Source organism: Robertmurraya mangrovi (assembly GCF_034427655.1).
GTDB lineage: Bacteria > Bacillota > Bacilli > Bacillales > Cytobacillaceae > Robertmurraya_A > Robertmurraya_A mangrovi.
The window spans coordinates 1-56,868 of the sequence record NZ_JAXOFX010000022.1; the positions used below are offsets into that span (position 1 = coordinate 1).

The 56,868-nt window shown below is 38.5% G+C and carries 70 protein-coding genes and 2 other annotated features (1 of these 72 only partly in view); of the genes, 1 reads left to right on the forward strand and 69 read right to left on the reverse strand.

What is annotated here, in order from left to right; translation table 11 throughout:
- Positions 1–148: 148 nt before the first annotated feature.
- The 3 genes from salA to SM124_RS21215 all read right to left on the reverse strand — a co-directional run bounded on the left by salA (position 149) and on the right by SM124_RS21215 (position 2,846).
- Complete coding sequence (gene salA, locus SM124_RS21205) at positions 149–1,201, reverse strand: iron-sulfur carrier protein/transcriptional regulator SalA (protein ID WP_322448519.1); 1,053 nt, start codon at positions 1,199–1,201, stop codon at positions 149–151.
- A 331-nt stretch (positions 1,202–1,532) separates the two neighbouring features.
- The gene (cwlD, locus tag SM124_RS21210) at positions 1,533–2,252 is read right to left on the reverse strand and encodes an N-acetylmuramoyl-L-alanine amidase CwlD (RefSeq protein WP_322448520.1); all 720 of its coding nucleotides are present in this window, start codon (positions 2,250–2,252) and stop codon (positions 1,533–1,535) included.
- 150 nt (positions 2,253–2,402) lie between these two features.
- Positions 2,403–2,846, reverse strand: coding sequence for a YbaK family protein (locus SM124_RS21215; protein ID WP_322448521.1), 444 nt, complete (start codon positions 2,844–2,846; stop codon positions 2,403–2,405).
- A gap of 212 nt (positions 2,847–3,058) precedes the next feature.
- On the opposite strand from SM124_RS21215, the gene SM124_RS21220 reads away from it, so the two are divergent.
- A complete protein-coding gene (locus SM124_RS21220) occupies positions 3,059–3,793 on the forward strand; it encodes a hypothetical protein (protein WP_322448522.1) in 735 nt (244 codons plus the stop codon).
- 358 nt (positions 3,794–4,151) lie between these two features.
- On the opposite strand, the gene rpsI is transcribed toward SM124_RS21220, so the two are convergent.
- From rpsI to mcsB, 66 genes are all read right to left on the reverse strand, one after another.
- Positions 4,152–4,544 (reverse strand): 30S ribosomal protein S9, encoded by a 393-nt coding sequence (rpsI, locus tag SM124_RS21225; protein WP_322448523.1) that lies wholly within the window; start codon positions 4,542–4,544, stop codon positions 4,152–4,154.
- A 19-nt stretch (positions 4,545–4,563) separates the two neighbouring features.
- Positions 4,564–5,001: a 50S ribosomal protein L13 gene (gene rplM, locus SM124_RS21230; protein ID WP_322448524.1), complete on the reverse strand. Its 438-nt coding sequence runs from the start codon at positions 4,999–5,001 to the stop codon at positions 4,564–4,566.
- A 210-nt stretch (positions 5,002–5,211) separates the two neighbouring features.
- Complete coding sequence (truA, locus tag SM124_RS21235) at positions 5,212–5,952, reverse strand: tRNA pseudouridine(38-40) synthase TruA (protein ID WP_322448525.1); 741 nt, start codon at positions 5,950–5,952, stop codon at positions 5,212–5,214.
- Between the two features lie 12 nt (positions 5,953–5,964).
- Positions 5,965–6,762, reverse strand: coding sequence for an energy-coupling factor transporter transmembrane component T family protein (locus SM124_RS21240; RefSeq protein WP_322448526.1), 798 nt, complete (start codon positions 6,760–6,762; stop codon positions 5,965–5,967).
- The gene (locus SM124_RS21245; RefSeq protein ID WP_322448527.1) at positions 6,759–7,628 is read right to left on the reverse strand and encodes an energy-coupling factor ABC transporter ATP-binding protein; all 870 of its coding nucleotides are present in this window, start codon (positions 7,626–7,628) and stop codon (positions 6,759–6,761) included. Before SM124_RS21245 ends, SM124_RS21240 begins: the two co-directional genes overlap by 4 nt.
- Entirely contained in the window at positions 7,604–8,443 is an 840-nt protein-coding gene (locus SM124_RS21250) for an energy-coupling factor ABC transporter ATP-binding protein (RefSeq protein WP_322448528.1), read from the reverse strand. The genes SM124_RS21245 and SM124_RS21250 overlap by 25 nt, the downstream gene beginning before the upstream one ends.
- A 540-nt stretch (positions 8,444–8,983) precedes the next feature.
- Entirely contained in the window at positions 8,984–9,346 is a 363-nt protein-coding gene (gene rplQ, locus SM124_RS21255; RefSeq protein WP_322448529.1) for a 50S ribosomal protein L17, read from the reverse strand.
- A 61-nt stretch (positions 9,347–9,407) separates the two neighbouring features.
- Positions 9,408–10,352, reverse strand: a complete 945-nt coding sequence (locus tag SM124_RS21260) for a DNA-directed RNA polymerase subunit alpha (protein WP_322448582.1) — start codon at positions 10,350–10,352, stop codon at positions 9,408–9,410.
- 174 nt (positions 10,353–10,526) lie between these two features.
- Positions 10,527–10,916 (reverse strand): 30S ribosomal protein S11, encoded by a 390-nt coding sequence (gene rpsK / locus SM124_RS21265; protein ID WP_160547956.1) that lies wholly within the window; start codon positions 10,914–10,916, stop codon positions 10,527–10,529.
- 21 nt (positions 10,917–10,937) lie between these two features.
- Positions 10,938–11,303, reverse strand: coding sequence for a 30S ribosomal protein S13 (gene rpsM / locus SM124_RS21270; protein WP_322448530.1), 366 nt, complete (start codon positions 11,301–11,303; stop codon positions 10,938–10,940).
- Between the two features lie 23 nt (positions 11,304–11,326).
- Positions 11,327–11,440, reverse strand: coding sequence for a 50S ribosomal protein L36 (gene rpmJ / locus SM124_RS21275; RefSeq protein WP_000868344.1), 114 nt, complete (start codon positions 11,438–11,440; stop codon positions 11,327–11,329).
- A 36-nt stretch (positions 11,441–11,476) separates the two neighbouring features.
- Positions 11,477–11,695 carry a translation initiation factor IF-1 gene (gene infA, locus SM124_RS21280; RefSeq protein WP_009791305.1) on the reverse strand — a complete coding sequence of 73 codons (219 nt, stop codon included), beginning with the start codon at positions 11,693–11,695 and terminating at the stop codon, positions 11,477–11,479.
- 16 nt (positions 11,696–11,711) lie between these two features.
- Complete coding sequence (locus tag SM124_RS21285; RefSeq protein ID WP_322448531.1) at positions 11,712–12,008, reverse strand: KOW domain-containing RNA-binding protein; 297 nt, start codon at positions 12,006–12,008, stop codon at positions 11,712–11,714.
- A 15-nt stretch (positions 12,009–12,023) separates the two neighbouring features.
- Positions 12,024–12,770 carry a type I methionyl aminopeptidase gene (gene map, locus SM124_RS21290; protein WP_322448532.1) on the reverse strand — a complete coding sequence of 249 codons (747 nt, stop codon included), beginning with the start codon at positions 12,768–12,770 and terminating at the stop codon, positions 12,024–12,026.
- On the reverse strand, positions 12,770–13,420 hold the full coding sequence (locus SM124_RS21295; RefSeq protein ID WP_322448533.1) for an adenylate kinase: 651 nt from the start codon (positions 13,418–13,420) through the stop codon (positions 12,770–12,772). The genes map and SM124_RS21295 overlap by 1 nt, the downstream gene beginning before the upstream one ends.
- A 60-nt stretch (positions 13,421–13,480) precedes the next feature.
- On the reverse strand, positions 13,481–14,773 hold the full coding sequence (gene secY / locus SM124_RS21300; protein WP_322448534.1) for a preprotein translocase subunit SecY: 1,293 nt from the start codon (positions 14,771–14,773) through the stop codon (positions 13,481–13,483).
- A complete protein-coding gene (gene rplO, locus SM124_RS21305) occupies positions 14,773–15,213 on the reverse strand; it encodes a 50S ribosomal protein L15 (protein WP_322448535.1) in 441 nt (146 codons plus the stop codon). Before rplO ends, secY begins: the two co-directional genes overlap by 1 nt.
- Positions 15,214–15,245: 32 nt before the next feature.
- Positions 15,246–15,428, reverse strand: coding sequence for a 50S ribosomal protein L30 (gene rpmD, locus SM124_RS21310; RefSeq protein ID WP_322448536.1), 183 nt, complete (start codon positions 15,426–15,428; stop codon positions 15,246–15,248).
- Positions 15,429–15,440: 12 nt separating this feature from the next.
- Entirely contained in the window at positions 15,441–15,941 is a 501-nt protein-coding gene (gene rpsE / locus SM124_RS21315) for a 30S ribosomal protein S5 (RefSeq protein WP_066058517.1), read from the reverse strand.
- A 24-nt stretch (positions 15,942–15,965) separates the two neighbouring features.
- On the reverse strand, positions 15,966–16,328 hold the full coding sequence (gene rplR, locus SM124_RS21320) for a 50S ribosomal protein L18 (RefSeq protein WP_322448537.1): 363 nt from the start codon (positions 16,326–16,328) through the stop codon (positions 15,966–15,968).
- Positions 16,329–16,360: 32 nt separating this feature from the next.
- Positions 16,361–16,897: a 50S ribosomal protein L6 gene (rplF, locus tag SM124_RS21325; RefSeq protein ID WP_322448538.1), complete on the reverse strand. Its 537-nt coding sequence runs from the start codon at positions 16,895–16,897 to the stop codon at positions 16,361–16,363.
- Positions 16,898–16,927: 30 nt separating this feature from the next.
- On the reverse strand, positions 16,928–17,326 hold the full coding sequence (gene rpsH, locus SM124_RS21330; protein ID WP_322448539.1) for a 30S ribosomal protein S8: 399 nt from the start codon (positions 17,324–17,326) through the stop codon (positions 16,928–16,930).
- Positions 17,327–17,356: 30 nt separating this feature from the next.
- A complete protein-coding gene (rpsN, locus tag SM124_RS21335) occupies positions 17,357–17,542 on the reverse strand; it encodes a 30S ribosomal protein S14 (RefSeq protein ID WP_009499044.1) in 186 nt (61 codons plus the stop codon).
- A 25-nt stretch (positions 17,543–17,567) separates the two neighbouring features.
- Positions 17,568–18,107: a 50S ribosomal protein L5 gene (gene rplE, locus SM124_RS21340; protein WP_322448540.1), complete on the reverse strand. Its 540-nt coding sequence runs from the start codon at positions 18,105–18,107 to the stop codon at positions 17,568–17,570.
- 26 nt (positions 18,108–18,133) lie between these two features.
- Entirely contained in the window at positions 18,134–18,445 is a 312-nt protein-coding gene (gene rplX / locus SM124_RS21345; RefSeq protein WP_322448541.1) for a 50S ribosomal protein L24, read from the reverse strand.
- 36 nt (positions 18,446–18,481) lie between these two features.
- The gene (rplN, locus tag SM124_RS21350; RefSeq protein WP_322448542.1) at positions 18,482–18,850 is read right to left on the reverse strand and encodes a 50S ribosomal protein L14; all 369 of its coding nucleotides are present in this window, start codon (positions 18,848–18,850) and stop codon (positions 18,482–18,484) included.
- Positions 18,851–18,889: 39 nt separating this feature from the next.
- A complete protein-coding gene (gene rpsQ, locus SM124_RS21355) occupies positions 18,890–19,153 on the reverse strand; it encodes a 30S ribosomal protein S17 (protein ID WP_214898872.1) in 264 nt (87 codons plus the stop codon).
- A gap of 19 nt (positions 19,154–19,172) precedes the next feature.
- The gene (gene rpmC / locus SM124_RS21360) at positions 19,173–19,376 is read right to left on the reverse strand and encodes a 50S ribosomal protein L29 (RefSeq protein WP_003351417.1); all 204 of its coding nucleotides are present in this window, start codon (positions 19,374–19,376) and stop codon (positions 19,173–19,175) included.
- Positions 19,366–19,800, reverse strand: a complete 435-nt coding sequence (gene rplP, locus SM124_RS21365) for a 50S ribosomal protein L16 (RefSeq protein ID WP_322448543.1) — start codon at positions 19,798–19,800, stop codon at positions 19,366–19,368. Before rplP ends, rpmC begins: the two co-directional genes overlap by 11 nt.
- A 1-nt stretch (position 19,801) precedes the next feature.
- A complete protein-coding gene (rpsC, locus tag SM124_RS21370) occupies positions 19,802–20,458 on the reverse strand; it encodes a 30S ribosomal protein S3 (protein ID WP_322448544.1) in 657 nt (218 codons plus the stop codon).
- Between the two features lie 3 nt (positions 20,459–20,461).
- Entirely contained in the window at positions 20,462–20,803 is a 342-nt protein-coding gene (gene rplV / locus SM124_RS21375) for a 50S ribosomal protein L22 (protein WP_322448545.1), read from the reverse strand.
- 18 nt (positions 20,804–20,821) lie between these two features.
- A complete protein-coding gene (rpsS, locus tag SM124_RS21380) occupies positions 20,822–21,100 on the reverse strand; it encodes a 30S ribosomal protein S19 (protein WP_322448546.1) in 279 nt (92 codons plus the stop codon).
- A gap of 60 nt (positions 21,101–21,160) precedes the next feature.
- Positions 21,161–21,991 (reverse strand): 50S ribosomal protein L2, encoded by an 831-nt coding sequence (gene rplB / locus SM124_RS21385; RefSeq protein WP_322448547.1) that lies wholly within the window; start codon positions 21,989–21,991, stop codon positions 21,161–21,163.
- 28 nt (positions 21,992–22,019) lie between these two features.
- Positions 22,020–22,304, reverse strand: a complete 285-nt coding sequence (rplW, locus tag SM124_RS21390) for a 50S ribosomal protein L23 (RefSeq protein ID WP_407691436.1) — start codon at positions 22,302–22,304, stop codon at positions 22,020–22,022.
- Positions 22,304–22,927 carry a 50S ribosomal protein L4 gene (rplD, locus tag SM124_RS21395; protein ID WP_322448548.1) on the reverse strand — a complete coding sequence of 208 codons (624 nt, stop codon included), beginning with the start codon at positions 22,925–22,927 and terminating at the stop codon, positions 22,304–22,306. Before rplD ends, rplW begins: the two co-directional genes overlap by 1 nt.
- Before the next feature lie 25 nt (positions 22,928–22,952).
- Positions 22,953–23,582 carry a 50S ribosomal protein L3 gene (rplC, locus tag SM124_RS21400; RefSeq protein ID WP_322448549.1) on the reverse strand — a complete coding sequence of 210 codons (630 nt, stop codon included), beginning with the start codon at positions 23,580–23,582 and terminating at the stop codon, positions 22,953–22,955.
- A 40-nt stretch (positions 23,583–23,622) separates the two neighbouring features.
- Entirely contained in the window at positions 23,623–23,931 is a 309-nt protein-coding gene (rpsJ, locus tag SM124_RS21405; RefSeq protein ID WP_322448550.1) for a 30S ribosomal protein S10, read from the reverse strand.
- A gap of 520 nt (positions 23,932–24,451) precedes the next feature.
- Positions 24,452–25,639 carry an elongation factor Tu gene (tuf, locus tag SM124_RS21410; protein ID WP_322448551.1) on the reverse strand — a complete coding sequence of 396 codons (1,188 nt, stop codon included), beginning with the start codon at positions 25,637–25,639 and terminating at the stop codon, positions 24,452–24,454.
- 120 nt (positions 25,640–25,759) lie between these two features.
- Positions 25,760–27,838 (reverse strand): elongation factor G, encoded by a 2,079-nt coding sequence (gene fusA / locus SM124_RS21415; RefSeq protein ID WP_322448552.1) that lies wholly within the window; start codon positions 27,836–27,838, stop codon positions 25,760–25,762.
- A 57-nt stretch (positions 27,839–27,895) separates the two neighbouring features.
- A complete protein-coding gene (gene rpsG / locus SM124_RS21420; protein ID WP_322448553.1) occupies positions 27,896–28,366 on the reverse strand; it encodes a 30S ribosomal protein S7 in 471 nt (156 codons plus the stop codon).
- 48 nt (positions 28,367–28,414) lie between these two features.
- A complete protein-coding gene (rpsL, locus tag SM124_RS21425) occupies positions 28,415–28,837 on the reverse strand; it encodes a 30S ribosomal protein S12 (RefSeq protein WP_322448554.1) in 423 nt (140 codons plus the stop codon).
- 105 nt (positions 28,838–28,942) lie between these two features.
- A complete protein-coding gene (locus tag SM124_RS21430) occupies positions 28,943–29,191 on the reverse strand; it encodes a 50S ribosomal protein L7ae-like protein (RefSeq protein ID WP_322448555.1) in 249 nt (82 codons plus the stop codon).
- Between the two features lie 180 nt (positions 29,192–29,371).
- Positions 29,372–32,971: a DNA-directed RNA polymerase subunit beta' gene (gene rpoC / locus SM124_RS21435; protein WP_322448556.1), complete on the reverse strand. Its 3,600-nt coding sequence runs from the start codon at positions 32,969–32,971 to the stop codon at positions 29,372–29,374.
- Between the two features lie 182 nt (positions 32,972–33,153).
- Positions 33,154–36,711, reverse strand: coding sequence for a DNA-directed RNA polymerase subunit beta (rpoB, locus tag SM124_RS21440; protein ID WP_322448557.1), 3,558 nt, complete (start codon positions 36,709–36,711; stop codon positions 33,154–33,156).
- 323 nt (positions 36,712–37,034) lie between these two features.
- Positions 37,035–37,634 (reverse strand): class I SAM-dependent methyltransferase, encoded by a 600-nt coding sequence (locus tag SM124_RS21445; protein ID WP_322448558.1) that lies wholly within the window; start codon positions 37,632–37,634, stop codon positions 37,035–37,037.
- A 400-nt stretch (positions 37,635–38,034) separates the two neighbouring features.
- Complete coding sequence (gene rplL, locus SM124_RS21450; protein ID WP_322448559.1) at positions 38,035–38,397, reverse strand: 50S ribosomal protein L7/L12; 363 nt, start codon at positions 38,395–38,397, stop codon at positions 38,035–38,037.
- Positions 38,398–38,458: 61 nt separating this feature from the next.
- On the reverse strand, positions 38,459–38,959 hold the full coding sequence (gene rplJ / locus SM124_RS21455) for a 50S ribosomal protein L10 (RefSeq protein ID WP_322448560.1): 501 nt from the start codon (positions 38,957–38,959) through the stop codon (positions 38,459–38,461).
- Positions 38,960–38,992: 33 nt separating this feature from the next.
- Positions 38,993–39,138, reverse strand: a sequence feature (ribosomal protein L10 leader region).
- Positions 39,139–39,202: 64 nt separating this feature from the next.
- Positions 39,203–39,901: a 50S ribosomal protein L1 gene (gene rplA / locus SM124_RS21460; protein ID WP_322448561.1), complete on the reverse strand. Its 699-nt coding sequence runs from the start codon at positions 39,899–39,901 to the stop codon at positions 39,203–39,205.
- Between the two features lie 112 nt (positions 39,902–40,013).
- Positions 40,014–40,439, reverse strand: a complete 426-nt coding sequence (gene rplK, locus SM124_RS21465) for a 50S ribosomal protein L11 (protein WP_322448562.1) — start codon at positions 40,437–40,439, stop codon at positions 40,014–40,016.
- 168 nt (positions 40,440–40,607) lie between these two features.
- A complete protein-coding gene (gene nusG / locus SM124_RS21470) occupies positions 40,608–41,141 on the reverse strand; it encodes a transcription termination/antitermination protein NusG (protein ID WP_322448563.1) in 534 nt (177 codons plus the stop codon).
- A gap of 152 nt (positions 41,142–41,293) precedes the next feature.
- Complete coding sequence (gene secE, locus SM124_RS21475; protein ID WP_322448564.1) at positions 41,294–41,473, reverse strand: preprotein translocase subunit SecE; 180 nt, start codon at positions 41,471–41,473, stop codon at positions 41,294–41,296.
- A 50-nt stretch (positions 41,474–41,523) separates the two neighbouring features.
- Complete coding sequence (rpmG, locus tag SM124_RS21480) at positions 41,524–41,667, reverse strand: 50S ribosomal protein L33 (protein ID WP_322448565.1); 144 nt, start codon at positions 41,665–41,667, stop codon at positions 41,524–41,526.
- 130 nt (positions 41,668–41,797) lie between these two features.
- Positions 41,798–42,457, reverse strand: a complete 660-nt coding sequence (sigH, locus tag SM124_RS21485; protein ID WP_322448566.1) for an RNA polymerase sporulation sigma factor SigH — start codon at positions 42,455–42,457, stop codon at positions 41,798–41,800.
- A 70-nt stretch (positions 42,458–42,527) separates the two neighbouring features.
- The gene (locus tag SM124_RS21490; protein ID WP_322448567.1) at positions 42,528–43,037 is read right to left on the reverse strand and encodes an NYN domain-containing protein; all 510 of its coding nucleotides are present in this window, start codon (positions 43,035–43,037) and stop codon (positions 42,528–42,530) included.
- A gap of 2 nt (positions 43,038–43,039) precedes the next feature.
- On the reverse strand, positions 43,040–43,783 hold the full coding sequence (rlmB, locus tag SM124_RS21495) for a 23S rRNA (guanosine(2251)-2'-O)-methyltransferase RlmB (protein ID WP_322448568.1): 744 nt from the start codon (positions 43,781–43,783) through the stop codon (positions 43,040–43,042).
- Positions 43,780–44,205, reverse strand: a complete 426-nt coding sequence (locus tag SM124_RS21500) for a Mini-ribonuclease 3 (RefSeq protein WP_322448569.1) — start codon at positions 44,203–44,205, stop codon at positions 43,780–43,782. Before SM124_RS21500 ends, rlmB begins: the two co-directional genes overlap by 4 nt.
- Positions 44,206–44,208: 3 nt before the next feature.
- Positions 44,209–45,606: a cysteine--tRNA ligase gene (gene cysS / locus SM124_RS21505; RefSeq protein WP_322448570.1), complete on the reverse strand. Its 1,398-nt coding sequence runs from the start codon at positions 45,604–45,606 to the stop codon at positions 44,209–44,211.
- Positions 45,596–46,255 carry a serine O-acetyltransferase gene (gene cysE / locus SM124_RS21510; RefSeq protein WP_322448571.1) on the reverse strand — a complete coding sequence of 220 codons (660 nt, stop codon included), beginning with the start codon at positions 46,253–46,255 and terminating at the stop codon, positions 45,596–45,598. The genes cysS and cysE overlap by 11 nt, the downstream gene beginning before the upstream one ends.
- A 100-nt stretch (positions 46,256–46,355) precedes the next feature.
- Positions 46,356–46,586: a binding site (T-box leader), on the reverse strand.
- A gap of 81 nt (positions 46,587–46,667) precedes the next feature.
- Positions 46,668–48,128, reverse strand: a complete 1,461-nt coding sequence (gltX, locus tag SM124_RS21515; RefSeq protein ID WP_322448572.1) for a glutamate--tRNA ligase — start codon at positions 48,126–48,128, stop codon at positions 46,668–46,670.
- A 108-nt stretch (positions 48,129–48,236) separates the two neighbouring features.
- The gene (ispF, locus tag SM124_RS21520; RefSeq protein WP_322448573.1) at positions 48,237–48,713 is read right to left on the reverse strand and encodes a 2-C-methyl-D-erythritol 2,4-cyclodiphosphate synthase; all 477 of its coding nucleotides are present in this window, start codon (positions 48,711–48,713) and stop codon (positions 48,237–48,239) included.
- A gap of 21 nt (positions 48,714–48,734) precedes the next feature.
- Positions 48,735–49,424 (reverse strand): 2-C-methyl-D-erythritol 4-phosphate cytidylyltransferase, encoded by a 690-nt coding sequence (gene ispD / locus SM124_RS21525; RefSeq protein WP_322448574.1) that lies wholly within the window; start codon positions 49,422–49,424, stop codon positions 48,735–48,737.
- 32 nt (positions 49,425–49,456) lie between these two features.
- Complete coding sequence (locus tag SM124_RS21530; RefSeq protein ID WP_322448575.1) at positions 49,457–50,542, reverse strand: PIN/TRAM domain-containing protein; 1,086 nt, start codon at positions 50,540–50,542, stop codon at positions 49,457–49,459.
- A gap of 302 nt (positions 50,543–50,844) precedes the next feature.
- The gene (gene disA / locus SM124_RS21535; RefSeq protein ID WP_322448576.1) at positions 50,845–51,918 is read right to left on the reverse strand and encodes a DNA integrity scanning diadenylate cyclase DisA; all 1,074 of its coding nucleotides are present in this window, start codon (positions 51,916–51,918) and stop codon (positions 50,845–50,847) included.
- 3 nt (positions 51,919–51,921) lie between these two features.
- Entirely contained in the window at positions 51,922–53,301 is a 1,380-nt protein-coding gene (gene radA, locus SM124_RS21540) for a DNA repair protein RadA (RefSeq protein WP_322448577.1), read from the reverse strand.
- 201 nt (positions 53,302–53,502) lie between these two features.
- Positions 53,503–55,938 (reverse strand): ATP-dependent protease ATP-binding subunit ClpC, encoded by a 2,436-nt coding sequence (gene clpC / locus SM124_RS21545; RefSeq protein WP_322448578.1) that lies wholly within the window; start codon positions 55,936–55,938, stop codon positions 53,503–53,505.
- 22 nt (positions 55,939–55,960) lie between these two features.
- Positions 55,961–56,868 carry the 3' portion of a protein-arginine kinase McsB gene (gene mcsB, locus SM124_RS21550; protein WP_322448584.1) on the reverse strand. It continues 157 nt past the right edge of the window, so 908 of the gene's 1,065 nt are visible here — the last part of the coding sequence; the start codon falls outside the window, past its right edge; its stop codon occupies positions 55,961–55,963.

Below are 56,868 nucleotides of genomic sequence, written 5' to 3' on the forward strand. Positions count from 1 at the left end.
ACTTATATCCCAAAGAATCTTCAAGATATTCCTTAACAACCTTCAACTTAAATTGATCACTATACTTCGACATACAAAAAACACCCCAAAAGTTAGATTTCTACTCTAACTTTTGGGGTGCAGTACCCACAGGTCTTCCTTTTCTTTATTAATTTAGTTTTTCAATGATTTTACGTGCTATTTGATCATAACCTTGACCGATTTTATGGTCTAATTGATAAACCGATGGTGCAAAGTCCTCTTCATTCCAGTCAGGCTGTCCTAATGGTAGTTGCCCTAACACCTCAGTTTGCAGCTCCTCTGCAAGCTTTTGACCTCCACCTTGACCAAAAACATACTCTTTTTCTCCAGTTACTTTACTTTCAAAGTAAGACATATTTTCTACTACACCTAGGATCTCATGTTCTGTTCTCAATGCCATTGCTCCAGCCCTTGCTGCTACAAAAGCCGCTGTAGGATGTGGCGTTGTAACAATGACTTCTTTACATGCAGGTAGCATCGTGTGAACATCTAAAGCTACATCCCCAGTACCCGGTGGTAAGTCTAAAAGAAGATAATCTAGCTCGCCCCATTCTACTTCACTGAAGAAGCTGTTTAGCATTTTCCCAAGCATTGGACCTCTCCAAATAATAGGTGCATTGTCTTCTACGAAAAATCCCATCGAAATGACTTTTACACCAAATCGTTCTACAGGAATAATTCTTTCCCCTCTTACAACAGGACGCTTTGTAATGCCCATCATATCTGGCACACTAAATCCATAGATATCCGCATCAACTAAGCCGACTTTTTTCCCTAATCTAGCTAAGGAAACAGCAAGGTTTACGGATACTGTTGATTTACCAACGCCACCCTTTCCACTTGCTATTGCAATAAAAGTTGTTTTGCTATTTGGTGAAAGCAACCCTTCCGACTCTGCTTCATTCGTTGCACGATGCTTTGCTAATGTTTCTTCAGGTAATTCAGAAAACCTAATCCCTACTGTTTCTACACCAGCATCTTTTAGTAATTGGACAACTTTTGTTTGAAGTTGTAGTTGTTCAGCAGTACCTGTTTTAGCAATTGCAATTTTTACACTTACATGATTTTTATCTTCTTTGATTTTGATTTCCTCTATTGCATTTAACTCTTCTAGAGTTTTATTTAAAAATGGCTCCTTTAGGCCTTTAAGGATATCTAAAATTTTTGATTCAGTTAACATAAATGACACCGCCTTTTGTATTCGTTCCCAAAATGGATTATACCATATACTATACCACTCGCTGTTAAATCAATCACATAACTTGTACTATTCATCTCAATTATTTACCTATACTTAATTTATTGTCTCCAACTAATGATATAAGAAAATCGCAAGCGCCTTGGTCAGCCCTGACAAGCAAATATTCTTCCATCCTAAAAGTCGGATTTTTGACTTTTAGGATGGAAGGTTATTTGACTCGAAGGGCTAGGCGCTGGAGCTGGACAGTTGTCTAACTCCAAAAAGCTTATACTTTCTTAAACTTAAATAAAAGAAGGTGCATTGGCACCTCCTATTCGGGTTCTACTAATTCAGGTTCATTTGTATAGTAACGCATGATCCCTTTATAGATGGACGCAGCTACTTTTTCTTGGTATTCTTCTTGCTTTAACTTTTGTTTCTCAGCTGGATTGGATAGAAAACCAACCTCCACTAAAACACCTGGTTTCTTAGCATATTTTAAAATATATACGTTATTTATTGTTTTGGCTCTTCTATCGGTATTCTCAAGATTACTTCTAAGCTCCTCTTGTATAAACTTAGCAGCCTTTCCATTCTCTTTAAACTGAGAAGTGTAAAATGTTTGAGCCCCACTCCATTTAGTAGAAGGAATGGCATTTAAATGGACACTCACAAAGAAATTAGCTCCAGAAGTATTAATCATTTCTAATCTCTTTTTTAAATCCTCTACTTTTCTTTTACTGTATCCTCTCATCCCTTCTGGTGCTAAGTCTTTATCTTCTTCTCTCGTCATGATAACTAAAGCACCTTGCTCTTGAAGATAATCTCTCAACTTAAAAGAAATATTTAGAGCAATATCCTTTTCAAGAGCAGTGTTATCACCAGCTCCACCATCTGGTCCCCCATGGCCTGGGTCTAAAAGGATGACCTCTCCTGACAATGGTAGATTCCATGACTTCCAAGAGTTATCTTCTATGAAGTCATACTGTAAAATTAGGAACAGGATAATAAGTCCAACAGTAAACATACCTACTTTAAGTCTTTTATTCATTCCCCATAATCATTCCTTCCCGCTCGTCCCTTCATTTCAATATATGGGACAAGGGGAAAATATAGAACGTAAACTTGGACTGTTTCTGTATAGATAAATTGACAAGCAAGTACCTGGTCCGACTACCATTCCCAATCTATTAGGAATTAATTAATGCAGCCTCAACTTGCGTCTTCTCTCTCCTTTAGTAAATCCTTCAAGCCACCAACTATTTACGTATTGTTCACACATATAAAATAAAGATTCACTATAGACACCCTCTGAACCCTTTCCCCAATAAAGCAGGAAATTGTATAGCGTATCAATAAGGTGCTTCTCTTCCTTTTTACATCTATTTCTTACCACTTCTATGGACTCACCATATCGGCTAAATCGACTAAAATGGGCACCTAATAAATATGCCTCTATAGCAATGTCATAACAAGCTTCTTCTATTCCAGAGTCAGATATTAAACCGGATGTTAATCTTGACGAGCCGAAAAAATGTTTCACTCGTTCCTTCAATAATTTTAGGGAGAGTTCTCTCAAAACAGATTTTTCATATTTAAACTGTTTCTCTCTCTTCTTTTCTTTAAAGGTTGTAATCACATTCACTGCTTTCTCACCCCTTTCAAATAGTCTTTATCGACATTAAGGGAGAAATACAAAAACTATAGATGATTTGGTTGCCAATTATAGGGGAGCGACGCTTTGCGATATGGCAAATGGACATATAAATTTTACCAAACTGATTCTTGGCATATTTAACTTAACTTAGAAAAAAATATAAATGATTTTAAAATCTGCATTGTAAAGGGGAAATGAAAATGAACAATCAGCACGGAATGAACCAATATTCGAATATTCAACCTGGATTTGCTAGCACAAACCCACAGCATGTAATGAGACAAAATACTCAATCTACTACAGGCATGACAATGGGTATGACAAATCAAGGTTCTTTTATGAATCAACATGGGTATATGGGTCCTAACTCTATCATACAGCACGGTTTCTCCGGAACAGATGCACAGGAAGTAGCTCGTCAGAATGCTCAATCGGCTCAAGGCGGTATGTATGGGCAAGGCACATATGGGTATCAAAATCAGGGACAGCAGCAAGGTCAATATATGCATCAACCTTTCACTGGTCCTAATGCAGCATTCCATCATGGGTTTGCTGGCACAGATGCACAAGAAGTAGCTCGTCAAAATGCTCAATCGGCCCAAGGCGGTATGTATGGACAGGGCTCTTTTGGTTATCAAAATCAAGGAATCCAAAGCCAATTCACTAACCAAACTCACTTTATGAGACCTAACGCAGCATTCCATCATGGATTTGCTGGTACAAATGTACAAGAAGTAGCTCATCAAAATGCTCAATCGGCTCAAGGCGGCATGAATATGCAAGGAAATTATGGTTATCAAAACCAAAACCACTTTACAGGGCAACAACATTTCACAGGTCCTCAAGGAGCTATTCAAACAGGATTTGCTGGAACTAACCCACAACATGTGATGCGTCAGAATGCTCAATCTGGTTACTACCCAACAAATCATTAATAACCAAAAAGCTGTTGCCTTGTGCAACAGCTTTTTGGTTTGAAGAATTTACTTAAATATATTTGATAATCTACAGGCTAAAAGTATACCTAATTATTTTTTAAATAAAAGGCTCTTTTCTAAAACTTTGTTGCTACTCACATATATATATTTGCATATAAAGCATACATGTTAAATTGAACTTAAAAAATTATCAGTTTTAGAAAAAGCCTTACCATCTAAATTTGTAGCACACTTTAACTACTTAGGGGTAAAAATCGGCATTTGGATTTTTACAAATAACAACATTCATTACGAAAACAGCCAAATAAAATAAAAGACCCCCAACCAATAGGTTGAGAGCCTTGATACGCCAAAATTAACGTTTTGAGAACTGAGGCGCACGACGAGCACCTTTAAGACCGTATTTTTTACGCTCTTTCATACGTGCATCACGAGTTAATAATCCTGCGCGTTTTAATGTTGGACGGAATTCTGGATCAGCTTGAAGTAACGCACGAGCGATACCGTGACGGATAGCGCCAGCTTGACCAGTGTAACCTCCACCATTTACGTTCACAAGAACATCGTAGCTACCAAGAGTTTCAGTAGCGTTAAGTGGTTGTTTTACCACTTCACGAAGTGCTTCGAATGGAATGTAGTTTTCGATGTCGCGATCGTTGATTACAATTTTACCGCTGCCTGGAACTAAACGAACACGTGCAACGGAGCTTTTACGACGACCAGTACCAATGTATTGAACTTGTGCCATAGTTATTACCTCCCCTTAATTATCCACGAAGTTCGTAAACTTCAGGTTGTTGAGCTTGGTGCGGATGCTCGCTACCAGCATATACGTGTAATTTTCTAAACATTTGACGACCAAGAGAGTTCTTTGGAAGCATACCTTTAATAGCAAGCTCTAACATTCTCTCAGGGTAGTTAGTACGCATTTCAAGAGCAGTTCTTGATTTTAAACCACCTGGGTGCATACTGTGACGGTAGTAAATTTTATCAGTTAACTTTTTACCAGTTAACTCGATTTTTGAAGCATTGATAAGAATTACGTTATCACCAGTGTCAACATGTGGTGTGAAAGTTGGTTTGTTTTTACCACGTAAGATTGATGCTACTTCAGAAGCAAGACGACCAAGAGTTTTGCCTTCTGCATCAATCACGTACCATTTACGTTCGATATTGTTAGCATTAGCCATAAATGTTGTACGCATGATTTTCCCTCCTAATATTGTCCATTTCAAGATTTTTTGTTTCGTATATTTGTCATCACAATAAGTTCCGGGGCTTATCGTGGGATTAAAATACATACCATATTATGATATATCACTGTTTTGCACATGTCAAGAGAATGTTACACCAGGTTTAGTTGTCATAAGAAAAAAATTTTTTATACCTATTTTAAGGATTTGTATATCATTTACTTAGTCATAATACACTTCCCATAAATATAAACCCTCTGCAGGTGCTGTTTTACCAGCATATTTTCTATCCTTATGCTCTATAATCTCTTTAATCGAGCCAGGATTTATTTGTCCGGACCCCACTTGAATTAACGTTCCTACCATAATTCTTACCATATTATACAAAAATCCATTCCCTACAAATCTAAATATTAGCATAGTATCCTGCTGAATAAGTTCAATTTTTCTAATTTCCCTGATTTTATCCTCTACCTCTGTTTTGGCTGAACAAAAGCTTGTAAAATCATGAGAACCAAGTAAATACTTTGCTGCGTCATTCATAGATTGGATATCTAGTTTATAAGGGTGATGATAAGAAAAGTTCCGTTGAAAAGGATCCCGTGTGTTTGAAAGATTTACAAAATATCGATATTCTTTCCCTTTAGCCTGAAATCTTGCATGGAAGTTATCTTCTACCTGCTCTACCTCTAATACGACTATATCGTTAGGTAAAAGGGAGTTTAATGCGATTATCCAGCGTTCTAGTGGAATGGTTAAGGGTGAATCAAAATGAATCACTTGTCCCTTTGCATGTACACCCGCATCCGTTCGGCCAGAAGCATATACTTTCACTTCTTGTCCTTTATGCAACTTTTTTAATGTATTCTCTAATTCACTTTGAACGGTCCGCTTAGATGGTTGGACCTGATAACCAGAAAATTGGGATCCGTCATATGCGATTTTACATTTAAATCTTTGCATTTAATTAAGCTCCTACGTTCTTAATAGAGTTAATATAATGGTTACTACCCCTAGAAAAACAAGCATTCCTGAATCCATCATACCCCACTTAAGCTGCCTGTATTTCGTTCTTCCTTCTCCACCTCGGTAGCCTCTTGCTTCCATCGCAATAGCTAATTCTTCGGCTCTTTTGAAGGAACTGATAAATAAAGGGATGAGTAGGGGAACGATTGATTTTACTCGATCCTTTAGCGGTCCACTTGTAAAATCAACACCTCTGGCTGTTTGTGCTTTCATAATTTTTTCTGTTTCTTGCATAAGCGTTGGAATAAAACGTAAGGATATTGACATCATTAGTGCTAATTCATGAACTGGAAATTTAAATTTCTTTAAAGGGTTCAGTAAAGTTTCTAATCCATCCGTAATCTCAATTGGTGTAGTTGTTAAGGTAAGTAGAGATGTCATCAAAATCAATAAGAAAAAACGTAAAGATATAAATACACCTTGTCTTAAACCTTCTTCATATATCTTGATCCAACCATACTCAAACAACAAAGTACCTTCTTTTGTTAAAAATATGTGAAGGAAAAGAGTAAATAGGACAAGCCATATAACAGGCTTAAGGCCACCAATTAAATATTTAGCAGGTACCTTAGACAGAGAAATCATTAATAATGTATAAATGACTAATACGCCATAGGTAATCGCGTTATTAGCTAGAAAGACAATACATACAAATAAAAAGATTAAAATAAGCTTAGATCGTGGATCCATACTGTGTAGGACTGAATTAGACGGAATATATCGCCCGATAATCATTTTATCCATCATACAAGCTCACCCCTTCTTAAAAGGCCAGAAACAGCCTCTGTGAGCTCTTCAAGAGTGATACAGGTTTTATCAAGTTTTGTATTGAAAGTCCCCTCTAATTTATGTTGAAAACGAACCACCTCAGGTACATCTAAACCCAATTCTAATAAGCCTTCCGGAGACTGGAAAATCTCTCTTGGTTCCCCTCTTTTATAAACCTCACCTTTATGCATAATGACAATTTCATCAGCATATAAAGAAGCATCCTCCATACTATGTGTCACTAATACAGTAGATAAGTTTCTTTCCTTATGAAGCTTATAAAACATCTCCATAATCTCTTTTCTCCCTCTTGGATCTAAGCCTGCAGTAGGTTCATCTAACACGATGACATCTGGTTCCATAGCGAGAACACCAGCTATAGCAACCCTTCGCATTTGTCCACCCGACAGATCAAAAGGAGATTTTGCTAAAATTTCTTCTGAAAGCCCAACTTGTTTAATAGCCTTACGAGCGCGAGCTCTTGCTTCTGTTTCTGATACCCCAAAATTCATTGGACCAAAACAGATGTCTTTTTCAACGGTTTCTTCAAATAGTTGATGTTCAGGAAACTGAAATACAATCCCTACTTTTTGCCTGATTTCTTTTAAGTTCTTCTGTTTCTCACCAGAAGTAATTTCCCTATTTCCTATTACGACTTTCCCTTTAGTTGGCTTTAATAAAGCATTTAAGTGTTGGAGTATGGTAGATTTACCTGAACCAGTATGACCGATAATGGCCAAATAAGTACCGGATGGAATGTCTATAGAAACTTCCGTAATAGCAAGACGCTCAAAAGGAGTCCCTATTTGATAGCGATATTCTACTTGCTGGAGTGAGATATCCATAACTGTGTCACCAACTCTTCTTCTGTTAAGTAATGTTTTGATATAGGAATTCCTTTATCCTTTAATGCTTTACTAATTTTTATTGGGAAGGGAACATCCAAGCCAAGCTGAATTAACTCCTCATCCATCTGAAATATTTCTTCAGGACTTCCTTCTCTATACAATTCACCTTTGTTCATGACAATAATTCGATCAGCTTTTGCTGCTTCCTCTAAATCATGCGTTATGGATATAACAGTCATTGAATGATCGTTTTTTAATTCTCTTATCGTTTCTAACACTTCTTCTCGTCCTCTAGGATCAAGCATAGAGGTTGCCTCATCAAGAACAATAATCTCTGGTCGTAATGCTATTACCCCGGCAATAGCTACTCTCTGTTTTTGTCCACCTGATAGATGGTGCGGCTCTTGATCAAGAAATGGTTCCATTTTTACCTTCCGGAGAGAAGACTCGACACGTTCAACCATGTCATCCCTTTGAACTCCATTATTTTCTAAACCAAAAGCCACATCATCTTTAACCGTTGTTCCAACGAACTGGTTATCGGGATTTTGAAAAACCATTCCGATAGACTTTCGTATGTCCCATACAGTTTCTTCACTTAGATCCATACCACATATATCAATTGTTCCAGACTCAGGAAATTGTAGTCCATTTAGAATTTTTGCAAGAGTAGACTTACCTGAACCATTATGACCAACAATAGCTAACCATTCACCTTCAAAGATCTGAAGGGATACATCTTTTAAAGCATAACTTTCTTGACCATCATATTTAAAAGAAATTTTACTGATATTCACAAGAGCCTTTTGCATAGAAACACTCCTCTCAGGCTAACTAATCTATTCTCAACTAATCTAATATATCATTATTAACATCCCTTTGTTAACTTTGTTTCTAAACAAGTAAACAAACAGTAATAAAATTATTCCCCGGAAATAATAATTCCTATATATACAAATAAAACCCGCCATTTGGCGAGCCTAGTAAATATGAAGACAATAAAAGAAATATTCTACAATAAAATAAAATGGTGTTTCTAGGATGTTTATAAAAATTGGGTAGAAGTAGATTTATTCTACATATAGATAAAGAATTTCTAATTGCCTTCCTGGCTCAAGAATCATTTATCTCATTAAAATTGAAATAAAGCCTGCACCTCTTACCACTCATAACTCTTTACAGTTAATACTAAGGAAAGAGGTGCATGAGCTAGACGAGACGGGATAACATATAATCACACGCTCATCGTAACGCTCTGTTTTGGCTTAGATCAATAGGGGATACTATTACAGAAAAAGGGTTAAGAACAAGTTTCTTGTAAACCGTCCCCACCCTGTTGTCTGTTTAGTATATTATACTAACTCGATGATAACGATTGGTGCGCCGTCTCCACGACGAGGTCCAAGTTTCATGATTCGAGTGTATCCACCTTGGCGCTCTTCATAACGTCCAGCGATATCGCTGAATAATTTTTGTAAAGCATCTTGGTTTGTTTCAGCATTAGCTACTTCGTTACGAATGAAAGCTGCAGCTTGACGACGAGCATGTAAATCGCCACGTTTTCCAAGAGTAATCATTTTCTCAACAACCGAACGAAGTTCTTTCGCACGAGCTTCAGTTGTTTCAATACGCTCATTAATGATTAAATCTGTAGCTAAGTCACGTAACATAGCTTTACGTTGAGCGCTTGTGCGTCCTAACTTTCTGTATCCCATGAAAGTTTCCCTCCTTTGTTGAAGTCATCTTTTCGCTAGTTTAAGCTAACGACAACGAATATTAGTCGTCTTTACGTAAGCCTAATCCAAGCTCTTCTAGTTTATGTTTTACTTCTTCTAGAGATTTACGGCCTAGGTTTCGTACTTTCATCATATCTTCTTCAGTCTTGTTAGCAAGTTCCTGAACAGTGTTAATTCCAGCACGCTTTAAGCAGTTGTATGAACGAACTGATAAATCAAGTTCTTCAATCGTCATCTCTAAAACTTTTTCTTTTTGATCTTCTTCTTTTTCAACCATGATTTCAGCATTTTGAGCTTCATCAGTTAAACCAACGAAGATGTTTAAATGCTCAGTTAAAATTTTCGCTCCAAGTGCAACTGCATCTTGAGGACCTGTGCTTCCATCAGTCCAAACGTCAAAAGTTAACTTATCATAGTTTGTTAATTGACCGACACGTGTATTTTCTACTTGATAAACCACACGTGAAACTGGAGTGTAGATAGAGTCGATAGGGATTACACCGATCGGTTGATCTTCTCTCTTGTTTTGAACAGCAGGTGTATACCCACGACCACGTTTAGCCGTTAGACGCATACGTAAGTTGCCGTTTGTAGCAAGAGTAGCAATGTGTAAATCCGGGTTTAAGATCTCGACATCACTGTCATGGGTAATGTCAGAAGCCGTTACAACACCCTCACCCTGTACATCAATTTCAAGCGTCTTCTCTTCATCAGAGTAGATTTTAAGTGCTAGTTTTTTAATATTCAAAATGATAGATGTAACATCTTCTACGACGCCTTCAATTGTAGAGAATTCATGAAGCACCCCATCGATTTGGATCGATGTGACAGCCGCACCTGGGAGTGAGGATAAAAGGATACGACGTAAGGAGTTACCCAAAGTAGTACCATATCCACGCTCAAGTGGTTCTACGACGAACTTCCCGTACTTGGCATCATCGCTGATCTCAACCGTTTCGATTTTTGGTTTTTCTATTTCGATCATCAAATATACCCTCCTTCAAAACGTCGAAACCCCGGTTAATATTCTTTAACCGAAATTCCCCCTGTATACATTCCCGTTTGTGCACAACAACTGGATTTAATGATTCTGTATGACTTTAAAAATTTAGTTCCCATATCCCATTATAGACAGGGTTTCAAATTCTATACAGAAAAATTATACACGGCGACGTTTTGGTGGACGGCATCCGTTATGAGGAACAGGAGTAACGTCTCTAATAGCAGTAACTTCAAGACCAGCAGCCTGAAGAGCACGGATAGCTGCTTCACGCCCAGCACCAGGTCCTTTAACTGTTACTTCTAGAGTTTTCATACCATGTTCCATAGATGATTTAGCTGCAGTTTCAGCTGCCATTTGTGCTGCGAAAGGAGTAGATTTACGAGAACCTTTAAATCCTAAAGAACCAGCACTTGACCATGAAAGAGCATTTCCATGAACATCAGTAATAGTTACGATTGTATTATTGAAAGTAGAGCGGATATGCGCAATACCTTGTTCAATATTCTTTTTGACACGACGTTTACGTGTGTTAGTTTTACGAGCCATTTAAAGTACCTCCTTTACCGATTATTTCTTCTTGTTAGCTACAGTCTTACGTGGACCTTTACGAGTACGAGCGTTGTTCTTCGTATTTTGACCGCGAACAGGTAAACCGCGACGGTGACGAAGACCACGGTAGCAACCGATTTCCATTAAACGTTTAATGTTTAAAGAAATCTCACGACGAAGGTCACCTTCAACTTTTAATTTATCAACGATATCACGGATTTTATTTAATTCGTCTTCCGTTAAATCACGCACACGAGTATCTTCAGAAACTCCTGCTTCAGCAAGAACTTTTGTAGCTGTGCTTTTACCAATACCATAGATGTAAGTTAATGAGATTATTACACGCTTTTCACGTGGAATATCTACACCAGCAATACGTGCCATTTATATGCGCACCTCCCTCAATATTAACCTTGTTTTTGTTTATGTTTAGGGTTTTCACAAATAACCATAACTTTTCCGCGTCTACGGATAACTTTACATTTCTCGCAGATCGGTTTAACTGATGGTCTTACTTTCATTATCCTAACCTCCTTAATAGTACGGAGTGCAATAGATTATTTAAAGCGGTATGTGATTCTTCCGCGTGTTAAGTCATATGGGGAAAGCTCAACAGTTACTTTATCTCCGGGTAAAATACGGATGAAATGCATACGAATTTTACCAGAAACATGAGCCAACACAGTATGACCATTTTCTAATTCTACCTTAAACATTGCATTTGGCAAAGTTTCAATTACTGTACCTTCGATTTCAATTACATCATCTTTCGCCATCGAACTCGTCTCCCTTCTACTTTTCAGTTGCGTTTACAATCATATACTTGCTTAATGCAAATCGGAGTTTTCCGTTTGTAACACGTCCGGTATTGATTATACTACTTTGCACTTCTGGAGATACATAATCAACCAGTTGAAGATGTTGAATGTTCTTTTTTTTCGGTCGATCAAACTTTTTAGTCACGCCGTCCGCTAAAAATACAAACCTTTCATCTACCAACCTTACAATTATAGCATATTGACCAGCATCCCGTCCGCTTTTTATAAAAACTATTTGACCTAGATGCGGACCAACGACAGAATGATTCAATGAGGTCACCTAAAATTAGGCTTTTGTAAGTATTTCATAGCCTGATTCAGTGATTGCGACAGTATGCTCAAAATGAGCACACATTTTCCCATCTACAGTAACAACTGTCCAGTCGTCAGCTAATGTTTTAACATAACGACTTCCTGCGTTCACCATCGGCTCAATAGCAAGTACCATACCTGGTTTTAAGCGTGGACCTTTATTAGGTGGACCATAGTGAGGGATTTGTGGGTCCTCATGTAAGTCTTGCCCTATTCCATGTCCAACATACTCGCGTACAATAGAAAATCCATTTGATTCGGCATATGTTTGAATCGCATGGGAGATATTCGATAGACGCTCACCTGGCTTAGCTTCTTTAAGACCTTCATATAAAGATTGCTCTGTTACTTCTAACAGACGAGTGGTTTGCTCATCTATTTGACCAACAGCGTAAGTCCAAGCTGAATCGCCATGGTAGCCATTATATTTAGCACCGATATCGATGCTAATAATATCACCTTCGTTTAATACACGTTTGCCAGGAATACCATGTACAAGTTCATTGTTCACAGATGCACAGATACTGCCCGAAAAACCATTATATCCTTTGAAGGATGGAATTGCATCATATTGACGAATAACCTTTTCAGCAATAGAGTCTAATTCCTTTGTAGTAATTCCAGGAGCAACATGTTTTTTTAATTCCTGATGTGTAAGAGCAACGATACGACCAGCTTCTCGCATAATCTCAATTTCCCTAGGGGTTTTACATATAATCATTAAGCTAAGCCCCCGAGAAGAATCTCAATATCTGCGAATACTTTATTTATATCTTGTTGACCATTAATATTTCGTAAAGAACCTTTAGTTTCATAGAAACCTAGTAAAGGTTTCGATTGCTCGATATTGACATTCAGACGATTTTGAACAGTTTCTGCATTATCGTCTGCACGTTGATATAACTCACCGCCACAGCGATCACAAACCCCTTCTTTTGTAGGAGGGTTGAATACTAGGTGATAAGTTGATCCACAATCTTTACAAATACGACGACCAGTTAATCTTTCCATTAATATTTCTTGGTCCACATCAATATTAATAACATAGTCGATTTTTTTATTTAAATCATTAAGAAGATTATCGAGAGCTTCAGCTTGAGGAACTGTTCTTGGGAAACCATCAAGTAAGAATCCTTTTTGACAGTCATCTTTGCTTAATCTTTCACGTACAATGCCGATTGTAACCTCATCAGGTACAAGGGCACCTTGATCCATGAATGATTTAGCTTTAAGACCTAGCTCTGTTCCTTCTTTCATTGCTGCACGAAACATATCTCCTGTTGAGATATGAGGGATGCCGTATTTTTCAACGATTCTCTCGGCTTGTGTACCCTTACCTGCACCCGGAAGCCCCATTAATACTAAATTCATGCGAATTCCCCCTCAGTCTCCATAAACGGCATTTGAGGACAGCTAGTCCCCAAAACCGATTTACTTTATAAAACCTTTATAGTGACGTTTAACAAGCTGAGCTTCAAGCTGTTTCATCGTTTCTAGTGCAACACCAACAACGATAAGTAAACTTGTTCCGCCGATCTGAGCTGACTGTGGTAAACCGGCAAAGTTAATGAAGAAAACCGGCAGGATTGAGATAGCTGCTAAGAACATCGCACCGACAAAAGTTAAACGATATAATACGCGAGTTAAATATTCCTGAGTATTTTTTCCTGGACGGATACCTGGAATATATCCACCCTGTTTCTTCAAGTTTTCAGAAACTTGTTCTGGGTTTACTTGAATGAAGGCATAGAAATACGTAAATGCAATAATAAGTGCACTGTATATAACCATTCCGATAGGGTGTGTATAGTCAAAAATTTTATCAATCCATAACGTTACATTATTAGGTTCAAAGAACTGAGAAATAGTTCTTGGAGTAATAATGAACGAGATAGCAAAGATAACTGGAATAACACCTGCAGCATTAACTTTTAAAGGTAAATGTGTTGATTGGCCAACTGGAGCCTTACCTGCAACCATACGCTTAGCGTATTGGATAGGAATTTTACGTAGTGCTTGTTGAATGAAGATAACCCCAACAACGATAGCAACTACAGCGAGTAAAATTAACAATACTGTTACGATACGTAAGAATAGTTGATCACCAGCATCTTCAAACTGTTGTACGTAGATTTGATTAACCGTATTAGGGATACTCGCTACGATACCAGCAAAGATAATGATGGAAATCCCATTTCCTACTCCCTTTGCAGTTATTTGTTCACCTAACCACAATAAGAATGCAGTACCACCAGTTAAAACGGTGGCAATTAATAAGTAAGTACCAACACCAGGGTTTTCAATCAACATACCACCAGCAAGGTTATTAAATCCATAAGACATACCTAATGCTTGGATAAAACCAAGCACGATTGTGAAGTAGCGAGTAAATTGAGCCAATTTACGACGTCCTACTTCTCCTTGCTTAGCCCACTCCGTAAATTTAGGAACAACATCCATCTGTAACAACTGTACAATGATTGATGCTGTAATATACGGCATGATACCCATAGCAAGTATAGAGAAATTTAGGAGCGCTCCACCACCGAATGTATTTAGAACACCAAATACACTTAATTGGTCCTGAGCTTTTAAAATGTCTGCATTTACGTTCGGTACAGGAATAAATGTACCGATACGAAATACAATCAACATTAAAAGGGTGAATATGATTTTTCGTCTTATATCACCCACGCGCATAAAATTGGAGATTGTCTGAAACATTAAATCACCTCAGTTTGACCGCCGGCAGCTTCAATCGCTTCCTTTGCAGCAGAGGAGAATTTATGAGCTTTAACAGTAAGCTTTTTCTCAACTTTGCCCTTAGCAAGAATTTTGATTCCTGCTCTTTCATTACTTACAACGCCTGTTTCGATAAGAAGTTCTGGAGTAACTTCTGTACCGTCTTCAAAACGATTAAGTGCATCAAGGTTCACAACAGCGTACTCTTTACGGTTAATGTTCGTGAAGCCACGCTTTGGTAAACGAATGAATAAAGGTGTTTGACCACCCTCGAAGCCAGGACGTACACCGCCGCCTGAACGAGCGTTTTGACCTTTATGACCTTTACCAGCTGTTTTACCTTGACCAGAACCGATCCCACGACCTAAACGTTTACGCTCTTTACGAGAACCTTCTGCAGGCTTTAATTCATGAAGTTTCATATTGGCACCTCCTTATTTAAAGAAAGATCGAATTAATTTTCTTTTACCGTTACTAAGTGAGCAACTTTAGTGATCATACCACGGATAGCCGGGTTATCTTGATGCTCAACAGTTTGATGTAATTTACGTAATCCTAGAGCTTTAACAGTCTCTCTTTGATCTTGTGGACGACCAATCACACTGCGAGTTAGGGTAATTTCTAACTTATTAGCCATTTGATTTCCCTCCTAACCTAACAGTTCTTCTACTGATTTACCACGTAATTTCGCTACGTCCTCAGCACGTTTTAATTGTTTTAAACCGTCTAAAGTTGCACGAACCATGTTAATTGGTGTGTTAGTTCCTAATGATTTTGAAAGGATATCAGCAACACCAGCTAACTCAAGAACCGCACGAACTGGACCACCAGCGATTACCCCAGTACCTTCTGAAGCAGGCTTTAGAAGGATTTCACCAGCACCGAAATGTCCGATTACTTGGTGAGGAATCGTTGTACCTACCATAGGTACTTCGATTAAATTTTTCTTAGCATCTTCAATTGCTTTGCGGATAGCATCAGGTACCTCTTGTGCTTTACCAGTACCAAAGCCAACGTGGCCGTTTTTGTCACCTACTACTACTAGAGCAGAGAAACGGAAACGACGTCCACCTTTAACAACTTTCGCTACACGATTTACGGTAACTACGCGTTCTTCAAGTTCAAGTTTGTTTGGATCAATACGACGCATCTTTTTGTGTCCCTCCTTTGTCTATTAAAATTCTAGTCCATTTTCACGAGCAGCATCAGCTAATGCTTTTACGCGACCATGATATAAATATCCGCCACGATCAAATACAACAGCTTTAACGCCTTTTTCTATAGCACGTTTAGCAACTAATTCTCCGACCTTAACAGCTGCATCAACATTACCAGTAGAATCAAGTGAAACTTCTTTATCTAAAGTTGAAGCACTCACTAGAGTTACTCCACTTACATCGTCGATTAGTTGAGCATAAATGTGTTTGCTAGAACGGAACACATTTAGACGAGGACGAGCAGCAGTACCGCTAAGTTTAGAACGCACACGTGCGTGTCTTTTTTTACGGGTTGCATTTTTGTCAGCCTTCGTAATCATTTAGGTCACTCCTTTCGTTTGCCTATGCGGCATTACTTACCTGTTTTACCTTCTTTACGGCGTACAAATTCGCCTTCGTAACGGATACCTTTACCTTTGTAAGGCTCTGGTGGACGAACGTCACGAATGTTAGCAGCCAATGCGCCAACGCGCTCTTTGTTTGTACCTCTTACAATAACCTTTGTATTAGAAGGTACTTCGATTTCAAGACCTTGCTCAGGCTCGATTTCAACAGGGTGAGAATAACCAACGTTTAATACTAATTTGCTACCTTGCTTTGATGCACGGTAACCTACACCGATTAACTCAAGAGATCTTTCGAATCCTTTAGAAACTCCCTCAATCATGTTAGAAAGTAATGCGCGAGTTGTTCCGTGCAATGCGCGGTGTTCTTTCATATCAGAAGGACGAGCGACAGTTAGGATGTTCTCTTCCACTTTGATTTCAATATCAGGGTTAAATGAACGGCTAAGTTCACCTTTAGGACCTTTAACAGTTACATTATTTCCATCGATAGTAACAGTTACTCCAGATGGAATTTCGATTGGTTTTTTACCTACACGAGACATTTAGTGCACCTCCATTCTTTGAAAACTCTATTACCAAACGTAAGCTAATACTTCTCCGCCAACTTGCTTAGCGCGAGCTTCTTTATCTGTAAGAACTCCTTGAGAAGTAGATACTAACGCGATTCCAAGACCGTTTAGCACGCGTGGAACTTCGTTTGATTTAGCGTAAACACGAAGTCCTGGCTTACTAATACGTTTAAGACCTGTGATAACACGCTCATTATTTGAACCGTATTTTAAGAAGATACGGATGATACCTTGTTTGTTATCTTCGATATATTCAACATCACGAACGAAACCTTCACGCTTTAAGATTTCAGCGATCTCTTTTTTCATGTTAGAAGCAGGAACCTCTAACTTTTCGTGACGAACCATATTCGCATTACGGATGCGAGTTAACAAATCTGCAATAGGATCTGTCATGACCATTGTTTATTGCCTCCTTCCCAAACTCTAGTTTTACCAGCTAGCTTTTTTCACACCAGGAATTTGTCCTTTGTATGCTAATTCACGGAAACAAATACGGCAAAGCTTAAATTTACGGTATACAGAATGTGGACGTCCACAACGTTCGCAACGTGTATATTCTTGTACCTTGTATTTAGGCGTGCGTTTTTGTTTCGCAATCATTGACTTTTTAGCCACGTTTTCGCCTCCCTCTATTTAGCGATTACTTTTGGAATGGCATTCCAAATTGAGTTAAAAGTTCACGAGCTTCTTCATCAGTATTTGCTGTAGTTACGATAACGATATCCATACCACGAACTTTGCTTACTTTATCGTAATCAATTTCAGGGAAGATTAACTGTTCTTTAACACCTAAAGTGTAGTTACCGCGTCCGTCAAAAGATTTCTTAGAAATCCCACGGAAGTCACGTACACGAGGTAAAGAAACAGATACTAACTTGTCTAGGAATTCGTACATACGCTCTCCACGTAATGTAACTTTAGCACCGATTGGCATACCTTCACGAAGACGGAAACCAGCGATTGATTTCTTTGCACGAGTTACTACTGGCTTTTGACCAGTAATCGTTGCAAGTTCTTCAACAGCGTTATCTAAAGATTTTGCGTTTTGAACAGCATCACCAACACCCATGTTGATAACGATCTTTTCAAGTTTTGGTACTTGCATTACTGATTTATAGTTAAACTTGCTCATTAGAGCAGGAGTAATTTCTTTTGAATATTTTTCTTTTAGGCGGTTCATTCATTGTACCTCCCTTCATTTATAAACTATTTATCTAGAACTTCACCTGATTTTTTTGCAACACGTACTTTTTTGCCATCTACCACTGTATATCCAACACGAGTTGGTTCACCAGACTTAGGATCGATTGGCATTACGTTTGATACATGAATTGGCGCCTCTTGGCTAATGATTCCACCTTGTGGATTCATTTGGGATGGCTTAGAGTGCTTTTTAACGATGTTAACACCTTCTACTAAAACACGATCTTGTTTAGGGTAAGCTGCTAAAATCACACCTGTTTTGCCTTTGTCCTTACCAGAGATGACCATAACTTTGTCACCTTTTTTTACATGCATCTGTTCGCACCTCCTTAAAGGCAATTGGATTTTGAATTATAGTACTTCTGGAGCTAATGATACGATTTTCATGAAGTTGCTGTCACGTAATTCACGAGCAACTGGTCCGAAGATACGAGTTCCACGTGGACTCTTATCATCTTTGATAATTACACAAGCGTTTTCGTCGAATTTAATGTAAGTTCCATCTTGACGACGAACACCACTCTTAGTTCTTACGATAACTGCTTTAACAACGTCACCTTTTTTAACAACGCCACCAGGTGTTGCTTGTTTCACTGTACAAACGATAACGTCACCAATGTTAGCAGTTTTACGTCCAGAACCACCAAGAACTTTAATTGTAAGTACTTCACGAGCACCTGAGTTATCAGCAACTTTCAAACGTGATTCTTGTTGAATCATGTGTGTAACCTCCCTTCGGGATGTAGCTTTTTCCGAACATTAAATAATTACTGCTTTTTCTACCACTTCAACAAGACGGAAGCGTTTAGTCGCAGAAAGTGGACGAGTTTCCATGATACGAACTACATCGCCAACTTTTGCTGTGTTTTGCTCATCATGAGCTTTAAACTTTTTAGAGTACTTAACGCGTTTACCGTATAAAGGATGCTTTTTGTAAGTTTCGACAAGAACAGTTACAGTCTTATCCATTTTGTCAGAAACAACGCGTCCAGTGTAAACTTTGCGTTGGTTACGTTCACTCATCTAGCGAACCTCCTCTCATTTATCGATTGTTAACACCGATCTCTCTTTCACGAATAACAGTTTTCATGCGAGCAATGGCTTTACGTACTTCACGAATGCGAGCTGTGTTTTCAAGTTGTCCAGTCGCCAATTGAAAGCGAAGGTTGAAAAGCTCTTCTTTTAAAGATTTAACTTTTTGTTCTATTTCAGCAGTGGTAAGGTCACGAATTTCATTAGCTTTCATTTGATTCACCACCAATTTCTTCTCGTTTTACAAACTTACATTTAACTGGAAGTTTGTGTGATGCTAAACGTAATGCTTCACGTGCGATCTCTTCAGATACACCAGCAACCTCAAACATTACTTTACCAGGTTTAACTACAGCTACCCAACCTTCTGGAGCCCCTTTACCAGAACCCATTCGGACCTCTAGAGGCTTTGCTGTATAAGGCTTATGTGGGAATATTTTAATCCACACTTTACCGCCACGTTTCATGTAACGTGTCATAGCAATACGAGCTGATTCGATTTGACGGTTAGTGATCCAAGAAGCTTCTAAAGCTTGTAAACCGAATTCACCGAAAGAAACTTCAGTTCCGCCCTTAGCCATACCACGCATTTTACCACGGTGTTGACGACGATATTTTACGCGTTTTGGGACTAACATATTATTTGCCTCCTTCCTCTGATTTCTTTCTCGTTGGAAGGACTTCTCCACGATAGATCCATACTTTTACGCCTAATTTACCATAAGTAGTATCAGCTTCAGCAGTAGCGTAATCGATATCTGCACGAAGAGTATGAAGTGGAACAGTTCCTTCGCTGTAAGATTCCGAACGAGCGATGTCTGCACCGCCTAAACGACCAGATACCATTGTTTTGATACCTTTTGCACCAGCGCGCATAGCACGTTGAATAACTTGTTTTTGAGCACGACGGAAAGATACACGGTTTTCTAATTGACGAGCAATGTTTTCCGCAACTAATTTCGCATCGATGTCTGCTTTTTTGATTTCAAGAATGTTGATATGAACACGTTTACCAGTAAGTGAGTTTAGCGCTTTGCGAAGTGCTTCAACTTCAGTACCACCTTTACCAATAACCATTCCAGGCTTTGCAGTATGGATAGTTACGTTTAAGCGGTTAGCTGCACGCTCGATTTCTACTTTAGAAACAGAAGCATCACTTAGACGTTTCGTGATATACTCACGAACTTTTAGGTCTTCGTGTAAAAGATCAGCATAGTCTTTTCCTGCGTACCATTTGGACTCCCAATCACGGATGATTCCGATACGCAAACCGACTGGATTTACTTTTTGACCCACTGATTACCCCTCCTTCTTTTCTGTTAATACGATAGTAATATGACTAGTACGTTTATTAATAGCACTTGCACGGCCCATTGCACGAGGACGGAAACGTTTTAAAGTTGGTCCTTCATCAACGAATGCTTGAGAAACAACTAGGTTGTTAACATCCATTTCGTAGTTGTGCTCAGCATTTGCCATAGCAGAGTTTAATAATTTTTCAATTACTGGAGAAGCAGTTTTTGGCGTATGTTTTAAAATAGCTACTGCTTCACCTACTTGCTTTCCTCGAATTAAATCTACGACTAAACGAGCTTTACGAGGAGCAATACGAACTGTTCTTAAAACAGCTTTTGCTTGCATAGGAATGCCCTCCTCTCATTAACGTCTTGTTTTCTTATCATCACTTGCGTGACCTTTGTAAGTACGAGATGGAGCAAATTCTCCAAGCTTGTGACCTACCATGTCTTCAGTGACATATACAGGAACATGTTTACGACCATCATAAACAGCGATAGTGTGCCCGATAAATTGTGGGAAGATCGTAGAACGACGAGACCAAGTTTTTACAACTTGTTTGCTTTCTGTTTCATTAAGCTTTTCAATCTTAGTCATTAAATGATCATCAACAAAAGGCCCTTTTTTTAAGCTGCGACCCATGAGTGAACCTCCCTTCGTGATTGGTCTACGGTTCTACTGATGAACCGTAGTTCAACCCCGTTATTTTTTACGACGACGTACAATAAATTTATCTGATTTGTTTTTCTTTTTACGAGTCTTGAATCCAAGAGTTGGTTTACCCCAAGGAGTCATTGGTGACTTACGTCCGATAGGTGAACGTCCTTCACCACCACCGTGTGGGTGATCGTTAGGGTTCATTACAGATCCACGAACAGTTGGGCGTTTACCTAACCAACGAGAACGACCTGCTTTACCAATGTTGATAAGTTCATGTTGCTCGTTACCAACTTGACCTACAGTCGCACGACAAGTTGCAAGAATCATACGAACCTCACCAGAGTTTAAACGAACAAGTACGTATTTGCCTTCTTTACCAAGAACTTGTGCAGAAGTACCTGCAGAACGTACTAATTGTCCACCTTTACCAGGTTTTAATTCGATGTTGTGGATAACTGTACCCACTGGAATGTTTGATAACGGTAATGCGTTACCTACTTTAATATCTGCATCTGGACCTGACATTACTTCTAATCCAACTTCTAAGTTCTTAGGAGCTAGGATGTAACGTTTTTCTCCATCTACATAGTTAATTAATGCGATGTTCGCAGAACGGTTTGGATCGTACTCGATTGTAGCAACGCGTCCTGGAATGCCATCTTTGTTACGTTTAAAATCGATGATACGATATTGACGTTTATGACCGCCACCTTGGTGACGTACAGTTAACTTACCTTGGTTGTTACGGCCCCCTTTTCTCTTTAAAGGAGCAAGTAAGGATTTCTCCGGTTTGTCAGTTGTGATTTCTGCGAAATCAGAAACTGTCATGCCGCGACGACCATTAGAGGTAGGTTTATACTTTTTAATCGCCATTTCGTTTCCCTCCTCTTCTATTTATGAATTATACTTCGAATAATTCGATTTCTTTGCTGTCTGCTGTTAATTTAACGATCGCTTTACGACGTTTGTTAGTGTAACCTCCGAAACGTCCCATGCGCTTGAATTTACCTTTGTAGTTCATGATGTTAACTTTCTCAACTTTAACACCGAAGATTGACTCAACAGCATCTTTAACTTGAGTTTTGTTAGCTTTAACATCAACTTCAAATGTATATTTTTTTTCAGCCATTATATCAGTAGAACGTTCAGTGATAACGGGGCGCTTAATGATATCGCGTGCATCCATTATGCAAGCACCTCCTCTACTTTTTCAACCGCTGCTTTAGTCATGATTAACTTATCATGGCTTAAAACATCAAGAACGTTAATTCCATTAGCAGTTACTACAGTTACACCAGGGATGTTACGAGCAGATAATGCTACGTTTTCATCTAAGTCAGCTGTAACGAATAATGCTTTAGAATCAACTGAAAGACCTTTTAAAAGACCCTTAAAGTCTTTAGTTTTTGGTGTTTCGAAAGCAAGGTTTTCTAATACTAAAATATTTTCCTCTAATACTTTAGAAGATAATGCAGATTTAATTGCTAAGCGACGTACTTTTTTCGGTAATTTGTAGCTGTAGCTACGTGGAACAGGACCGAATACAGTACCACCTCCACGCCATTGTGGAGAACGGATAGAACCTTGACGAGCACGACCAGTACCCTTTTGGCGCCATGGCTTACGTCCACCGCCCGCTACTTCAGAACGAATTTTTGTTTTGTGAGTTCCTTGACGTAAAGAAGCTCTTTGCATAATAACTGCTTCAAATAAAACGTGGTTATTAGGCTCAATACCAAAGATTGAATCGTTAAGTTCGATTTCACCAACTTGAGATCCAGTTTGGTTAAACAATGCTACTTTAGGCATTCTTGTTTCCTCCTTTCTAGCTTAATTATCTTGCTTTAACCGCACTTTTAATTTTTACTAAAGCTTTTCTAGCTCCAGGTACATTACCTTTAATTAATAGTAGGTTACGCTCTACATCAACTTTAACGATTTCTAAGTTTTGAACAGTTACTTGTTCTCCACCCATACGTCCTGGTAAAGCTTTACCTTTGAATACACGGTTAGGAGCAACAGGACCCATTGAACCTGGGCGACGGTGGTAACGAGAACCGTGTGCCATTGGTCCGCGAGATTGTCCATGGCGTTTGATTGAACCTTGGAAACCTTTACCTTTTGAAATTCCTGTTACATCAACAGTATCGCCTTCCGCGAAAATATCAACTTTGACTTCCTGACCAACCTCATACTCACTAACACTAACTTCGCGGAATTCGCGAACGAAGCGCTTAGGAGCAGTATTAGCTTTAGCAACATGTCCTTTTTCTGGCTTGTTTGATAACTTCTCACGCTTATCATCAAAACCTAATTGAACTGATTCATATCCATCAGTATCAACAGTTTTCTTTTGAAGAACTACGTTTGGAGCAGCTTCAACAACAGTTACCGGGATAAGGTCACCATTTTCAGCAAATACTTGAGTCATACCGATTTTTCTTCCTAAGATTCCTTTGGTCATTATAGTCACACCTCCTGATTATTTATCTTTTATTATTGAATTAAAGTTTAATTTCGATATCTACACCTGATGGTAAATCTAAACGCATTAATGAATCAACTGTTTGTGGAGTTGGGTTCACAATATCGATTAGACGCTTATGAGTACGCATCTCAAATTGCTCACGAGAATCTTTGTACTTATGCACCGCACGTAGAATTGTGTAAATAGACTTTTCAGTTGGTAGTGGAATCGGACCTGAAACAGCCGCTCCAGAACGTTTTGCAGTCTCAACAATTTTCTCTGCAGATTGATCAAGAATTCTGTGATCATAAGCTTTTAAACGGATACGAATCTTTTGGTTTGCCATTATTTTCCCTCCTTTTCGCCTATATTAATTATAGACATTCTCCGTGAAAATTTCCCACACACTCGCCATGGCAAAGCGGCCGGGTGTGTCAGCAACCTTTCACTTCATCGCAGTCAAAGACCAACATTGTCTATTATACTTAACTCATAAAGTAAATGCAACACTAAATTGTATTTTTTCTTTATGTCTCACGCACTTTTTATATTATAACGGGTGTTTTAAAGCTTTTCAAGGTTTAAGTAAAACTCCATTATATTCAGTTAATTTACATGTGAGTTTTAGAATCTAGTTAAACTAAAAGTATTCATCAATGGTACTGATCGTATTGTAGTAACAAACTAATGAACTAATTCAATGGCATCCTTATTATATAGAAGAAACTAAAAATATTTTGTATTATGAGTGATCAAACTTTAGTCAATTTCTTTGACTACTTATCAGTCTAACATTTGATAATTTTACTTTCTTAAACAGCAAAAAACAGGTGGTCTAGATCCACCTGTTTTTATCAAAAAATTAATTATTCAACGATAGTAGCAACTACGCCAGCGCCTACTGTACGTCCACCTTCACGAATAGAGAACTTAGTTCCTTCTTCGATAGCGATTGGAGCGATAAGCTCAACGTTCATTTCGATGTTGTCGCCAGGCATAACCATTTCTACGCCTTCTGGTAACATACAGATACCTGTGATGTCAGAAGTACGGAAATAGAATTGTGGACGGTAGTTAGTGAAGAATGGAGTATGACGTCCACCTTCTTCTTTAGATAAAACGTAAACTTCAGCTTTGAATTTTACGTGTTGTTTGATTGAACCTGGTTTAGCTAATACTTGACCACGCTCGATATCGTCACGAGAAACCCCACGAAGTAGAGCTCCAATGTTGTCTCCAGCTTCAGCGAAATCAAGAAGCTTACGGAACATTTCAACACCTGTTACAGTTGTGCTCTTAGACTCTTCAGTGAAACCTACGATGTCTACTACGTCACCAACTTTAACTTGACCACGCTCAACACGACCTGTAGCAACTGTTCCACGACCAGTGATTGAGAATACGTCCTCAACTGGCATCATGAAAGGTTTTTCAGTGTCACGTTGTGGAGTTGGGATATACTCATCAACAGCAGCCATTAACTCGTTGATTTTTTCTTCCCACTCAGCTTCTCCTTCAAGAGCTTTAAGAGCAGAACCTTTGATTACAGGAATGTCATCTCCAGGGAACTCATATTCAGATAGTAGGTCACGGATTTCCATTTCTACTAACTCTAATAACTCTTCGTCGTCTACCATGTCACATTTGTTCATGAATACAACTAGGTAAGGTACACCTACTTGACGAGAAAGAAGGATGTGCTCACGAGTTTGTGGCATTGGACCATCAGTAGCAGATACTACTAAGATACCGCCGTCCATTTGAGCAGCACCAGTGATCATGTTTTTAACGTAGTCAGCATGTCCTGGGCAGTCAACGTGCGCATAGTGACGAGTTGCAGTTTCATACTCAACGTGTGCAGTAGAGATTGTGATTCCACGCTCTCTTTCTTCTGGAGCACCATCGATTTGATCATATGCACGAGCTTCTGCTCCACCAACTTTAGCAAGTACTGAAGTAATTGCAGCAGTTAATGTAGTTTTACCATGGTCAACGTGACCAATTGTTCCGATGTTAACGTGTGGCTTTGAACGGTCGAATTTAGCTTTTCCCATTTGGAAAATCCTCCTTTAATAATTGAAATTGTTAAGTATATTTTTGCTGTGGATAGGGTAATCCCTAACCACAGCTAAGCTTACATTAGTAGTTATACTTGATTATAAAGGTAAAATCAATTATTCACCTTTATTTTTTTTGATGATTTCTTCAGAGATCGTTTTTGGAACCTCTTCGTAGTGATCGAAGTGCATAGAGAATACCCCACGACCTTGTGTGCTTGAACGTAATGCAGTTGCATATCCGAACATTTCAGATAGTGGAACCATTGCACGAACTACTTGAGCATTTCCACGAGCTTCCATACCTTCTACACGTCCACGACGAGCAGTGATGTTACCCATAATATCTCCCATGTACTCTTCAGGGATGATTACTTCAACTTTCATCACCGGCTCAAGAATTACTGGGCTACATTTTGAAGCAGCGTTTTTAAGTGCCATTGAAGCAGCAATTTTGAACGCCATTTCAGATGAGTCAACATCATGGTATGAACCATCGAATAAACGTGCTTTGATATCTACTAATGGATATCCAGCAAGTACTCCACGCTCAAGAGAATCTTCTAGACCTGCTTGTACAGCTGGGATGTACTCACGTGGGACAACCCCACCGACGATACCGTTTTCGAATTCAAAACCTTTACCTTCTTCGTTTGGAGAGAATTCAATCCAAACGTGTCCGAATTGTCCGCGTCCACCAGATTGTCTCGCGAATTTTCCTTCAACAGATGCTGAAGCACGGAAAGTTTCGCGGTAAGCAACTTGAGGAGCACCAACATTTGCTTCTACCTTGAATTCACGACGCATACGATCTACAAGTATATCTAAGTGAAGCTCACCCATACCCGCGATGATAATTTGTCCAGTTTCCTGGTTTGTCGAAGCACGGAATGTTGGATCTTCTTCTTGTAATTTTTGTAGAGCAGTAGTCATCTTATCTTGGTCAGCTTTTGACTTAGGCTCGATTGATAACTCGATAACTGGCTCTGGGAATTCCATAGATTCAAGAATAACAAGGTTTTTCTCGTCACATAGAGTATCACCAGTAGTAGTATCTTTTAATCCAACAGCAGCTGCGATATCTCCAGCGTATACCATTGAAATCTCTTCACGGCTGTTAGCATGCATTTGTAGGATACGACCTACACGCTCACGCTTGCCTTTAGTAGAGTTTTGTACATAAGAACCAGAGCTTAATGTACCAGAGTACACGCGGAAGAAAGTTAACTTTCCTACATATGGATCTGTCATAACTTTAAATGCTAATGCAGAGAATGGCTCATCGTCACTTGAAGGACGAGTTACTTCTTCATCTGAATCCGGAAGAGTACCTTTAATTGCTGGTACATCTAATGGAGATGGAAGGTAGTCAATAACTGCATCTAACATTTTTTGAACACCTTTGTTTTTGAAAGCAGAACCACAGATTACTGGATAGAATTCAACGTTTACTGTACCTTTACGAATAGCTGCTTTAAGCTCTTCTTTAGTGATTTCTTCTCCACCAAGGTATTTCTCCATTAAGTTCTCATCAAGTTCAGCTACTGCTTCAACTAACTTTTCACGATACTCTTCAGCTTGATCCATATATTCAGCAGGAATTTCTCCCTCTTGAATATCTGTACCTAAATCGTTACCGTAGAATGTTGCAGTCATTTCAACTAAGTCAATGATACCTTCGAATTGATCTTCAGCACCAATTGGTAATTGAATAGCAGCAGCATTTGCTTGTAGACGATCATGTAAAGTTCCTAAAGAGTAAAGGAAATCTGCACCGATTTTGTCCATTTTGTTTACGAATACAACACGCGGTACTCCGTATGTTGTAGCTTGACGCCAAACAGTTTCTGTTTGAGGCTCAACTCCAGATTGAGCATCAAGAACAGCTACTGCACCATCAAGAACACGCAGTGAACGTTCAACTTCAACAGTGAAGTCTACGTGTCCTGGTGTATCGATGATGTTTACGCGGTTTCCTTTCCACTGTGCAGTTGTTGCTGCAGAAGTGATAGTGATTCCACGCTCTTGCTCTTGCTCCATCCAGTCCATCTGAGATGCACCTTCGTGAGTTTCACCAATTTTATGGATACGACCCGTATAGTAAAGTACACGTTCTGTTGTTGTTGTTTTACCGGCATCAATGTGAGCCATGATACCGATATTACGTGTATTTTCTAAGGAGAACTCTCTTGCCATTGGGTTTTTCTCCTTCCTAATCTTAGTATGAATGTTATTATTTTTTTAAAGTGAATCCTACCAACGATAGTGAGCAAACGCTTTGTTCGCTTCAGCCATTTTGTGTGTATCTTCACGTTTCTTAACTGATGCACCAGTGTTGTTAGCTGCATCAAGAATTTCGTTAGCTAAACGCTCTTCCATCGTTTTTTCTCCACGAAGACGAGAGTAGTTAACTAACCAACGAAGACCAAGTGTAGTACGACGATCTGGGCGCACCTCAACTGGTACTTGGTAGTTTGAACCACCTACACGACGTGCTCTTACTTCAAGAACAGGCATGATGTTTTTTAGTGCTTGATCGAATACTTCCATTGGATCTTTACCAGAACGATCACGAATGATATCAAATGCTGAGTAAAGAATTGCTTGTGATTTACCTCTTTTACCGTCTACCATCATTTTGTTGATAAGACGAGAGATCAATTTTGAGTTATATAGCGGATCAGGTAATACGTCTCTTTTCGCTACAGGACCTTTACGTGGCATGTTTTTTTCCTCCTTTCAAAGATGCTTTATTTCAAGCTTTTTAAATTATTATTTTTTTGCAGCTTTTGGTCTCTTAGTTCCATATTTAGAACGACCTTGCATACGGTTGTTAACACCAGCTGTGTCTAACGCTCCACGAACGATGTGGTAACGTACCCCCGGTAAGTCCTTAACACGTCCTCCACGGATTAACACTACACTGTGTTCTTGTAGGTTGTGTCCGATACCAGGAATGTAAGCTGTTACCTCGATTCCGTTTGTTAAACGTACACGCGCATATTTACGTAACGCCGAATTCGGTTTCTTTGGAGTCATTGTACCAACACGAGTACAAACACCGCGTTTTTGTGGTGAAGATACATTAGTTTGAGCTTTTTTGAAGCTGTTGTAACCTTTGTTTAGTGCTGGTGATTTTGACTTTTCCTCTTTTGATTGACGAGGTTTACGCACTAATTGATTAATTGTAGGCATTTTAGTTTTCCTCCCTTCATTTTTTCATTAAGACCCACACATCCAGGTGGTTCATTTTGAAACAAAAAACAAAGTCTTTGCAGCTATTTTCTACAAAAACAGTTTTTAAAAAGTTAAAGCGACAGTTGAGGCTCCAACCTCTATTCCACATGCCTTCCCAAGCTTTTTCATTGAATCGACATATATGATAGGAACATTATATTCACTTGCCGTACTAATCACCTTCGATGTAACTCTAGGTTCTGCATCTTTAGCAACAAGTACTTCCATGACTGTTCCGGATTTTAGAGCTTTTACTGTTTGCTTTGTTCCTACTATAATACTTTTTGCCTGTATTACTTTTTCATAAGACATCTCTATATCCTCCAAAGCAACAGGTATATAGGAGCACCTTTGATATAGTATCATCTTAGTAGACTGATGTCAACAAAACGGAGAACTTTTTTTTGTAAATTTATATTAAAATAAATCTTAAAGTATCATTTTGTCTTTAAAAGGCGGTACTTATCGTTAGACAAGTACCGCGTTATATCATTACTCTACAGTTACTGTTTCTTCTAACTCTTCTTCATTTGTAACTGGTTCTGCTTTACGGTAACGTTGCATACCCGTACCAGCTGGAACAAGTTTACCAATGATAACATTCTCTTTAAGACCTAGTAATTCATCGCGCTTACCTTTAATTGCTGCATCTGTAAGAACTCTTGTTGTTTCTTGGAATGATGCCGCAGATAAGAATGAATCAGTTTCAAGAGATGCTTTTGTAATACCAAGAAGTACAGGACGACCAGTAGCCGGAAGCTTACCTTCAAGTAATGCTTTTTCATTCGCATCCTTAAACTGATGAATATCAAGAAGAGAACCTGGTAATACAGTAGTTTCACCAGCATCAATAACACGAACTTTACGAAGCATTTGGCGAACCATTACCTCAACGTGTTTATCCCCAATCTCTACCCCTTGCATACGGTAAACTTTTTGTACTTCACGAAGTAAATACTCTTGTACGGCATTTACATCTTTAACTTTAATCAGTTCTTTCGGATCGATAGAACCTTCTGTTAGTTCTTGACCACGTTTAACTTCGTCATTTACTGCCACTTTTAGACGTGCTGTATATGGTGCTGTGTAAGTACGAGACTCTACTTCACCTTGAACAATAATTTCATGTTGGCGATCACGGCCTTCATTTATGCCCACTACTACTCCATCTACTTCAGAAATGACAGCTTGACCTTTCGGGTTACGAGCTTCGAATATCTCTTGGATACGAGGTAAACCTTGAGTGATATCGTCCCCTGCTACCCCACCTGTATGGAATGTACGCATCGTTAACTGAGTTCCTGGTTCCCCGATAGATTGAGCTGCAATAATACCTACTGCTTCCCCTACCTCTACCTCTTGACCTGTAGCTAAGTTACGTCCGTAACATTTTTTACATACTCCGTGGCGTGTATTACATGTAAATGCTGAACGAATCCATACTTCTTCTATACCAGCTTCAATTACTTCAGTAGCTAAATCCTCTGTAATTAAGCCGTTTTCTGGAACGATAACAGCATTCGTTTCAGGATGTTTAATTGACTTTCTTGCGTGACGACCAATTAAACGCTCTTCAAGTGCCTCAATAATCTCCGTACCATCACGAAGTGCTCTGATTTGTAAACCACGGTCTGTTCCACAATCATCTTCACGAACGATTACATCTTGTGCAACGTCAACTAGACGACGAGTTAAGTAACCTGAGTCAGCTGTTTTTAAGGCTGTATCAGCAAGACCTTTACGAGCACCATGGGTAGAGATAAAGTATTCTAGTACCGTTAGACCTTCACGGAAACTAGATTTGATTGGTAACTCAATGATACGACCAGCCGGGTTGGCCATTAGACCACGCATACCAGCTAATTGTGTAAAGTTAGATGCGTTACCACGGGCACCCGAATCACTCATCATGAAGATTGGGTTGGTCTTATCTAGTGATTTCATAAGCTTCGCTTGAATATTATCTTTTGCAGCACTCCAAATAGAGATTACACGATCATAACGCTCATCTTCAGTGATCAAACCACGTCTAAATTGCTTTAATACGTTATCTACTTTGTTTTGTGCTTCTTGGATAATTTCTTGTTTCTCTGGTAATACGACGATATCTGCCACACCAACTGTAATACCAGCTTTTGTTGAGTGTTTAAATCCTAAATCTTTCATACGATCTAGCATTTTAGATGTTTCTGTAATTTTAAACTTTTTAAACACTTCAGCAATGATATTACCAAGGATCCCTTTCTTGAAAGGATCTACTAATGGAGCAGTTTTAAGATGCTCTTTTACATCCGTTGATTGCTCAACAAAGTATTTAGCAGGAGTTTCAATTTCAAGGTTACCTTTTGTAGGCTCGTTAATATAAGGGAAAGTTTTCGGTAAAATTTCATTAAAAATTAACTTACCAACTGTTGTTAGTAATAGTTTTTTATTTTGTTCTTCCGTAAACGTTTCATTATTTAATGAACCAGCATAAACAGCTACACGTGTATGAAGATGAACATACCCATTTTGGTAAGCAATTAATGCTTCGTTCGTATCTTTAAAGATCATTCCTTCACCAACGGAACCTTCACGCTCTAAAGTTAAGTAATAGTTACCTAATACCATGTCCTGAGAAGGTGTAACAACAGGTTTACCGTCTTTAGGGTTAAGGATGTTTTGTGCAGCTAACATTAGAAGTCTTGCTTCTGCTTGAGCTTCTGCTGATAGAGGAACGTGAACAGCCATTTGGTCACCATCGAAGTCAGCATTGTAAGCTGTACATACGAGTGGGTGAAGACGAATAGCGCGTCCTTCTACTAGTGTTGGTTCGAACGCCTGAATTCCTAGTCTGTGTAGAGTTGGGGCACGGTTAAGTAGAACCGGATGCTCCTTAATAACTTCTTCTAATACATCCCAAACTTCAGGTTGAACTCTTTCGATTTTACGTTTTGCTGATTTAATATTATGAGCTAATCCTTTTTCAACAAGCTCTTTCATAACAAACGGTTTGAAAAGCTCTAAAGCCATTTCTTTCGGTAGTCCACACTGGAACATTTTCAAGTTTGGTCCTACAACGATAACAGAACGACCAGAGTAGTCAACACGTTTACCAAGTAAGTTTTGACGGAAACGTCCTTGCTTACCTTTAAGCATGTGAGAAAGAGATTTTAATGGACGGTTACCAGGTCCTGTTACCGGACGGCCACGGCGACCATTATCGATTAGTGCATCAACAGCTTCTTGTAACATACGCTTTTCGTTTTGAACGATAATGCTAGGCGCTCCAAGATCTAATAAACGTTTTAAACGGTTATTACGGTTGATTACACGACGGTATAAGTCATTTAAGTCAGAAGTAGCGAAACGTCCACCATCAAGCTGAACCATTGGACGAAGCTCCGGTGGGATAACCGGTAGTACATCTAGGATCATCCAAGACGGCTCGTTTCCTGAATTACGGAATGCTTCAAGTACTTCAAGTCTTTTAATTGCACGAGTACGACGTTGGCCTTGAGCAGTTCTTAATTCCTCTTTTAACATATCTACTTCTTTATTTAAATCGATATCAGAAAGAAGCTTTTTAATAGATTCCGCACCCATTGAGGCTTGGAACTTATTTCCGTACTTATCTTTGTAAGCACGATATTCTTTTTCCGATAGTAGTTGTTTTTTCTCTAAAGCAGTATCCCCTGAGTCTGTTACCACATAAGAAGCAAAATAAATTACCTCTTCTAATGCTCTTGGTGACATATCAAGTACTAAGCCCATACGACTTGGGATACCTTTGAAATACCAAATGTGAGAAACAGGTGCTGCTAATTCGATGTGACCCATACGTTCACGACGAACCTTCGCTCTAGTTACTTCAACACCACATCGGTCACAGACTACACCTTTGTAACGAACGCGCTTATATTTACCACAATGACATTCCCAGTCCTTTGTTGGTCCAAAGATACGTTCACAGAATAAGCCGTCTTTTTCTGGTTTAAGTGTACGATAGTTAATCGTTTCTGGTTTTTTGACCTCACCATAAGACCAAGAACGGATTTTATCAGGTGAAGCGAGACCAATTTTCATATACTCAAAATTATTAACGTCTAGCAAGGGGCCTACCTCCCTTTTAATCTACAGGTTTTACCCTATTTGCCAATTCACTACTGAGGGCATCAGTATAGTCGCCTTACCCCCTGCTATTACTGGCAGAGGGTAAGAATTTATATAGATATTTCTATTAACTGGAGCTTTTATTTTTAAGTGATACGCTAGATATCAACCCTAGATAGAAATTATTCTTTAGAGCCGACTATTTCTTCCTCAGTTTGTGGCTCAGGAGCTATAGTTAAGGATTCTGCCTGTTGAATTTCGTCATCATCCTCTAAATCGCGCATTTCAATCTCTTTTTCATCACTTGATAGAATTTTAACATCCATACCTAAGCTTTGAAGTTCTTTCATTAATACACGGAATGATTCAGGAACACCCGGTTCTGGTACATTTTCACCTTTAACAATTGCCTCGTAAGTCTTAACACGTCCAACAACGTCATCCGACTTAACAGTAAGAATCTCTTGAAGAGTGTAAGCAGCACCATATGCTTCAAGTGCCCAAACCTCCATTTCTCCAAAACGCTGACCACCGAACTGAGCTTTACCACCAAGTGGTTGCTGAGTTACAAGTGAGTAAGGTCCTGTAGAACGTGCATGTAGTTTATCGTCAACCATGTGGGCAAGTTTGATCATATACATGACACCTACTGATACACGGTTGTCAAACGGTTCACCCGAACGCCCATCATAAAGAACAGTCTTCGCATCACGAGCCATTCCTGCTTCTTCGATTGTTGACCACACATCTTCTTCACGAGCACCATCAAATACTGGTGAAGCTACGTGAATTCCAAGTGCTCTCGCAGCCATACCTAAGTGTAGCTCAAGCACCTGTCCAATGTTCATACGAGAAGGTACCCCTAGTGGATTTAACATGATATCAACTGGTGTTCCATCTGGTAAGTAAGGCATATCTTCTTCTGGTAAAATTCTAGAGATAACCCCTTTATTACCATGTCGACCTGCCATTTTATCTCCCTCAGAAATTTTACGTTTCTGAACGATATAAACACGAACAAGTTGGTTAACACCTGGTGGTAACTCGTCGCCATCTTCTCGGTTGAAGACTTTAACATCAAGGACAATTCCTCCACCACCGTGTGGTACACGTAGGGAAGTATCACGTACTTCACGTGCCTTTTCACCAAAGATCGCATGTAATAAACGTTCTTCAGCTGTTAATTCCGTTACCCCTTTAGGTGTAACTTTACCAACTAAAAGGTCACCATCTTTAACTTCAGCACCGATGCGAATGATTCCGCGCTCATCAAGATTTCTTAAAGCATCTTCACCAACGTTAGGAATATCACGTGTGATTTCTTCTGGTCCTAGTTTCGTATCACGAGACTCAGACTCGTATTCTTCAATATGGATAGAAGTGTAAACATCATCTTTTACAAGACGTTCACTCATGATGATGGCATCCTCATAGTTATAACCATCCCATGTCATGAACGCTACAAGAACGTTACGCCCTAAAGCTAATTCACCAAGCTCCATTGAAGGTCCATCAGCAAGGATTTCTCCTTTAGTCACTCGGTTTCCTACAGCAACGATCGGACGTTGGTTGTAGCAAGTTCCTTGGTTTGAACGGATGAATTTTAGCATTCTATATTTATCAAGATCGCCTTTTACTTCTTGGCCATCTATATTCGTAATACGGCGTACCCAAACTTCACGAGCTTCTACATGCTCTACGATACCTTCATGCTTACAGATTACAGCAGCACCAGAGTCTTTACCTGATACATATTCCATACCTGTACCCACTCTAGGAGCTTCTGGTTGCATTAAAGGAACAGCTTGACGTTGCATGTTCGCACCCATTAGGGCACGGTTAGAGTCATCGTTTTCTAAGAATGGAATACATGCAGTTGCAGCAGATACAACCTGTTTAGGTGATACATCCATGTAGTCCATACGATCGCGGCTAACCACGATGTTTTCTCCACGGAAACGAGAGATGATGTCTTCATCTAAAAATGAACCATCTTCTCCTAAACGAGCGTTTGCTTGCGCCACTACGTAGTTATCCTCTTCATCAGCCGTTAAGTAATCAATTTGGTTCGTCACTTTACCTGTTTCTGGATCTACACGACGATATGGTGTTTCAATAAATCCAAATCGATTTACTTTTGCATATGAAGATAAAGAGTTGATAAGACCGATATTCGGACCCTCAGGAGTCTCAATCGGACACATACGACCGTAGTGAGAATAGTGAACGTCACGTACTTCGAATCCAGCACGTTCACGTGTTAATCCACCAGGTCCTAATGCAGACAGACGACGTTTATGTGTCAATTCAGCTAATGGGTTTGTTTGATCCATGAACTGAGAAAGCTGTGAACTTCCAAAGAACTCCTTAATTGACGCAATAACCGGTCTGATATTAATTAATTGTTGTGGAGTAATAGTAGCTGTGTCTTGAATAGACATTCTTTCACGAACTACACGCTCCATTCTAGATAAACCGATACGGAATTGGTTTTGTAATAACTCACCAACAGAACGTAAACGACGGTTACCTAAGTGGTCGATATCATCTGTATCTCCAACTGAATGCAGTAAGTTAAAGAAATAACTGATAGATGCAATAATATCTGCAGGAGAGATGTTTTTCACAGCCTCTTCTACGTATGCATTACCAATAACATTTATCACTTTTTCTCCATCTTCGCCCGGAGCATAGATTTTAATCGATTGAAGAAGAACATCATCTTCTACAACTCCACCGTAAGGATTAAATGTTTTAAATCCAATATTCTTTTCTAAGTTAGGAAGAATACGATCTAAATTACGACGATCTAGTGTAATGCCTTTCTCTGCAATAATTTCCCCTGTTTCTGGGTCCACTAATGTCTCAGCAAGGCGTTGACCAAATAATCGATTTTTAATATGAAGTTTCTTGTTGATTTTATAACGACCTACATTCGCTAAATCATAGCGTTTTGGATCGAAAAATCTTGAAACTAATAAACTTTTTGCGTTTTCAACCGTTGGTGGTTCACCTGGGCGTAGACGCTCGTATATTTCTAAAAGAGCTTTTTCTGTACTTTCCGTATTATCTTTTTCAAGAGTGTTGCGGATGTATTCATTATCCCCAACTAGTTCAATGATCTCTTGATCAGACCCGAAACCTAATGCACGCAAAAGAACCGTAACGGGCAGCTTCCTCGTACGATCTATTCTTACGTATACGACATCTTTGGCATCTGTTTCATATTCTAGCCAAGCGCCGCGGTTCGGAATAACGGTAGCTGTGTAACCTCTTTTTCCGTTTTTATCAACTTTACCACTATAATATACACTCGGTGAGCGGACTAACTGAGAAACAATAACACGTTCAGCTCCATTAATAACGAACGTACCTGTTTCTGTCATAAGCGGGAAGTCACCCATAAAGACATCTTGGTCTTTAACTTCGCCTGTTTCTTTGTTTACAAGACGCACTTTAACACGCAGTGGTGCAGAATATGTAACATCTCGTTCTTTTGATTCCTCTACGGAATACTTTGGATCGCCAAGACTGTAATCAATAAATTCAAGCGACAGATTACCAGTGAAATCCACAATTGGAGAAATGTCCTGGAACATTTCACGTAACCCTTCATCTAAGAACCATTGGTAAGATGAAGTTTGGATTTCGATAAGATTTGGTAATTCTAATACTTCACTGATTCGCGCGTAACTTCTTCGTTGGCGGTGTCGTCCATACTGAACTAGTTGACCTGTCAACTGATTCACCCCTCAAATCAAGCGTTATTGTTGCATCTATTGCCATCTTATAAGATATACACTTCTTAAATTTTATAAATCCTTTTACTAAGTATGTATTAACTGAGCTGCAAGACCTTAATCTAAGTATTGATATGTATTCTTATAAGACAAAAAGAAAAAGGGTTTTTAAACAAAAAAACCACAATTCCCACATTACGAACTATTATTTTGTTAGTTTTTCCGAATAAAACCAATATTATACAACTTTCGTTTAATTTAGTAATTAAGCCGAAAATTATGATGTTGGCATTTTATAATATTAACATAGCGAAAATGTCAAGTCAATTCTTTTTAGTTCTTAAAATAAAATAACCTTTTTTCTTGTCAACTGTTTCTACTTCTCCAAACAACTCTGTTAACTTATCAATGGTCGAAGGAGCACCTTGCTTTTTTTGAATGACCACCCATAGCTCTCCGCCTGAACGAAGATGTTCATAGCTTTGTTCATAGATATCATGAACAACTTTTTTTCCAGCTCTAATGGGTGGGTTAGTTAAAATAGCCGAAAAATTACTCTTAGTAACATTAATTAAACGGTCACTTTCATAGATAGTTACATTAGAGATATTATTTAACTGAGCATTTTCCTTCGCTAAATTTATGGCTCGGTCATTAACATCAACCATATGAACATTTCTATCAGTCCCCTTAGCTAGTGATAACCCTATTGGGCCATACCCACAGCCAACATCTAAAATATCTCCTTCAACATTAGGAGCTTCAAATGTTTCTATTAATAATCTTGAACCGAAATCAACCTCACCTTTTGAAAATACACCATTATCGGTTTTAAACTTTAGTTTTTGATTCCTTAAGGTAAAATCCCAAAATTTCGGATTACTTTCTACTGTTTGTTCTCGGGAATAATAATGATTGGACAATTCGTCACCTCCATGATGGGGAGTAGAATGTGAAGATACTTGAAGATATAACCAAAACCATTTACGAAATAAAATTATAAATTAAGTTTGATCAGAAAGCAAAAAATCAGTTGGTTTTTTTCAAAAACATAAATTTACAGGACCAAAAGCGCAAGCGCCTCGGTCAGCCCCGACAAGCAAATGTTCTTCAACCCTAAAAGTCTGGTTTTCGACTTTTAGGGTTGAAGGTTATTTGACCGAGGAATAAATGGCTTTTAATTTATTCCCTCGAGGGGCTAGGCGCTGGAGCTGGACGGGGACACTCAATGTTAAAGAGTTATCCACAATGCGAAGTATTTTATAATTTCCTAAACGAAGAAAAAAAGCTCGCTATTATGCAGCGAGCTTTTTTGAAATATTATTACTTAACTTCGATACCAGCGCCAACTTCTTCAAGTTTAGCTTTGATTTCTTCAGCTTCTTCTTTAGAAACGCCTTCTTTAAGAGCTTTTGGAGTGTTGTCAACAAGTTCTTTTGCTTCTTTAAGACCAAGACCTGTGATTTCACGTACAACTTTGATAACTTTAATTTTTTGGTCTCCAGCACTTGCAAGAACCACGTCAAATTCAGTTTTCTCAGCAGCAGCTTCACCAGCGCCACCAGCCATTACAGCTACAGGAGCAGCAGCAGTTACGCCAAACTCTTCTTCAATAGCTTTTACTAAGTCGTTTAATTCTAAAACAGTCATGTTTTTTACTGCTTCAATGATTTGTTCTCTAGTCATGATAATTTTTCCTCCTTAAATTTCGTTCATTTATTTTAAGATATTTTAGATAAAATTAAGCTTATGCGCCTTGTTCTTCTTTTTGATCTGCAACAGCTTTTGCAGCAAGAGCAAGGTTGCGGATTGGAGCTTGAAGTACAGAAAGTAACATAGATAGTAAACCTTCGCGAGACGGAAGTTCCGCAAGAGCTTTTACTTCTTCTAAAGTAGCGATGTTACCTTCGATTACACCTGCTTTAATTTCAAGAGCTTCATGCTTCTTAGCGAAGTCATTAAGAATTTTCGCTGGTGCAACAACATCTTCAGTACTGAACGCAATAGCGTTAGGACCGGTAAGAGAGTCATTTAAACCAGAAAGTTCAGCGATCTCAGCAGCACGACGAGTTAAAGTATTTTTGTATACTTTAAATTCGATACCAGCTTCACGAAGTTGTTTACGAAGTTCTGTAACTTCACCAACAGTAAGACCACGGTAGTCAACAACAACTGCAGTTTTACTCGCTTTAAACTTATCAGCGATTTCCTCTACGATTTGTTTCTTTTGTTCGATAACGTTGTTCATCCTTACACCTCCTGTAGATTTGCTACATTTATACCGGAAATATAAAAACCTCCATGCCTTACAGACACGGAGGAAGTATACAATAGTCGTAAAACGAACGAACTAATCTATCGTATGACCTCGGTAGGAATATTAAGCCGAGTGGCACCTACTGTCTGCGGTACAAATGTTATTTATTTTTCAACAACAGATAATATCATATAAAATATTATTCTATTTGTCAACATCTATTTAAAAAAATTATTATTTAGCTGATACAGTAGAAGGATCTACTTTAACACCAGGGCCCATAGTAGTTGTTACAGTTACGTTTTTCATATACGTACCTTTAGCAGCTGCAGGCTTAACTTTTAACATAGTATCGAAAATTGTGTTGAAGTTTTCAACAAGCTTTTCGTTTTCGAAAGAAGTTTTACCGATAGGAACATGAATGTTACCAGATTTATCTACACGGTATTCTACTTTACCTGCTTTAATTTCATTAACTGCTTTAGTTACATCAAATGTAACCGTACCAGTTTTAGGGTTTGGCATTAAACCTTTAGGTCCTAATACTCGTCCAAGTTTACCAACTTCACCCATCATGTCAGGTGTAGCTACGATTACATCAAAATCGAACCAACCTTGACTAATTTTAGTGATATATTCTGCATCGCCTACGAAGTCAGCTCCAGCAGCTTCTGCTTCTTTCGCTTTCTCACCTTTAGCAAATACTAGAACACGTTGAGTTTTACCAGTACCGTTTGGAAGAACTACTGCTCCACGGATTTGTTGGTCAGCTTTCTTAGGGTCAACGCCTAAACGGAAAGCAACCTCAACAGTTGCATCAAATTTAGCAAAGTTTACTTTTTTAGCAAGTTCAATCGCTTCATCGATTGAGTAGGCTTTTGTACGATCTACAAGCTTTACAGCTTCTAAATACTTTTTACCTTTTTTAGCCATTTTCATTTCCTCCTATATTGTGGTTTTAGCGGAATGTCCTCCCACGAATAAAGGTTGCGAGTGAAACTTAATTCATCGTCGCAACCCCCCTGTTACCTTGTACACTTTAGCATTAGTCTTCGATAACGATACCCATGCTGCGTGCAGTACCTTCAACCATACGCATAGCCGCTTCAACGCTAGCTGCATTTAGATCAGGCATTTTTGATTCAGCAATCTCGCGCACTTTATCACGCTTGACTGTAGCTACTTTATTACGGTTTGGTTCACCAGAACCTGACTCAATTCCAGCCGCTACTTTAAGAAGAACAGCAGCAGGAGGAGTTTTCGTAATAAATGTAAATGAACGGTCTTCAAAAACCGTAATTTCAACAGGAATGATTAAACCAGCTTGTTCAGCTGTACGAGCATTAAACTCTTTACAGAATCCCATGATGTTAACACCGGCTTGACCTAGTGCAGGACCAACTGGTGGAGCTGGATTAGCTTTAGCAGCAGGGATTTGTAATTTAACAACCTTAATTACTTTTTTAGCCACGAGACACACCTCCTTAAGTCCGTGATGTGGTAATAGGGAAAATTTCCCTCCCACTCATCTATTTGTCTTTATATAGTATAAAGCACTTTACTGTGTCTTGTCTCAACCGAGACATACTGACCTATGAAATCTTATCACTTTTCAAAATAGATTTCAAGTTTTTTGAGATTATAATTTTTCAATTTGTGTAAAATCTAGTTCTACAGGGGTGTCGCGACCAAACATATTAACAAGAACTTTAATCTTCGCTTTGTCCTTATCAATCTCTTCAATCGATCCTGTGAAGTTAGCAAACGGACCTTCTTTTACACGTACGGTTTCGTTTAATTCGAAATCGATATCTATACGTTTTTCTTCTACACCCATACGCTTAAGGATATGGTGCACTTCCTCTGGTAAAAGTGGTGTAGGTTTAGAACCTGAACCAGCCGAACCAACGAAACCAGTCACTCCTGGAGTATTACGAACTACATACCAAGAATCATCTGTCATCACAATTTCAACTAGCACATAACCAGGAAATACCTTACGTTTCACAACTTTTGTCTTACCATTTTTTACATCTGTTTCTTCTTCTTCTGGAACAATCACGCGGAAAATCTTATCAGACATCCCCATGGATTCAACACGCTTTTCTAGATTTGCTTTAACTTTATTCTCATAACCTGAGTAAGTATGAACTACATACCAATTCTTTTCCATCTTCCAGGACGAACGTCCTTCCCTCCCTAAGTAAAATCAGAATATCAAACAAATAATTAAAGATTTTTTCCCAAATGAAAAAACCCGTTTCCGGGCTTTACATAAAATTTCCTGTGTTATTCTCCATTATACCATTAGATCACAGGGGTTATTCAAGGAATTAAACGAATCAATTCAGAAATTCCTGTATCAATCAATGCGAAAAATACAGCAAAGAAAACAACAGTAGCTAAAACCGTAACTGTATAGTTAGTAAGTTCTTTACGTTTTGGCCAGCTGACCTTACGCATCTCACTGCTTACATCTTTGAAAAAATTAACAATGCGTTGCATATTGCGACCTCCAACTTCGAAGAGATTCATGATCTATGGATAAACCATCATTACTTTGTTTCACGGTGGATTGTATGAGCACTACAAGTAGCACAAAACTTTTTTAACTCTAACCGTTCTGATTCCTTTTTACTCATCGTCGAATAATTTCTAGAACCACAATCTACACAAGCAAGGACAACTTTTTTTCTCAATAAAGCCACCTACTATGGTCATCTATTTTGTCCTTAAAACTTTATCATGGACAATAGGTGATGTCAACAACAGGAAGAATTTATGATAATGTTGTCTTCTCATAGATTGTTGCTCTTTTCTTTCAAGCCTTTATAATGTAAACTCTCTTACTTCTAAATATCTCTCTAGCTTCCTTTTTACCCTTTGTAAGGCATTATCAATTGATTTAACATGTCTATTCAGTTCTTCAGATATTTCTTGATAGGATTGACCATCTAAATAAAGAGCTAACACCTTGCGTTCTAAATCACTTAGTAACTCAGACATCTTCACTTCAATATGATCAAATTCCTCCTGGTTAATAATGAGCTCTTCCGGGTCCATTACTTTCGCACCAGAAATAACATCCATTAACGTTCGATCAGACTCTTCATCATAGATTGGTTTGTCCAGAGAGACATACGAATTTAAAGGGATATGCTTCTGTCTAGTAGCAGTCTTAATAGCAGTAATAATTTGCCTCGTAATACAAAGCTCGGCGAATGCTTTAAAAGAAGTTAGCTTGTCCTCTTTAAAGTCGCGAATGGCTTTATAAAGCCCAATCATACCTTCCTGCACAATATCCTCTTTATCTGCGCCAATTAAAAAATAGGATCTCGCCTTAGCGCGGACAAAATTACGATACTTATGTATTAAGTAATCCAAAGCTTCACTTTCACCTTTGTGTACACACTCAACCAATTCTTCATCTTCGCGATTCACGTATTCTAAAAAGTTTTCATTTGGTTTTGTCTTGTAGTCAGCACTCACTAGGATCCCCCCGACCGCACAAGCATAGATAGAAATATTATACAGTAGGCGTTTTCATAGCGTCAATAGGTCATTGTTGCCCTCTGCGCCATTTTTCAAAAATTTCTGCCACTTCGTCACTAAGAGGAATCTTTGAAGTTGGTTTTTTTTCTTGAATATGTTTAACTTTTTTTTCTATCCTTTTTTCCACCGAATCCATCTCATTTAATAGCTCTCGGGCTGACTTTCTAAGCGCCCCCTGCCCGAAAATAGCCCATTGTTCTGTAAAGTCTGAGGTTGCTACATGAATTTGAGTTCGTCTATTGTTTAAGTCAATCGCAAGCTTTTCAATTCTCTCATCCGCGGTTTCGTTATTCCTTGTGAATATAACTTCGACCTTGCTATTTTTTATTTTTTTCTCTACCCCTTTTACAAAATGAGCATCAAAGACGACTATCACTCGAAATCCTGAATAGGCTTGATATTCAGCCATCTTTTCAACCAACCGATCTCGGGCTGAGGCTAGATCTTTATTCTTAAGTTCTCTTAACTCTGGCCAGGCACCGATGATGTTATATCCGTCAACTATCAGGATGTCCATTTTTATCCCTCTAGAGGGTGACGTTTCCGATAAACCTCATACATTAAAAGAGCTGCAGCAACAGAAGCATTTAAAGATGTAACATGTCCTTTCATCGGTAAATGAATAAGAAAATCGCATTTTTCTCTTACAAGACGGCCCATTCCTTTTCCTTCACTTCCAATGATTAACCCTAAAGGCATCGTTCCATCAAACTGACGGAAATCTTGTTTTCCTTTTGCATCTGTTCCAGCTATCCAAACCCCACGTTCTTTTAATTCATCAATCGTTCTAGCCATATTTGTTACACGGACTACCGGTATGTGCTCTATAGCACCTGTTGATGCCTTTGCTACGGTAGCTGTTAATCCAACCGCTCTTCTCTTCGGTATAATGATTCCGTGTGCACCAACGGCATCCGCTGTTCTCATGATTGAACCTAGATTATGTGGATCTTCTATCTCGTCCAATAAAATAAAGAAAGGTGCTTCATTTTTCTTTTCGGCAGCTGCAAATAAATCATCTAATTCTGCATACTGATAAGCAGCAACTTGGGCTACCACCCCTTGGTGATTTCCTTCTACTAGCTGATCAATTTTTTGCTTCGGGACAAACTGCACAAGGATATTTCTTTCTTTTGCTATGCCGATTACTACCTGCATTTGACCCTTCTGAGAGCCTTCTGCTATTAAAATTTTGTTAACATCTCTTTCTGATCTCAACGCTTCAATAACAGGGTTTTTTCCAATGATGTAATCTTGACTCATTGATTATTTCCTCCTTTCTTTTCTTCAACTAATCTAAATGAAGTGATGATTAACTCTTCCAAGCGGGCTTCTTGCTTCAGTAAATATAAATAACCGAGTAATGCCTCAAATGCCGTACTGTATCGGTAGGTTTGTACATCTGTATTCTTTGGAACGCTGCCAGACTTCGCGTTTCTCCCTCTCATCACCACCGCTATTTCTTCTTCTGATAAAAGTTGATCACTAAGCATGCGATGGATGACCTGGGACTGCGCTTTTGCCGAAACGTATTTGGTTGCTTCTCTATGAAGTTGATTCGGTCTAACCTTACCATTTTGTAAAAGGTGGTGACGCACATAATTCTCGTACACGGCGTCACCCATATAAGCCAAAGCTAAACTATTTAATTGTTTAACATCAATATTGTTATCATATTGAAGCATGTATTAGCCTCTTTTCCAACGCGTACCTTGCGGCGTATCTTCTAAGATGATATTCATTGATTTTAATTGGTCGCGAATTTGGTCTGATAGCTGGAAATTTCGGTCTTTACGAGCTTGAATACGTTGTTCAATTAGTTGCTCTATCTCTTCGTCTAAAAGTTCCTCTTCCTTAATGGATAGTCCTAACACCGTAAAGAGGATATCAAATTCTTTCGTAAATGCGTCAATGACTTCCACTGCCGTATTCTTTTCCATCAAGTAATAATTTGATAACTTAGATAGCTCAAACAGGACAGAAATGGCATTCGCCGTATTAAAATCATCATCCATTTCCCTAATAAACTCTTCATGAAGAGCATTAATTTTATCCAACCACTCTTGGTTATTTTCAGTCAGATTTGTACTCGTTTCTTTGCGATGCTTTAAGTTTTGATAGGAGGTTTGGATTCTTTCTAAGGCTGCTCGAGTGTTCTCTAAAGATTCTTCAGTATAGTTAATTGGATTTCGGTAATGAACGGATAACATAAAGAATCTTAACACTTGTGGATCATGCTTTTTGATAATATCGTGCACTAACACAAAATTTCCTAATGACTTAGACATCTTTTCATTATCAATATTAATATATCCATTATGCATCCAGTAACGAGCAAACGTTTTACCTGATAATGCTTCTGACTGAGCAATTTCATTTTCATGGTGTGGGAATGTTAAATCCTGTCCACCAGCATGTATATCAATCGTGTCACCTAAATACTTCTTAATCATAGCTGAGCACTCAATATGCCAACCTGGTCTTCCTTCTCCCCAAGGACTTTTCCAAGAAATTTCACCAGGCTTTGCCGCTTTCCAAAGAACAAAGTCTAAAGAATCTTGTTTCTTTTCACCTACAGCGATACGTTCACCTAACCGAAGTTCATCAATAGACTGGTGTGAGAGTTTACCATAGTCTTTAAATTTACGTGTCTGGAAATAGACATCACCCTCTGATTCATAAGCATAGCCTTTGTCAATTAGAGCTTGAATAAATTCCAGGATAATATCCATGCTCTCCGTTACTCGTGGGTGAACATCTGCTTTTTTGCAACCTAGAGCAGAAACATCTTCAAAGTATGCCTCAATAAATCTTTCTGCTATCGTCGGAACCTCTTCTCCTAATTCATTAGCCGCTTTAATCAACTTGTCATCAACGTCCGTAAAATTAGAAATATATTGAACATCATATCCTCTGAATTCTAAATAGCGTCTAACCGTATCAAACACGATTGGCGGGCGTGCGTTTCCTATATGAATATAATTATAAACAGTAGGTCCGCAAACATACATTTTTACCTTCCCCTCTTCTAGAGGGATGAAATCTTGTTTCTCACGTGCTTCTGTATTGTAAATTTTAATTCCCATGCTTTATGCTCCTTTCCAATTTTAGGTTATTAAGTTCTTTTCTTAAATGCTCCATTTCCGACTCTATCTCTTTAAAACGGTCAGCAGTCGGATCAGGTAGGTCGCAATGGTTCAGATCTTTGTTTACTTTCACTCCATCACGAATGACTACTCTACCGGGTATTCCAACTACCGTTGAATTAGGTGGCACTTCCTTTAAAACAACCGATCCAGCTCCTATTTTAGAATTTTCACCAATAGTAATGGACCCTAATACTTTTGCTCCTGTTGCAATCAATGCATTGTCCTTAATGGTTGGATGCCTTTTTCCTTTTTCCTTGCCGGTTCCGCCTAATGTAACACCTTGAAATATCGTGACATTATCCCCTATTTCGCACGTCTCTCCGATTACCACACCCATCCCGTGGTCAATAAACAATCTTCTACCAATCTTTGCTCCTGGATGAATTTCAATACCAGTAAAAAATCGACTGATTTGCGAAATCACTCGGGCTAAGAAATAGAACTTTCGCTTATACATGGTATGGGCCAATCGGTGTGCCCAGATAGCATGTAAACCCGAGTAGGTTAGAATGACTTCAAAATAAGTTCTTGCTGCTGGGTCTTGTTCGAAAACAACCTCAATGTCTTCCTTAAGCCTTTTGAACATCTCAGGTCCCTCCCTACATTATTTTTTCACTGAATCGGTTACTAGCTTCCCTGAGTCAAAAAAGTATTTTAAGAAAATAAAAAGCGCCCCTGTCAAAAATGACAGAGACGCTTGAATGCGCGGTTCCACTCTGTTTAGGTCGCCATATAACAACCTCAACTCTAACCCGTTAACGGAGGTATCCGCCCTAGACTACTATAGGGTTTAACCCTATTTCGAAAAGAGATTCAAAGGTGCATTTCAAAAAGTCAGAGGCTTAAACCACTTTCAGCCGGTGATGGTTCTCTCTTAAAAGCTTTACTTTTTTACTTATCCTTATCAACATTTTTAGAGATATAGATTTTTAAGGACTGCTTTTTGCCTAATGGCAATTTTTCGTTTAATCATACTATATTACATTTTTACCAATATGTTAACTAATAATGCTCGTTACACGTTGAATTACTTTTTCTTTTCCTAATAAAGCAATAGCCTTAGGCAGGTCTGGGCCATGAGTTTGACCTGTAGTAGCCACACGAATAGGCATAAACAAGTTTTTCCCTTTTTGACCTGTTTCTTTTTGGACCACTTTTAAAGAAGCTTTCACTTCTTCACCTGTTAACTTCTCCATTTTTTCAATTTCAGCTAGAAAAGCAGATAGTACGTCACGAACTTGTTCTCCTGCTAATACTTCTTTACCTTCTTCCTCTACCACCACTTCATCACGATAGAACAACTCTGATAGACTAACAATCTCAGCACCATAACTCATTTGATCATGATATAGAGCGATAAGATCACGTACCCACTGAGATTGCTCTTCTGTCATATCTTCGCTCGCTTTTCCAGCCTTAATTAAGTGAGGTAAAGCAATCGCGACTACCGTATCAAGGTCACGCTTCTTCATGTACTGATTATTCATCCAAGTAAGTTTTTGCTTATCAAATAATGCAGGAGATTTAGATAAACGATTCGTATCAAAAATATTAATGAACTCTTCTTTTGTGAAAATTTCTTCCTCACCCGATGGTGACCAGCCAAGCAAGGCAATAAAGTTAAATAATGCTTCAGGAAGATATCCTAACTCTTCATATTGTTCAATAAATTGAATAATAGACTCATCACGTTTACTTAACTTTTTGCGGCTTTCATTCACAATTAAAGTCATGTGTCCAAAGATTGGAGTATCCCAGCCTAAAGCCTCATAAATCATCATTTGCTTAGGAGTATTGGAAATATGGTCATCTCCACGTAGTACATGAGTAATTTCCATTAGATGATCATCAACAGCAACGGCAAAATTATAAGTTGGCGTACCATCTTTTTTAACAATAACAAAGTCTCCGCCGATTCCATCTGACTCGAATGAGACTGAACCTTTTACCATGTCATCAAAGGTATATACTTTTCCTTCTGGAACAAGGAATCGAATGCTTGGTTGTCTTCCTTCACTCTCAAGCTGTTCTCTTTCTTCCGCCGTTAAGTTACGGCATTTTCCAGAATACCCGCTCATTTCATTTTTCTCAGCTTGAGCCTCACGTTCCGCTTCAAGCTCCTCTTCTGTACAGTAACATTTATAAGCATAACCCTTTTCTAGTAGCTCATTATAATACTTAGCATAAATATCGTTACGCTCTGACTGGCGGTATGGTCCATACTCTCCACCTACATCAACACTTTCATCCCAGTCCATACCTAACCATTTTAAATACTTTAGCTGGCTTTCTTCTCCACCAGCAATATTTCTCTTTTTATCCGTGTCTTCTATACGAATAATGAATTTTCCACCTTGATTTCGAGCAAATAAATAATTGAAAAGAGCGGTACGAGCATTACCTATATGTAAATGTCCAGTTGGACTCGGAGCATAACGCACACGAACATTGTTTGACATAAAACGGCCTCCTTAAATTTTCATCCTGATATATTGTATCACTAGTTCCTTAGTAAAATAAACTAGTGATCAGTCTAATTTTCAGGCGTTTAAATGGACTTATTCCAACTATTTTTTCTGAATTAGAACGACTGCCTGTGAAGCAATTCCTTCCCCTCTTCCAGTGAAACCTAACTTTTCTGTTGTTGTTGCTTTTACATTAATCTGTTCTGGAGTAGCCTTTAATAGTTTAGCAATTCTAGTTTTCATTTGATCGATATATGGAGCCATTTTGGGTTTCTGAGCAATAATCGTACAGTCGGCATTGACTAATTCGTAACCTAACTCTTCAACCATACTCCAAACATGCTCTAAAAGTTTTGCAGAATCAGCATCTTTAAAGTTAGGATCTGTATCAGGAAAATGCTTTCCAATGTCCCCTGCTCCAATCGCTCCAAGACATGCATCTGCTACTGTATGTAAAAGCACATCCGCATCTGAGTGACCTAATAGCCCTTTTTCATAAGGAATCTCAATCCCTCCGATAATTAAGGGACGTCCCTCCGTTAACTGATGAACATCAAACCCTTGACCAATACGAAACATGATTTATCTCCTTTATAAACATTATATTTTCTCTAGTTTTCGAATGATTGCTTCAGCAAAATATAAATCCTCTGGTGTAGTCAGCTTAATATTATCATAATTACCTTTAACAATTTTTATTGGATAATTTAATCTTTCTACTAGACTTGCATCATCCGTTCCGACGAACCTATCTTCCTCAGCTTTTATATTCGCTTCCATCAGCAACGAAACACGAAAAGCTTGTGGGGTTTGAATTGCCCACAAGCTTGCACGTTCAACTGTCTCTACCACTTCATCATTAGCAACCTTTTTGATTGTATCTTTCACTGGGACAGCCAGGACAGCTGCACCCGACTCGCTTGTTACAGCCACTAACTCATGAATTAACATAGTATCAATAAAAGGTCTAGCTCCATCATGAACTAATACGATTCCATCAAAGCCAGCAAGTACTTTTAAGCCATTAAAAACACTATGCTGTCTCTCTTTTCCACCATGAACGAAATGCTCGACTTTATTTATTTGATATGTTTTTAATAATTCCTTAAATAGCTCTTCCTCTTGCGGTGAGATGGATAAAATAATGCCGTCACATAAATCATCTTTTTCAAAAACACGCAAAGTATGAATTAAGATTGGTACTTCATTTAATTCTAGCAAGAGCTTATTCTTCCCCGCTCCCATTCTTTTACCTAGACCCGCGGCAGGTATAATGACTTTATAAGTCATATTAAAACCCCTATCTAAATGAACTAGAAATTCTATAGAGCTTTTTCTAATAGTTTGGGTTTAGCAAAAATCATTCTACCAGCAGATGTTTGAAGAACACTAGTCACTAACACATCAATATGCTTACCAATGAAATCTCTACCGTCTTCAACTACAATCATCGTACCATCATCCAAATAGGCGATCCCTTGGTTGTACTCTTTCCCGTCTTTAATCACTTGTACATGCATTTCTTCTCCAGGAAGTACGACTGGCTTAACTGCATTTGCTAAATCGTTTATATTTAATACCGAAACTTTTTGAAGTTCACATACTTTATTGAGGTTGAAATCATTAGTAACTAACACACCATTAGTAAGCTTTGCAAGCTTTACAAGTTTGCTATCCACTTCTTGTACATCCTCAAAATCACCTTCATAAATCTCAACATTCATCGAAAGCTCTTTTTGTATACGGTTTAATATATCTAAACCTCTTCGACCACGATTACGTTTTAATACATCCGACGAATCGGCAATATGCTGTAATTCTTCTAGTACGAATTGTGGAATCACAATCGTACCGTCAAGGAAGCCTGTCTGACATATATCAGCGATTCTACCATCGATAATTACACTAGTATCAAGAATTTTTAATTCCTTAGGAGATTCCTTACTCGTTGGTTCCTCTTCACCTGACTTCTTCTTTCCCTTTGAGAAAAGATTCAGCAATTCGTCTCTTTTCTTAAAGCCAACCTGAAATCCTAAATATCCAAAAAGAAGAGTTAATAAAATGGGAACAACTGTGTTTAAAATAGGAACTTCAATTGCGCTTAAAGCATAACCTACTAAAAAAGCCACTACAAGACCAAATACTAGTCCAACACTACCAAAAATAATATCAGTAATCGGTATTTTTACGATAGATTCTTCTAACCATTTAATAAAGTTAACTACATAATCAACCGCCCAAAAAGTAATAAGATAAAAAATAATTGCACCTAAAATAGCGGTAACATAATGATTATTTATTAGAGGAATGTCATCTAAACTCACTAATTTTAATAAATCGGGAATAAGAAAAATCCCTAGCGTCCCACCTGTAATAAGGAAGCATGCTTGTATAATACGTTTTAACATTCCTTCACCTCCTTTTACTCATTATAAACAAATTCTAAAAATTGAAACCTATTATTACTGAGAAATTTGATAATGTTAACAAATTGAAAAGAAAATGTTATTAAAATAGTATTAACCTTTAGCTATTCTCTTTTAAAGTTAATGATCTCTACACTATTAAGACGATTTATATTAAAAATAGTTACCATTAGTAGTAATTTTTTATATTATTTGATACATAAAGGGTAGCACCAAGTAAAATCAACTGTCAAATATTTAAATTTTTCATTTTAGCATATTGTTTATTTCAATTCAATCCCTTTTTAGAGTTGTCTATCAGCAAATAGCTGCTCTTTTATGAGCTTAAGGCCATCTTTTATTTTTCTTGCCCTTACTTCCCCTATTCCTTCCACTTCATCTAAATCTTCAACAGAGGCAGAAACAATATTTCTTAGCTCCTTGTATTTATGCACTAAATTCTCAATGATAATGGGAGGCAGTCGAGGAATCTTATTTAACATACGATATCCTCTAGGACAAATGTATTCATCCACATGAATGTATCCTTGGTAACCTAACATTTTTAATAGCACTGTATCTTCAATCATATCCCCTGTCGACATCTCCTGAAATCTCTTTAAAAATTCTTCCGGCTTATGATCCCTTGAAAAAGCATAATCTTTTATAATGAGTACAGCTTCCATTTCTATATCTGATAAAAGCTCGTTCATTTGTAATCTAATCAACCGGCCTTCCGTGCCTAGCTCGCTTAAATAGGTTAATAGCTCATTTTTTATTCGCAAAACCATTTCTACTCGATGCATCACTTGTAAAACATCACTGTATGTGACCATTTCTTCAAACTCAATAATTCCTAGGTTAGAAATACTTTGTTCTAGGACAACCTTATATTTTTCTAATGTTTGAATAGCCTGATTTGCTTTCGTAAGAATGACAGCAATTTCACGAAGAGCGTACCTAAAGTTCCCTTGGTACAAAGTGATTACATTTCGTCTTTGGGAAATGGCAATGACAAGAGCTCGCGTTTGCCTTGCAACCCGTTCAGCCGTCCGATGGCGCATCCCTGTTTCAGTAGAGGGGACACTTGGATCTGGAGCTAATTGTGCGTTTGCAATTAAGATTTTATTTCCCTTTTCATTTAAAATAATCGCTCCATCCATTTTAGCCAGTTCATATAAATAACTAGGTGTGAAAGGACAGTTAATTTGAAAACCACCATCTACAATGGATTTTACTTTTTCATTGTAACCTAAGACGATAAGGCCACCCGTATTCGCACGCAAAACATTATCAATTCCTTCACGTATGGGAGCTCCTGGTGCGATGAATTGTAACACTTCACTCATGGTCATCTCATTAAGCTTTTTATTCTCCACATATTACCCCCCTAACGTTACATGAAGTGCCTGTGAAACAGTTGATACACCGACTAATTCTATCCCCTCTGGGCCCTTCCAGCCTCCTATATTATTAGCAGGTATAATGACACGTTCAAACCCTAACTTTGCCGCTTCTTGGACACGTTGTTCTATTCTAGATACCCTTCTTACTTCTCCTGTCAAACCTACTTCCCCAATAATGCAATCAGTCGGTCTCGTTGATTTATCTCGGAAACTAGAAGCGATACTAACTGCAATCGCTAAGTCAATAGCTGGCTCATCTAACTTCACGCCACCCGCCACTTTTAAATAAGCATCTTGATTAGCTAATAATAAACCTACACGCTTCTCCAATACAGCCATTAATAAAGAAACTCGATTATGGTCAATGCCCGTTGCCATTCTTCTAGGATTTCCAAAGCTAGTAGGAGAGATAAGAGCCTGAATCTCCACTAAAACAGGACGAGTTCCTTCCATTGATGCAACGACTGTAGAGCCGGAAGCACCTTGTGCTCTTTCTTCTAAAAAAATCTCAGAAGGATTTTCTACTTCTTCAAGGCCGAACTCCTTCATTTCAAAAATACCCATCTCATTTGTAGATCCAAAGCGATTTTTTACAGCTCTTAATATACGGTATGTATGATGACGTTCACCTTCAAAATATAAAACGGTATCTACCATATGCTCTAAAAGTCTTGGACCCGCTATAGATCCTTCCTTCGTAACATGACCAACAATAAAGATAGCAATTCCTTTTGATTTACCAATTCTCATGAGTTCCGCTGTACATTCTCGTACTTGGGATACACTTCCTGGGGCAGAAGTAACGTTGGGGTGAAATACAGTTTGAATGGAATCAATAATTACAAAGCTAGGATTGACGTTATCAATAGTACGACTAATCTCATCTAAATCCGTTTCTGAATAAACTAATAGATTTTCCGAGGCTACGCCTAGACGGTCCGCTCTTAATTTAGTTTGCTTCATCGATTCTTCACCTGAAATGTATAGAACCGATTGGTTTTTATTTGCTAACTGAGAAGAAACTTGTAGTAAAAGGGTGGACTTCCCGATACCAGGATCTCCCCCTATTAAAACTAGTGAACCTCTTACAATCCCTCCACCTAGTACTCGATTTAACTCGGAAAGGTCCGTTTGTATTCTTGGTTCATGGGTGGTTTCAATGGAGGTAATAGGAGTAGCCTTCGATAGTACATTGGTTCCTTCAGAGTGTGTAAAAGCCTTTCTTCTATTCGTGCTTGTTTTCTCAACCTCTTCCACCATTTTGTTCCATGTACCACAACCAGGGCATTTTCCCATCCATTTTGCGGATTCATATCCACACTCTTGGCAGATAAATTTTGTTTTTACTTTTGCCATTCTTTTCTTCCTCTCTCTATATGTATGCACATACAATAAGGTTTTTTACATGCTATTCTAGATGAATGCTTTGACAAGAAATTTAAGGAGTATTTTTATATAGGGGAAGGTGGATTGGAATTTATTCTTTTATACTGTATACGAACAAGTGTACTTGTAAAAAAAGGTACACGCAAGTTTAAAACGTGTACCTTTCAATCATTATTTTGTTACAGGTTCACCTGTTCGAACGATAAAATCACCATTATCAATATCAATAATAATATTTTGTCCTTTTAATACCGTTCCCTTTAGGAGTTCTTCAGACAAGCGATCTTCGATATTTTTCTGAATAGCTCTGCGCAGTGGCCTTGCTCCATATTCTGGATCGTACCCCTCTTCGGAGATCTTTTCTTTCGCAGCATCTGTTAATTCTAATGTAATATCTTGTTCCACTAGTCGCTTGATTAATTGATCAGACATTAAAGTAACAATTTGTTGTAAATGTTTCTTTTCCAGTGCATGGAAGACAATAATTTCATCGATACGGTTAAGGAACTCTGGACGGAATGCTTTTTTCAATTCCTCCATCACTTTCCCTTTCATATCTTTATAGTCTTGTTCTCCATCTTGGATATTAAAACCTACATATTTGTTACGTTTTAAAGATTCTGCTCCGACGTTAGAAGTCATGATTAATACTGTATTTCTAAAGTCTACCGTTCTTCCTTTTGAATCTGTTAGGCGTCCATCCTCTAATACTTGAAGGAGAATATTAAACACATCAGGATGTGCTTTTTCAATTTCATCTAAAAGTACTACCGAATAAGGTTTTCTTCGTACTTTTTCTGTTAATTGCCCACCTTCTTCATAACCTACATAACCTGGAGGTGAACCAACTAATCTAGAAGTGGAGTGTTTTTCCATATACTCAGACATATCAACACGAATCATCGCATCTTCGTCACCAAACATAGATTCTGCTAGTGCTCTAGCAAGTTCTGTTTTCCCAACCCCTGTTGGACCTAGGAAGATGAAAGAACCAATTGGTCTTTTCGGATCCTTTAAGCCTGCACGAGCACGACGAACCGCTTTAGATATCGCCTTAACAGCTTCTTCTTGCCCAATCACTCTAGAGTGTAAAATAGATTCTAAGTTCAACAGTTTATCGGTTTCTGTCTGAGCAAGCTTCGAAACAGGAATTCCAGTCCAGCTTGATACAACGTTCGCAATATCTTCCACTGTCACTTCAGAGTTTTCTTTTCCTTGCTTCTCTTTCCAAGACTTCTTCGTCTCTTCAAGTTTTTCACGTAGACGTTGTTCAGAGTCTCTTAAAGAAGCTGCTTTTTCAAACTCTTGTCCTTGAACAGCTGCATCCTTTTCTTTACGTACCTCTTCTAATTGAGCTTCTAGCTCTTTTAAGTTAGGTGGTGTTGTATAAGATCGTAAACGCACTTTCGATCCTGCTTCATCGATAAGATCAATCGCTTTATCCGGAAGGAAACGATCAGAAATGTAACGGTCAGAAAGTTTAACAGCTGCTTCTATAGCTTCATCTGTAATCGATACACGGTGATGTGCTTCATAACGATCACGTAGCCCTTTTAAAATTTGAATGGATTCATCAGATGTTGGTTCATCCACTGTAATCGGTTGGAAACGACGCTCAAGGGCTGCGTCTTTTTCAATATATTTTCTATATTCATCAAGTGTAGTAGCACCGATACATTGAAGTTCCCCACGAGCTAGTGATGGTTTTAGAATATTAGACGCGTCAATGGCACCTTCTGCTCCACCTGCTCCAATTAGAGTATGAAGCTCATCAATGAATAAAATAATATTACCTGCCTGGCGAATTTCATCCATCACTTTCTTTAGTCGGTCTTCAAATTCACCACGATATTTCGTTCCAGCAACTACTGTTCCCATATCTAACGTCATTACTCGTTTATCACGTAATGTTTCAGGAATCTCATTATTAACAATTTGTTGTGCAAGACCTTCAGCAATCGCTGTTTTACCGACTCCTGGCTCACCGATCAATACAGGATTATTTTTCGTACGACGGCTTAACACTTCAATTACACGTTGAATTTCTTTACTTCGGCCAATAACAGGGTCCAAGCTACCCTCTCTAGCAATTGCCGTTAAATCACGTGCTAGTCCGTCAAGCGTTGGAGTATTGGCACTAGCTGCAGCTCCTCCTGAGTGACCATTTGACTCACTGCTTCCTAAAAGTTGCAGTACCTGTTGACGAGCTTTATTTAGACTAACACCTAGGTTATTAAGTACTCTAGCTGCTACTCCTTCTCCCTCTCTAATTAAACCTAATAAAATATGTTCTGTTCCTACATAGGAATGACCTAGTTTGCGAGCTTCGTCCATAGATAGCTCAATTACCTTTTTAGCACGTGGAGTATAATGAATCGTTTGAGAAGCATCTTGTCCTCTGCCAATCAGATTCTCTACTTCTTTTTGGATTTTATCTGAACCTAGTCCTAGAGCATAAAGAGCTTTAGCTGCAATACCTTCACCTTCACGAACAAGCCCTAGCAAAATATGTTCTGTACCGATATTGTTATGTCCTAATCTAATCGCTTCTTCTTGGGCTAATGCTAATACTTTTTGTGCTCTTTCTGTAAAGCGTCCAAACATCATGTTCAAGTCCTCCCTACAAAACTTATTTTTCCATCTTTAATCTTTCTCTAATAAGTGAAGCACGGCGTATATCTCGCTCATTTGGTCTTAATGGCCCACCTGCATATTGCTGTAAAAACCCTGGTTGGGTTAAAATCATTAATTCATTTAAAATATTTTTTGAAATATTTTTTATAAAACCTAAATCTATCCCTAACCTAACATCAGACAAACAGCGAGCGGCTTCTTTCGATTCAATAATTCTGCTGTTGGACAGGATCCCAAAGGAGCGGAATACTCTGTCTTCTAATTGTATGTTAGAAGTCTTTAGTAATGCTTCTCTAGCTGATCTTTCCTGTGAAATTAATTGACTAACTACACTTTTTAAATCTTCTACAATATCTTCTTCAGATTTTCCGAGTGTAATCTGATTGGAGATTTGAAAGATATTCCCCAATGCTTCACTACCCTCACCGTATATCCCCCTTACTACTAACCCTAGCTGGTTAATAGCCGGGATGATTCTGCTCATTTGTTGAGTAAGGACAAGCCCAGGTAAATGCATCATAACCGAAGCCCTTAAGCCTGTTCCCACATTCGTAGGACAGCTAGTTAAATATCCAACCTTTTCATTAAAAGCATAATCCACATGTTCCTCTAACCAATCATCTATTTGGTTTGCCATATGAAGGGATTCAGTTAATTGAAATCCCGGAAATAAGCACTGAATACGAATGTGATCCTCCTCATTAATCATAATACTAACCTCTTCATTTTCAGAAAGGAGGCAAGCACCAAAAGGAGAACTCTCAGCTAGATGTGGGCTAATCAGATGCTTTTCTACGAGAACCCTTTTTTGTAAAGGTTGTAAGTTTTCCATTAACAGAAGCTCAAGCTCCCCAAGGTCTAGAATCTTGTGGTTACTCACACATTTTTCAATCGTATGGATAA

What these genes read in the sequence shown, in the direction of transcription:
- rlmB (WP_322448568.1), bottom strand. Translation starts at nt 43,783, where the DNA reads ATGAGTCAAGATTACATCATTGGAAAAAACCCTGTTATTGAAGCGTTG.
- rplD (WP_322448548.1), bottom strand. Translation starts at nt 22,927, where the DNA reads ATGCCTAAAGTAGCATTGTTTAACCAAACTGGATCTCAAGTTGGTGAA.
- clpC (WP_322448578.1), bottom strand. Translation starts at nt 55,938, where the DNA reads ATGATGTTTGGACGCTTTACAGAAAGAGCACAAAAAGTATTAGCATTA.
- rpsJ (WP_322448550.1), bottom strand. Translation starts at nt 23,931, where the DNA reads ATGGCAAACCAAAAGATTCGTATCCGTTTAAAAGCTTATGATCACAGA.
- rplE (WP_322448540.1), bottom strand. Translation starts at nt 18,107, where the DNA reads ATGAACCGCCTAAAAGAAAAATATTCAAAAGAAATTACTCCTGCTCTA.
- cwlD (WP_322448520.1), bottom strand. Translation starts at nt 2,252, where the DNA reads ATGAATAAAAGACTTAAAGTAGGTATGTTTACTGTTGGACTTATTATC.
- rplW (WP_407691436.1), bottom strand. Translation starts at nt 22,304, where the DNA reads ATGGATGCACGCGATATCATTAAGCGCCCCGTTATCACTGAACGTTCT.
- SM124_RS21250 (WP_322448528.1), bottom strand. Translation starts at nt 8,443, where the DNA reads ATGCAAAAGGCTCTTGTGAATATCAGTAAAATTTCTTTTAAATATGAT.
- rpsS (WP_322448546.1), bottom strand. Translation starts at nt 21,100, where the DNA reads ATGGGTCGCAGCTTAAAAAAAGGGCCTTTTGTTGATGATCATTTAATG.
- rplJ (WP_322448560.1), bottom strand. Translation starts at nt 38,959, where the DNA reads ATGAACAACGTTATCGAACAAAAGAAACAAATCGTAGAGGAAATCGCT.
- SM124_RS21530 (WP_322448575.1), bottom strand. Translation starts at nt 50,542, where the DNA reads ATGTTAAAACGTATTATACAAGCATGCTTCCTTATTACAGGTGGGACG.
- SM124_RS21295 (WP_322448533.1), bottom strand. Translation starts at nt 13,420, where the DNA reads ATGAATTTAGTATTAATGGGGCTTCCGGGTGCAGGTAAGGGTACACAA.
- radA (WP_322448577.1), bottom strand. Translation starts at nt 53,301, where the DNA reads ATGGCAAAAGTAAAAACAAAATTTATCTGCCAAGAGTGTGGATATGAA.
- truA (WP_322448525.1), bottom strand. Translation starts at nt 5,952, where the DNA reads ATGCAAAGATTTAAATGTAAAATCGCATATGACGGATCCCAATTTTCT.
- SM124_RS21220 (WP_322448522.1), top strand. Translation starts at nt 3,059, where the DNA reads ATGAACAATCAGCACGGAATGAACCAATATTCGAATATTCAACCTGGA.
- rplF (WP_322448538.1), bottom strand. Translation starts at nt 16,897, where the DNA reads ATGTCTCGTGTAGGTAAAAAACCAATCGAAATTCCATCTGGAGTAACT.
- SM124_RS21240 (WP_322448526.1), bottom strand. Translation starts at nt 6,762, where the DNA reads ATGATGGATAAAATGATTATCGGGCGATATATTCCGTCTAATTCAGTC.
- rplM (WP_322448524.1), bottom strand. Translation starts at nt 5,001, where the DNA reads ATGCGTACAACATTTATGGCTAATGCTAACAATATCGAACGTAAATGG.
- secE (WP_322448564.1), bottom strand. Translation starts at nt 41,473, where the DNA reads ATGCAACGCATTGTTAATTTTTTCAAAGATGTAAGCAGTGAGATGCGT.
- rpsQ (WP_214898872.1), bottom strand. Translation starts at nt 19,153, where the DNA reads ATGAGTGAACGTAACCAACGCAAAGTTTACACTGGACGCGTTGTTTCT.
- rplA (WP_322448561.1), bottom strand. Translation starts at nt 39,901, where the DNA reads ATGGCTAAAAAAGGTAAAAAGTATTTAGAAGCTGTAAAGCTTGTAGAT.
- cysE (WP_322448571.1), bottom strand. Translation starts at nt 46,255, where the DNA reads ATGTTCAAAAGGCTTAAGGAAGACATTGAGGTTGTTTTCGAACAAGAC.
- SM124_RS21260 (WP_322448582.1), bottom strand. Translation starts at nt 10,352, where the DNA reads ATGATCGAAATAGAAAAACCAAAAATCGAAACGGTTGAGATCAGCGAT.
- SM124_RS21500 (WP_322448569.1), bottom strand. Translation starts at nt 44,205, where the DNA reads ATGCTTCAATATGATAACAATATTGATGTTAAACAATTAAATAGTTTA.
- salA (WP_322448519.1), bottom strand. Translation starts at nt 1,201, where the DNA reads ATGTTAACTGAATCAAAAATTTTAGATATCCTTAAAGGCCTAAAGGAG.
- infA (WP_009791305.1), bottom strand. Translation starts at nt 11,695, where the DNA reads ATGGCGAAAGATGATGTAATTGAAATCGAAGGTACAGTAATTGAAACT.
- rplR (WP_322448537.1), bottom strand. Translation starts at nt 16,328, where the DNA reads ATGATTACGAAGGCTGACAAAAATGCAACCCGTAAAAAAAGACACGCA.
- ispF (WP_322448573.1), bottom strand. Translation starts at nt 48,713, where the DNA reads ATGTTTCGTATTGGTCAAGGGTTTGATGTTCATCAGTTAACGGAGGGA.
- rplP (WP_322448543.1), bottom strand. Translation starts at nt 19,800, where the DNA reads ATGTTAGTCCCAAAACGCGTAAAATATCGTCGTCAACACCGTGGTAAA.
- rpsL (WP_322448554.1), bottom strand. Translation starts at nt 28,837, where the DNA reads ATGCCTACAATTAATCAATTAGTGCGTAAACCTCGTCAATCAAAAGAG.
- gltX (WP_322448572.1), bottom strand. Translation starts at nt 48,128, where the DNA reads ATGTCAAACAATGTTCGTGTGCGTTATGCTCCGAGTCCAACTGGACAT.
- SM124_RS21245 (WP_322448527.1), bottom strand. Translation starts at nt 7,628, where the DNA reads ATGGATATCTCACTCCAGCAAGTAGAATATCGCTATCAAATAGGGACT.
- rplX (WP_322448541.1), bottom strand. Translation starts at nt 18,445, where the DNA reads ATGCATGTAAAAAAAGGTGACAAAGTTATGGTCATCTCTGGTAAGGAC.
- rpsE (WP_066058517.1), bottom strand. Translation starts at nt 15,941, where the DNA reads ATGCGTCGTATTGATCCAAACAAACTTGAACTTGAAGAACGCGTAGTT.
- rpsM (WP_322448530.1), bottom strand. Translation starts at nt 11,303, where the DNA reads ATGGCACGTATTGCTGGTGTAGATATTCCACGTGAAAAGCGTGTAATA.
- rplL (WP_322448559.1), bottom strand. Translation starts at nt 38,397, where the DNA reads ATGACTAGAGAACAAATCATTGAAGCAGTAAAAAACATGACTGTTTTA.
- tuf (WP_322448551.1), bottom strand. Translation starts at nt 25,639, where the DNA reads ATGGGAAAAGCTAAATTCGACCGTTCAAAGCCACACGTTAACATCGGA.
- rplQ (WP_322448529.1), bottom strand. Translation starts at nt 9,346, where the DNA reads ATGGGATACAGAAAGTTAGGACGCACAAGCGCTCAACGTAAAGCTATG.
- SM124_RS21430 (WP_322448555.1), bottom strand. Translation starts at nt 29,191, where the DNA reads ATGTCTTATGAAAAAGTAATACAGGCAAAAAGTATTATAGTAGGAACA.
- rpsI (WP_322448523.1), bottom strand. Translation starts at nt 4,544, where the DNA reads ATGGCACAAGTTCAATACATTGGTACTGGTCGTCGTAAAAGCTCCGTT.
- rpsK (WP_160547956.1), bottom strand. Translation starts at nt 10,916, where the DNA reads ATGGCTCGTAAAACTAACACACGTAAACGTCGTGTCAAAAAGAATATT.
- rplO (WP_322448535.1), bottom strand. Translation starts at nt 15,213, where the DNA reads ATGAAACTTCATGAATTAAAGCCTGCAGAAGGTTCTCGTAAAGAGCGT.
- nusG (WP_322448563.1), bottom strand. Translation starts at nt 41,141, where the DNA reads ATGGAAAAGAATTGGTATGTAGTTCATACTTACTCAGGTTATGAGAAT.
- rplB (WP_322448547.1), bottom strand. Translation starts at nt 21,991, where the DNA reads ATGGCGATTAAAAAGTATAAACCTACCTCTAATGGTCGTCGCGGCATG.
- secY (WP_322448534.1), bottom strand. Translation starts at nt 14,773, where the DNA reads ATGTTTCAGACAATCTCCAATTTTATGCGCGTGGGTGATATAAGACGA.
- rpsG (WP_322448553.1), bottom strand. Translation starts at nt 28,366, where the DNA reads ATGCCACGTAAAGGTCCTGTAGCGAAAAGAGACGTATTACCTGATCCG.
- rpmD (WP_322448536.1), bottom strand. Translation starts at nt 15,428, where the DNA reads ATGGCTAATAAGTTAGAAATTACCCTAACTCGCAGTGTGATTGGTCGT.
- fusA (WP_322448552.1), bottom strand. Translation starts at nt 27,838, where the DNA reads ATGGCAAGAGAGTTCTCCTTAGAAAATACACGTAATATCGGTATCATG.
- rplV (WP_322448545.1), bottom strand. Translation starts at nt 20,803, where the DNA reads ATGCAAGCAAAAGCTGTTTTAAGAACAGTTCGTATTGCTCCTCGTAAA.
- rpmJ (WP_000868344.1), bottom strand. Translation starts at nt 11,440, where the DNA reads ATGAAAGTAAGACCATCAGTTAAACCGATCTGCGAGAAATGTAAAGTT.
- map (WP_322448532.1), bottom strand. Translation starts at nt 12,770, where the DNA reads ATGATTATATGTAAAACCCCTAGGGAAATTGAGATTATGCGAGAAGCT.
- rpmC (WP_003351417.1), bottom strand. Translation starts at nt 19,376, where the DNA reads ATGAAAGCTAATGAAATTCGTGACCTTACCACTGCTGAAATAGAACAA.
- rpsH (WP_322448539.1), bottom strand. Translation starts at nt 17,326, where the DNA reads ATGGTCATGACAGATCCTATTGCAGATTTGTTAACTCGCATCCGTAAT.
- ispD (WP_322448574.1), bottom strand. Translation starts at nt 49,424, where the DNA reads ATGACTTATAAAGTCATTATACCTGCCGCGGGTCTAGGTAAAAGAATG.
- rplC (WP_322448549.1), bottom strand. Translation starts at nt 23,582, where the DNA reads ATGACCAAAGGAATCTTAGGAAGAAAAATCGGTATGACTCAAGTATTT.
- rplN (WP_322448542.1), bottom strand. Translation starts at nt 18,850, where the DNA reads ATGATTCAACAAGAATCACGTTTGAAAGTTGCTGATAACTCAGGTGCT.
- cysS (WP_322448570.1), bottom strand. Translation starts at nt 45,606, where the DNA reads ATGGGAATTAAAATTTACAATACAGAAGCACGTGAGAAACAAGATTTC.
- SM124_RS21490 (WP_322448567.1), bottom strand. Translation starts at nt 43,037, where the DNA reads ATGGACATCCTGATAGTTGACGGATATAACATCATCGGTGCCTGGCCA.